This window comes from Bacteroides caecigallinarum, from assembly GCF_021531075.1.
Lineage (GTDB): Bacteria > Bacteroidota > Bacteroidia > Bacteroidales > Bacteroidaceae > Phocaeicola > Phocaeicola caecigallinarum_B.
Genome location: NZ_JADYTJ010000001.1, coordinates 115343 through 171111, shown reverse-complemented (window position 1 = coordinate 171111; position 55769 = coordinate 115343). Strand labels below are relative to the sequence as shown.

At 41.3% G+C, this 55769-nt stretch carries 49 protein-coding genes and 2 pseudogenes (1 of these 51 cut by a window edge); 20 read left to right on the top strand and 31 right to left on the bottom strand.

Annotated features, from left to right (window positions below; all coding sequences use genetic code 11):
• Positions 1-211: 211 nt before the first annotated feature.
• The 3 genes from I6E11_RS00730 to I6E11_RS00720 all read right to left on the bottom strand — a co-directional run bounded on the left by I6E11_RS00730 (position 212) and on the right by I6E11_RS00720 (position 3411).
• Positions 212-352, bottom strand: a complete 141-nt coding sequence (locus tag I6E11_RS00730) for a hypothetical protein (RefSeq protein WP_235335941.1) — start codon at positions 350-352, stop codon at positions 212-214.
• A gap of 84 nt (positions 353-436) precedes the next feature.
• Positions 437-1552: a peptide chain release factor 2 gene (prfB, locus tag I6E11_RS00725; RefSeq protein WP_235335940.1), complete on the bottom strand. Its 1116-nt coding sequence runs from the start codon at positions 1550-1552 to the stop codon at positions 437-439.
• A gap of 53 nt (positions 1553-1605) precedes the next feature.
• Entirely contained in the window at positions 1606-3411 is a 1806-nt protein-coding gene (locus I6E11_RS00720) for an AMP-dependent synthetase/ligase (protein WP_235335939.1), read from the bottom strand.
• A gap of 123 nt (positions 3412-3534) precedes the next feature.
• Between I6E11_RS00720 and I6E11_RS00715 the strand changes: the two genes are divergently transcribed.
• The gene (locus tag I6E11_RS00715) at positions 3535-4599 is read left to right on the top strand and encodes a M20 family metallo-hydrolase (RefSeq protein ID WP_235335951.1); all 1065 of its coding nucleotides are present in this window, start codon (positions 3535-3537) and stop codon (positions 4597-4599) included.
• 23 nt (positions 4600-4622) lie between these two features.
• Here the strand turns inward: I6E11_RS00715 and I6E11_RS00710 are convergent, their stop codons facing one another.
• Positions 4623-5174, bottom strand: coding sequence for a beta-class carbonic anhydrase (locus I6E11_RS00710; RefSeq protein ID WP_235335938.1), 552 nt, complete (start codon positions 5172-5174; stop codon positions 4623-4625).
• Positions 5175-5320: 146 nt separating this feature from the next.
• Here I6E11_RS00710 and I6E11_RS00705 point away from each other — a divergent pair, with 146 nt between their 5' ends.
• Positions 5321-6502 (top strand): phosphoribosylaminoimidazolecarboxamide formyltransferase, encoded by a 1182-nt coding sequence (locus I6E11_RS00705; RefSeq protein WP_317221504.1) that lies wholly within the window; start codon positions 5321-5323, stop codon positions 6500-6502.
• Positions 6503-6667: 165 nt separating this feature from the next.
• Here I6E11_RS00705 and I6E11_RS00700 read toward each other — a convergent pair whose 3' ends face one another.
• The 15 genes and pseudogenes from I6E11_RS00700 to hpt form a co-directional block, all read right to left on the bottom strand.
• Positions 6668-7339, bottom strand: coding sequence for a nucleotidyl transferase AbiEii/AbiGii toxin family protein (locus tag I6E11_RS00700; protein WP_235335936.1), 672 nt, complete (start codon positions 7337-7339; stop codon positions 6668-6670).
• Positions 7339-7851: a helix-turn-helix transcriptional regulator gene (locus I6E11_RS00695; protein WP_235335935.1), complete on the bottom strand. Its 513-nt coding sequence runs from the start codon at positions 7849-7851 to the stop codon at positions 7339-7341. The genes I6E11_RS00700 and I6E11_RS00695 overlap by 1 nt, the downstream gene beginning before the upstream one ends.
• Before the next feature lie 243 nt (positions 7852-8094).
• On the bottom strand, positions 8095-8253 hold the full coding sequence (locus tag I6E11_RS00690) for a four helix bundle protein (protein WP_235335934.1): 159 nt from the start codon (positions 8251-8253) through the stop codon (positions 8095-8097).
• 68 nt (positions 8254-8321) lie between these two features.
• Entirely contained in the window at positions 8322-9170 is an 849-nt protein-coding gene (locus I6E11_RS00685) for an Lcl C-terminal domain-containing protein (protein WP_235335933.1), read from the bottom strand.
• Between the two features lie 33 nt (positions 9171-9203).
• Positions 9204-10646 (bottom strand): annotated as a pseudogene (locus I6E11_RS00680) (IS4 family transposase).
• Positions 10647-10728: 82 nt separating this feature from the next.
• Positions 10729-11343, bottom strand: a complete 615-nt coding sequence (locus tag I6E11_RS00670; protein ID WP_235335930.1) for a DUF3575 domain-containing protein — start codon at positions 11341-11343, stop codon at positions 10729-10731.
• Between the two features lie 109 nt (positions 11344-11452).
• Positions 11453-12319, bottom strand: a complete 867-nt coding sequence (locus I6E11_RS00665) for a helix-turn-helix transcriptional regulator (protein ID WP_235335929.1) — start codon at positions 12317-12319, stop codon at positions 11453-11455.
• Between the two features lie 241 nt (positions 12320-12560).
• On the bottom strand, positions 12561-13187 hold the full coding sequence (locus I6E11_RS00660) for a porin family protein (protein ID WP_235335928.1): 627 nt from the start codon (positions 13185-13187) through the stop codon (positions 12561-12563).
• 162 nt (positions 13188-13349) lie between these two features.
• Positions 13350-13871, bottom strand: a complete 522-nt coding sequence (locus I6E11_RS00655) for an outer membrane beta-barrel protein (RefSeq protein ID WP_235335927.1) — start codon at positions 13869-13871, stop codon at positions 13350-13352.
• Positions 13872-13993: 122 nt separating this feature from the next.
• The gene (locus I6E11_RS00650; RefSeq protein ID WP_235335926.1) at positions 13994-14185 is read right to left on the bottom strand and encodes a hypothetical protein; all 192 of its coding nucleotides are present in this window, start codon (positions 14183-14185) and stop codon (positions 13994-13996) included.
• 79 nt (positions 14186-14264) lie between these two features.
• Positions 14265-14942, bottom strand: coding sequence for a B3/B4 domain-containing protein (locus I6E11_RS00645; RefSeq protein ID WP_235335925.1), 678 nt, complete (start codon positions 14940-14942; stop codon positions 14265-14267).
• Positions 14943-14983: 41 nt separating this feature from the next.
• Positions 14984-15793 carry a peptidoglycan editing factor PgeF gene (gene pgeF / locus I6E11_RS00640; protein ID WP_235335924.1) on the bottom strand — a complete coding sequence of 270 codons (810 nt, stop codon included), beginning with the start codon at positions 15791-15793 and terminating at the stop codon, positions 14984-14986.
• A complete protein-coding gene (obgE, locus tag I6E11_RS00635; protein WP_235335923.1) occupies positions 15793-16974 on the bottom strand; it encodes a GTPase ObgE in 1182 nt (393 codons plus the stop codon). Before obgE ends, pgeF begins: the two co-directional genes overlap by 1 nt.
• A gap of 131 nt (positions 16975-17105) precedes the next feature.
• Entirely contained in the window at positions 17106-17675 is a 570-nt protein-coding gene (locus I6E11_RS00630) for an adenylate kinase (RefSeq protein ID WP_154043290.1), read from the bottom strand.
• Positions 17676-17797: 122 nt separating this feature from the next.
• On the bottom strand, positions 17798-18337 hold the full coding sequence (hpt, locus tag I6E11_RS00625) for a hypoxanthine phosphoribosyltransferase (protein WP_235335922.1): 540 nt from the start codon (positions 18335-18337) through the stop codon (positions 17798-17800).
• A gap of 155 nt (positions 18338-18492) precedes the next feature.
• Between hpt and I6E11_RS00620 the strand changes: the two genes are divergently transcribed.
• The 3 genes from I6E11_RS00620 to I6E11_RS00610 all read left to right on the top strand — a co-directional run bounded on the left by I6E11_RS00620 (position 18493) and on the right by I6E11_RS00610 (position 21756).
• Entirely contained in the window at positions 18493-20007 is a 1515-nt protein-coding gene (locus tag I6E11_RS00620; RefSeq protein ID WP_235335921.1) for an NAD(P)H-hydrate dehydratase, read from the top strand.
• A 24-nt stretch (positions 20008-20031) separates the two neighbouring features.
• A complete protein-coding gene (locus tag I6E11_RS00615) occupies positions 20032-21099 on the top strand; it encodes a DUF4831 family protein (protein ID WP_235335920.1) in 1068 nt (355 codons plus the stop codon).
• 99 nt (positions 21100-21198) lie between these two features.
• Positions 21199-21756 carry a DUF3332 domain-containing protein gene (locus I6E11_RS00610; RefSeq protein WP_235335919.1) on the top strand — a complete coding sequence of 186 codons (558 nt, stop codon included), beginning with the start codon at positions 21199-21201 and terminating at the stop codon, positions 21754-21756.
• A 182-nt stretch (positions 21757-21938) separates the two neighbouring features.
• On the opposite strand, the gene I6E11_RS00605 is transcribed toward I6E11_RS00610, so the two are convergent.
• Both I6E11_RS00605 and I6E11_RS00600 read right to left on the bottom strand, forming a co-directional pair.
• Positions 21939-22247, bottom strand: coding sequence for a hypothetical protein (locus I6E11_RS00605; RefSeq protein ID WP_235335918.1), 309 nt, complete (start codon positions 22245-22247; stop codon positions 21939-21941).
• Positions 22248-22353: 106 nt separating this feature from the next.
• Positions 22354-25149 (bottom strand): TonB-dependent receptor, encoded by a 2796-nt coding sequence (locus tag I6E11_RS00600; protein ID WP_235335917.1) that lies wholly within the window; start codon positions 25147-25149, stop codon positions 22354-22356.
• A gap of 186 nt (positions 25150-25335) precedes the next feature.
• Here I6E11_RS00600 and I6E11_RS00595 point away from each other — a divergent pair, with 186 nt between their 5' ends.
• Together I6E11_RS00595 and I6E11_RS00590 are read left to right on the top strand one after the other, a co-directional pair.
• Entirely contained in the window at positions 25336-26382 is a 1047-nt protein-coding gene (locus I6E11_RS00595) for a sensor histidine kinase (protein WP_235335916.1), read from the top strand.
• 2 nt (positions 26383-26384) lie between these two features.
• Positions 26385-27098 (top strand): LytR/AlgR family response regulator transcription factor, encoded by a 714-nt coding sequence (locus I6E11_RS00590; RefSeq protein ID WP_235335915.1) that lies wholly within the window; start codon positions 26385-26387, stop codon positions 27096-27098.
• Between the two features lie 2 nt (positions 27099-27100).
• On the opposite strand, the gene I6E11_RS00585 is transcribed toward I6E11_RS00590, so the two are convergent.
• The 3 genes from I6E11_RS00585 to I6E11_RS00575 form a co-directional block, all read right to left on the bottom strand.
• Entirely contained in the window at positions 27101-27787 is a 687-nt protein-coding gene (locus I6E11_RS00585; RefSeq protein WP_235335914.1) for a hypothetical protein, read from the bottom strand.
• A gap of 106 nt (positions 27788-27893) precedes the next feature.
• The gene (locus I6E11_RS00580) at positions 27894-28472 is read right to left on the bottom strand and encodes a Crp/Fnr family transcriptional regulator (protein ID WP_235335913.1); all 579 of its coding nucleotides are present in this window, start codon (positions 28470-28472) and stop codon (positions 27894-27896) included.
• A 42-nt stretch (positions 28473-28514) separates the two neighbouring features.
• Entirely contained in the window at positions 28515-29855 is a 1341-nt protein-coding gene (locus I6E11_RS00575; protein WP_235335912.1) for an MATE family efflux transporter, read from the bottom strand.
• Between the two features lie 156 nt (positions 29856-30011).
• Between I6E11_RS00575 and I6E11_RS00570 the strand changes: the two genes are divergently transcribed.
• The 10 genes from I6E11_RS00570 to I6E11_RS00525 all read left to right on the top strand — a co-directional run bounded on the left by I6E11_RS00570 (position 30012) and on the right by I6E11_RS00525 (position 43557).
• Entirely contained in the window at positions 30012-30437 is a 426-nt protein-coding gene (locus tag I6E11_RS00570) for a PaaI family thioesterase (RefSeq protein ID WP_235335911.1), read from the top strand.
• Complete coding sequence (locus I6E11_RS00565; RefSeq protein WP_235335910.1) at positions 30434-31549, top strand: isochorismate synthase; 1116 nt, start codon at positions 30434-30436, stop codon at positions 31547-31549. Before I6E11_RS00570 ends, I6E11_RS00565 begins: the two co-directional genes overlap by 4 nt.
• A gap of 104 nt (positions 31550-31653) precedes the next feature.
• The gene (menD, locus tag I6E11_RS00560; RefSeq protein ID WP_235335909.1) at positions 31654-33318 is read left to right on the top strand and encodes a 2-succinyl-5-enolpyruvyl-6-hydroxy-3-cyclohexene-1-carboxylic-acid synthase; all 1665 of its coding nucleotides are present in this window, start codon (positions 31654-31656) and stop codon (positions 33316-33318) included.
• 7 nt (positions 33319-33325) lie between these two features.
• Entirely contained in the window at positions 33326-34147 is an 822-nt protein-coding gene (gene menB, locus I6E11_RS00555) for a 1,4-dihydroxy-2-naphthoyl-CoA synthase (protein WP_154043278.1), read from the top strand.
• Positions 34148-34284: 137 nt separating this feature from the next.
• The gene (gene menC / locus I6E11_RS00550; RefSeq protein ID WP_235335908.1) at positions 34285-35346 is read left to right on the top strand and encodes an o-succinylbenzoate synthase; all 1062 of its coding nucleotides are present in this window, start codon (positions 34285-34287) and stop codon (positions 35344-35346) included.
• A 157-nt stretch (positions 35347-35503) separates the two neighbouring features.
• Positions 35504-36859, top strand: coding sequence for an OprO/OprP family phosphate-selective porin (locus I6E11_RS00545; protein ID WP_235335907.1), 1356 nt, complete (start codon positions 35504-35506; stop codon positions 36857-36859).
• An 11-nt stretch (positions 36860-36870) separates the two neighbouring features.
• On the top strand, positions 36871-38712 hold the full coding sequence (locus I6E11_RS00540; RefSeq protein ID WP_235335906.1) for a lamin tail domain-containing protein: 1842 nt from the start codon (positions 36871-36873) through the stop codon (positions 38710-38712).
• Entirely contained in the window at positions 38712-39875 is a 1164-nt protein-coding gene (locus tag I6E11_RS00535; RefSeq protein WP_235335905.1) for an esterase-like activity of phytase family protein, read from the top strand. Before I6E11_RS00540 ends, I6E11_RS00535 begins: the two co-directional genes overlap by 1 nt.
• Before the next feature lie 205 nt (positions 39876-40080).
• Positions 40081-41148: an AMP-binding protein gene (locus I6E11_RS00530; protein WP_235335904.1), complete on the top strand. Its 1068-nt coding sequence runs from the start codon at positions 40081-40083 to the stop codon at positions 41146-41148.
• 270 nt (positions 41149-41418) lie between these two features.
• Positions 41419-43557: a cation:proton antiporter gene (locus tag I6E11_RS00525; protein WP_235335903.1), complete on the top strand. Its 2139-nt coding sequence runs from the start codon at positions 41419-41421 to the stop codon at positions 43555-43557.
• A 90-nt stretch (positions 43558-43647) separates the two neighbouring features.
• Here I6E11_RS00525 and I6E11_RS00520 read toward each other — a convergent pair.
• Positions 43648-45998: pseudogene (locus tag I6E11_RS00520) on the bottom strand (family 20 glycosylhydrolase).
• 109 nt (positions 45999-46107) lie between these two features.
• Positions 46108-46650 carry a methylated-DNA--[protein]-cysteine S-methyltransferase gene (locus I6E11_RS00515; RefSeq protein ID WP_235335902.1) on the bottom strand — a complete coding sequence of 181 codons (543 nt, stop codon included), beginning with the start codon at positions 46648-46650 and terminating at the stop codon, positions 46108-46110.
• 109 nt (positions 46651-46759) lie between these two features.
• Between I6E11_RS00515 and I6E11_RS00510 the strand changes: the two genes are divergently transcribed.
• Together I6E11_RS00510 and I6E11_RS00505 are read left to right on the top strand one after the other, a co-directional pair.
• On the top strand, positions 46760-48562 hold the full coding sequence (locus I6E11_RS00510) for a MutS-related protein (protein WP_235335901.1): 1803 nt from the start codon (positions 46760-46762) through the stop codon (positions 48560-48562).
• Positions 48563-48634: 72 nt separating this feature from the next.
• Positions 48635-48823 carry a DUF6722 family protein gene (locus tag I6E11_RS00505; RefSeq protein WP_235335900.1) on the top strand — a complete coding sequence of 63 codons (189 nt, stop codon included), beginning with the start codon at positions 48635-48637 and terminating at the stop codon, positions 48821-48823.
• A 130-nt stretch (positions 48824-48953) separates the two neighbouring features.
• Here I6E11_RS00505 and I6E11_RS00500 read toward each other — a convergent pair whose 3' ends face one another.
• The 5 genes from I6E11_RS00500 to I6E11_RS00480 all read right to left on the bottom strand — a co-directional run bounded on the left by I6E11_RS00500 (position 48954) and on the right by I6E11_RS00480 (position 53247).
• Positions 48954-49259, bottom strand: a complete 306-nt coding sequence (locus I6E11_RS00500; RefSeq protein ID WP_235335899.1) for a GNAT family N-acetyltransferase — start codon at positions 49257-49259, stop codon at positions 48954-48956.
• A 278-nt stretch (positions 49260-49537) separates the two neighbouring features.
• Positions 49538-51106, bottom strand: coding sequence for a peptide chain release factor 3 (locus I6E11_RS00495; protein ID WP_235335898.1), 1569 nt, complete (start codon positions 51104-51106; stop codon positions 49538-49540).
• Positions 51107-51189: 83 nt separating this feature from the next.
• Positions 51190-52047, bottom strand: coding sequence for a dTDP-4-dehydrorhamnose reductase (gene rfbD, locus I6E11_RS00490; RefSeq protein WP_235335897.1), 858 nt, complete (start codon positions 52045-52047; stop codon positions 51190-51192).
• Positions 52044-52586, bottom strand: a complete 543-nt coding sequence (locus I6E11_RS00485) for a DUF4924 family protein (RefSeq protein ID WP_235335896.1) — start codon at positions 52584-52586, stop codon at positions 52044-52046. The genes rfbD and I6E11_RS00485 overlap by 4 nt, the downstream gene beginning before the upstream one ends.
• 1 nt (position 52587) lies before the next feature.
• Positions 52588-53247 (bottom strand): LysE family translocator, encoded by a 660-nt coding sequence (locus tag I6E11_RS00480; protein ID WP_235335895.1) that lies wholly within the window; start codon positions 53245-53247, stop codon positions 52588-52590.
• Positions 53248-53447: 200 nt separating this feature from the next.
• On the opposite strand from I6E11_RS00480, the gene purL reads away from it, so the two are divergent.
• Positions 53448-55769 carry the 5' portion of a phosphoribosylformylglycinamidine synthase gene (purL, locus tag I6E11_RS00475; protein WP_235335894.1) on the top strand. The gene runs 1386 nt beyond the window's last position, so only the first 2322 of its 3708 coding nucleotides appear in the window; it begins with the start codon at positions 53448-53450; its stop codon lies beyond the right edge, outside the window.

Sequence of the window (55769 nt, the reverse complement as noted above, 5' to 3'; positions counted from 1 at the left end):
GGCAGCAGAACCACCACCTAAGGAGGTAATAAGCTCATAAGAGGGGCTTGTCTGATATGAAAATAACTCCCAACTTATCTATTTCAGCAAGTTGGGAGGGAATTCACGTCTTTAGCGGACAGTAATATTTTTTTATCCTCTGTTATTAAATAGAACAAAGGCTGCCGGATAATGTTCACACCCGACAGCCTTTATTTATACTTTAGAAAAGTCAGACAGCCACACTATATGCAACAGCCAATAGCACTCCCAAAACTAAAAGAGAGATGCATACTATTTTAAAAACTTTGTCAGCCTTTTGTTCTTGACGTTTCTCGTAATTTTGTCTTTTGATGTTATGTTTCTGGCTCATAGCAAATATTTTTATATTAACTTACCCCAAAATTACTATTTAATTAATAAAAACCAAAAACAGAACACAAAAAAATATCAGAAATCAAGCCTCACTATCCGAGAACTCCATCAGATAAGCCTTAATGAATCCGTCTATCTTACCGTCCATAACACCATTCACATCAGATGTCTGGAAGTTAGTACGATGGTCTTTCACACGACGGTCATCAAACACATAGCTTCGTATCTGAGAGCCCCATTCTATCTTCTTCTTTCCAGCCTCAACTTTAGCCTGCTCCTCCATACGATGCTGAAGTTCCTTATCATAAAGAATAGAACGCAACTGACGCATTGCATTTTCCTTATTCTTAGGCTGGTCACGCGTTTCTGTATTTTCAATAAGAATTTCTTCTTCTTCTCCTGTGTATGGGTCTTTATACTGGTAGCGCAAACGTACTCCAGATTCTACTTTATTAACGTTCTGACCTCCGGCTCCACCGCTTCGGAAAGTATCCCAAGATATACGTGCCGGTTCAATAGTAACTTCTATAGAATCGTCCACCAAAGGAGTAACGAAAACTGAAGCAAACGAAGTCATACGTTTTCCCTGTGCATTATACGGCGACACACGTACCAGACGGTGAACTCCGTTTTCTCCTTTCAAATATCCATAGGCATAAGGTCCTTCGATATTCATCGTAACAGTCTTGATTCCAGCTTCATCACCTTCCTGCAGATTGGCTACAGAAAGTTTATATCCGTTACTTTCAGCCCAACGCATATACATACGCATAAGCATCGACGACCAGTCCTGGCTTTCAGTACCACCTGCACCAGAGTTTATCTTCAGCACACAGTCCATCTGGTCAGCTTCCGAACGAAGCATATTCTTCAGTTCAAGCTCTTCAACTGCTACCAGGGCCTTACTGTATGCCTCATCCACTTCCTGTTCTGTCACAAGTTCATCCTTGAAGAAGTCGAACGACAATTCCAGTTCGTCTACCAAAGTCTTCACTTCTTTATATCCGTCAATCCATGCCTGAATTCCTTTCACCTTCTTCATCTGAGCTTCAGCCTTCTTAGCATCATCCCAAAATCCAGGTGCCTGAGTGCGGAGCTGTTCTTCCTCCACCTGTACCAACTTGTTTTCAATATCCAGATAGCGGTAAAGCGCTTCTGTGCGTTCCTTTAAATCCTTAAGTTGTTCTATTGTAATCATCTTATTCCATTTTTGCGGCTACAAAGTTAGTCAAAAATCACAAAATGACCAAGTTACTCTTCATACATCTTCTCTATCTGCTCTGCATAGTTTTTCATCAATACAGGTCTCTTTATTTTCAGAGTATTAGTTAGCTCACCTTTTTCCATACTGAAAGGTTCCGGAAGCAATGTAAACTTCTTAATCTGTTCATAATGTGCAAATTCCTGTTGCAATGTATCTATACGCATACGGAATAATTCCTGGATTTCCGGCTTGGCAAGCAAATCCTTCATGTCAGAATATTCTATACCCTTACTTTCTGCATAAGCTTTCACCTGCGAATACTCTGGCACAATAAGGGCAGACACATATTTCCTTTGGTCTGCTATTATTGAAATCTGATCAATATATTTATCTACTACCAGTTTTGTTTCTATAGCCTGCGGAGCTATATATTTACCGTTGGATGTCTTGAACAAATCCTTTATACGGTCAGTAAGGTACAGTCGTCCATCTTCTATATAACCTGCATCACCCGTGTGGAACCATCCGTCGGCAGTAAACGAATCTTTTGTTATAGCCTCCTTATTATAATACCCTTTTGTTACAGTTTCTCCTTTTACCAGGACCTCATTATTCTCGCCTATTTTAATTTCAACTCCTGGCAACACTCTTCCCACCGAACCTATTTTGTAATCGTCAATCCACTGACATGTTACAGTAGCTGTAGTTTCAGTAAGTCCGTATCCGGCTATCATATTTATACCTACCGATCTTACAAACTCCTCTACTTTTGGCGGTATGGCAGCACCGGCCGTTGGAAAGAAATTACCATTTTCTATACCTATAGTTTTCTTCAACAGGCTATAAATAGTTTTTTCATAGAATTTGTATTTCATTTTAAGTATGGCCGACGGTTCTTTGCCGTTCATAAGGCAATCTATATTATATTCCTTACCCACCTTTAACGCATCAAGCATAAGCTTCTTTTTTATTCCGGTAGTTTCGTTTATCTTTTCCATAACTCCGGAATACACCTTCTCCCAAAAACGTGGAACGCTACACATTGCCGTAGGACGTATTTCCTTTATGGTTTTCTGAATGTCGGTAGGCCTTAAGTTAACACACAAAGTACAGCCTCTGTCTATACACAGATATGACCATGCTCGCTCAAAGATATGTGTAAACGGTAAAAAGTTCATTATTACGTCTTTATCAGATAGAGTTTTCAGACGTCCGTAATGAGCCTTAATTCCGAATTCGAAACATGAATGATGGAGCATAACCCCTTTGGATTCGCCGGTAGTACCAGATGTATAAAGGATATTTGCCAAATCATCCCGACTGGAAGCTTCGGTACGTCTGTCCACTTCCTGCTGTAACGATTCATCTTCACCCAACTTCAGGAAATCATCAAAATAAATCGAGTTTGTATCACCAGGGAGTTTCTTTACATTATGGTCAAAAATAATAATCTGTTTCAGCGACTTGCATAATCCCTGTACACGTCTTGCCACTTCATACTGATATTGTTCTCCTACGAAAATATACCTTATAGATGCATCCTGAACTATATAGTGAACCTGTGCCTCAGAACTTGTGGCATATAGCGGAATTGTAACCACTCTGGTGGCATAAGCACCAAAATCCACATAAAAACACTCCGGCATATTTTGAGAGAAGACACCCACATTTTCCTGTTCCTTAACATCCAGTGCAACCATTGCGCGGGATACACGCTTTACTTTATCTGCAAATTTGTTCCACGAAACAGAAATCCATGACGAAACAGAATAGTCACGATACTTTATTGCTACTCTTTCACCGTATTTCTTAGCTTGACGGAAAACAAGGTCCGACAAAAATGATTTGCCCATTTTATATACTTATTTAGAATTCTTAATACGCAAAGTTAATTATATTTTTCTATTTTACCACAATTTTGTTACTATATACTAAAATAAAACATATCTTTGCCATAAAATATCAGAATAAATATGATGACAGATACAAGTTATTACACATCTGAGGCTGTAACACTGCTTCAGTCTCTGATAGGAATACCATCCATAAGCAGAGAGGAAGACGCAGCAGCCGATTTCCTCCAGACATATATAGAGGAATCCGGCATAATGACCGGACGAATGGGCAACAACGTGTGGTGCATAAGTCCCATGTTCGATACTTCAAAACCCACAATTCTTCTAAATTCTCATATAGATACTGTTAAACCTGTTAACGGTTGGCGCAAGCAACCATTCACTCCCAAAATAGACAATGGGAAGCTGTTCGGCTTAGGCAGCAACGACGCCGGTGCATCGTTAGTATCGTTATTCCAGGTCTACAAACACCTAAGTGCTACAGAGCAGAAATATAATCTGATATTCCTTGCTTCATGCGAAGAAGAAGTTTCAGGCAAAAACGGTATCGAAAGTGTGCTTCCACAGCTACCCCCCATTACACTGGGCATAGTGGGCGAACCTACAGAGATGAATCCGGCCATAGCTGAGAAAGGTTTAATGGTACTCGATGTCACGGCCTATGGACGTTCTGGACATGCAGCACGCGAAGAAGGCGACAATGCCATATACAAAATCCTTCCTGATATAGAATGGTTCCGCACACACAAGTTCGAAAAGGAATCACCTCTTTTAGGACCGGTTAAAATGACAGTTACACAAATCAATGCCGGTACACAACATAATGTAATTCCGGACACATGCAGCATAGTGGTAGACATACGCAGCAACGAATGCTATTCAAACGAAGCTCTTTTCGAAGAAATTAAGAAAAATATAGGAAGCGAGATAAAGGCAAGATCGTTCAGACTAAATTCTTCCAGTATATCTCCGGATCATCCTATCGTAAAACGTGCCGTGGCACTTGGAAAAACTCCATTCGGTTCGCCTACCCTTTCCGACCAGGCACTAATGCCATTCACCTCCGTGAAAATAGGTCCGGGCAAATCATCACGTTCGCATACGGCCGACGAATATATCATGATAAATGAAATAGAAGAGGCAATAAGCCTTTATATACAGTTATTGGATGGGTTGGAGCTGTAATGCCCCAACCTTTTTTTATTATATCAGTCAGATTCTATCTCCGTTAGTTCTCCTGTAACAGAATTCATAATGAATCCCCTCACCCTTATACCCTCTGCCGGCATCAGAGGATGGTGTCTTACAATATGAACACTTTTGCGTACGGCATCCTCTGTATCATCAAAGCCACTCAGCCACGAACGCAAATCCACATCACAATACTCCATCATCTCAATATGATCCTGCGACACCCCGCGTGAACGCATATGCGCAAGCATCACATCACTGTCCATATGCTGCACGCCACAGTCCGTATGTCCTATAATCATAATTTCCTCCACACCGAGTTCATAAATAGCAACCAGAAGGCTTCGCATGGCACTACCAAAAGGATGCGTAATTGTTCCTCCGGCATTCTTAACAATCTTCACATCACCATTCTTAAGCCCCAAGGCAGCAGGAAGCAACTCTATAAGGCGTGTATCCATACACGTCACAATAGCTATTTTCTTGTCAGGATATTTAGTTGTAAGAAATTTCTCATATCCCTTAGTTTCAACAAAAGATTTGTTGAATTCTATCAGTTCGTCTATCATAATCCTTATATATATAATTTAAGCACTGTAAAGGTAACACATAATTTCATACCATTCATACATATAAATTACAAAAAAATCAAAACCATATAGGAAAACAGCGGACAAAACCGTATTTTTGTAACAGAATTCATAAACAAGAAATAATTATGGCTAAAGAACTTGAACTGAAATACGGATGCAATCCTAACCAAAAGCCTGCACGTATTTTCATGAAAGAAGGGGAACTGCCTATCGAAGTCCTGAACGGACGCCCCGGCTACATCAACTTCCTTGATGCACTGAACGGATGGCAGTTAGTAAAAGAACTGAAAGAAGCTACAGGAATGCCTGCAGCAACATCTTTCAAACATGTCAGCCCTGCCGGTGCTGCCATCGGTCTTGAACTGGACGAAACTATGAAAAAGATTTATTTCGTCGATGGTCTTCCTCTTTCTCCACTTGCTAATGCGTATGTACGTGCCCGCGGTGCCGACCGTATGTCTTCTTACGGCGACTTTATTGCTCTGAGCGACATCTGCGACGAAGAGACTGCACGTTTCATCAACCGCGAAGTTTCAGACGGTGTTATTGCTCCGGGATATACAGATGCAGCACTTGAAATCCTGAAGGCAAAACGCAAAGGTACTTACAATGTAATCAAGATTGAGCCAGACTACGTTCCGGCTCCTATCGAAACTAAGGAAGTATTCGGTGTAACTTTCGAACAGGGAAGAAACGAAATCAAGCTGAACGGCGAAGATTTGTTCCAGAACATACCTACCCAGAACAAGAACTTTACAGATGCTGCAAAGCGTGACCTTATGATTGCGCTTATCACTCTGAAATATACTCAGTCAAACTCTGTATGCTACGTCAAGGATGGTCAGGCTATCGGTATCGGTGCCGGACAGCAGAGCCGTATCCACTGTACACGTCTTGCAGGAAATAAAGCAGACATCTGGTATTTGCGTCAGCATCCGAAAGTATTGAACTTGCCTTGGGTTGAAAAAATCCGCCGTGCAGACCGTGACAATACTATCGATATCTACATAAGCGAAGACCACGACGATGTATTGGCAGACGGAGTATGGCAGCAGTTCTTCACAGAAAAGCCTGAAGTTCTTACCCGCGAAGAAAAACGCGCATGGCTTGACACACTGAAAGGTGTAGTTCTTGGATCAGACGCATTCTTCCCTTTCGGTGACAATATCGAACGTGCCCACAAGAGTGGTGTAGAATTCATTGCACAGGCTGGTGGTTCCGTACGCGATGACCATGTTATCGAGACTTGCGACAAATACGGCATTGCAATGGCGTTTACAGGCATACGTCTGTTCCACCATTAATATTCTGCCTTATACAAATAACAGAAAAACTCCTGACAGTTACTTTTCAAAAGGTTCTGTCAGGAGTTTTTGTTATTCAGATTTCCCCATTTATAGACGCAACAATGAGACTGTATCATATTTCATTCTTCTATTGTCAGATACAGCACTTATTCTTGCAGTATTTTAGTCTTTCTCCTGACTAAAATATTCCTCTGCAGCTATCTTTAGATCCATACCGATAAGTTCCCACGCATATCCCCTATAACAGTCTATTCCTTCAGGACATTCCTTGACATCAAAGATTCTTTCAAATCCGGCTTTGATATCTTGTTTCGTAAAGCTCCATCCGTCACGCATCATCGCCCATTCTATCATTTCTTCCAGACTATAGGTGTTACTGAGTTCATAAATATCCCAAAAGTCTTTTTGCCGGGGTTCCTCCTGTGCGATTGCCTTTATTTTCATCGCTGCAATCTCTCTTATATCTGCAAGTCTTATTTCGTCTGTATATTTGAGAGGGAAGATAAAGTTTTCAGTATAAAAAAAGTCAGCCTTTATACAATCATTCTGAGACTCGCCAATGCGGACGGTATATCCCAAAGCCGGTTGGTCTAAACTGTCCAAATTTTCTGAATATGGGAAGTTTTCTTGCAAGAAAAGCTTCATGGCTGCCGTATTCATGCTTCCGTAGTCTATGTCCGTAAACAAATCTATATCTATAGAGCGCCTATGTCCTAATTGAAGGCTTAGGCACGTTCCACCAACCAAGTTAAAGTCTTTGAATACATCAGATTGTTGAATCGTTTTCAGGCAACGGACTAATTGGGGCGATACGGTTTCATAATGAAGTTTCATTATACAAATTCTTTAAAGTTTCTTTCTCTTGTTTCTTTTTTCCATTCGCTGTGTATGTTCCGCAATACAGTTTGTATCGTTTCTTTGCCATAAAACCGGATGATTTCCTCTATTTCCTGACGGTTTCCATATTCAAATACGCGCTGAATTACCCACTCCTTATTTTTTATCCAGTTAATTTTTTCCAGTCTTGTATCCCAAAACAATGCCATGCCGAATTTCGACAAGTCAGGGTGTCTTGTCAGTTCTTTTTCTGTCAGATAGGCATAAACTTCATAATTAGCCTGTATCTTATAGAAATAGCCCTCAATTCCTATTCCCAGTGCTTTTTCTATGGCTATGGACTGCTGGATAGTAAAATCCCTTGTACCTTTAATTAGTTCACTGATTCTTTGCGGATATACGCCTGTTTTGTTGGATAGTTGCTTTTGGGTTATTTTTGCCTTTCGCAAAATATGTTCCAGAACTTTTCCTGCCGGCGTCCTTTCTGATTTGATATATTCCTCATACATGTTGCTGTCTTTTATATGGTTCTTCTACAAAAATACATTTGTTTTTGCTAAAAACCAAATTTGGTTATTTGTTTTTACAGCCTTCCTTTAGTCAATTGTCTTACCTCAATCAATACGTCTGTCAGGAGTTTTGTTTATAATATCGACTTGGGAAACAATAATAAAAACAGTAAAATTCTTAACAGAAAAACATATGCAAAGCGGTTTTCTGTTCAGAATTTTACTGTTCTCTTTAATTATTATCTATCTTGCTCTCCAGAAACGAGTGCAGAGACACCGTTCCGTCATTCTCACTCCAAGACCATATTTAAAGAAGCGCGGAAATGTCTGAGTGAGTTGATACAGCCTGTTCAATAGCTCCGTGCAGTCCTTATATATATTCAGTTCCTCTGCCAACGACATATTTCTGATTTTTTCCCGCTTACGCGGGATTAGTTTTTTAATAGATAAATTTTTAAATTGATAAATAACTAAAAAGCGCAAACAAGGCGCAACCTGCGGTCGTCGCCCTTATTGAAGCTGCCCACGACACCGCTATCCAGGACCACGAAGTGCGCACCGCTGCTACTGTGCTCCGTACTGGACCAGTAGCCACTAGCGGAGAGCTGTGTCTTCTTTATCTTACCCAGTTGGCCATTCACTGTGGCATAAGCCGATACAAATACTTTCATTTCTGCCACAGAAGGTATATACCATCCGGATGTTTTATTATTCGTTTCTGACGCTTCCTGCCCTTTTAGAGTATTATAACTTTTTACAATTGCATAATCGGATTTATTAGATGTCAGATAAGTTGTATTTTCATAACCATTAAACTTTGTTTGATCTGTACTTACTCCTGAAGACTCACCATATGTACCCCATTGAGTAGAATAAATCTCATTAAGTCCGACAATCAATCCTAAACTCTTGCCTGCCACACCGGTATTGCCTACATAATATACCACACCCATACAGTTTGCCACTTCACCTGCCGGAACTTCATCAAGCAAGGCTCCACTTTTCATAAAATAGTCACCTATTTTCAGGACATGAGGAATTTCCTCTTCTGGACCTTTTAATATAGTAGATTCTATATTAAACTGCTTATATTTCCCTGAAGATACAGTTTTGCCTGATATGGTATAATTCTTAGTGTTATCATAACAAGTAAATGAACCACTTGCCGTAAATGTTTCGCCAGGCTTAACAAGGTACTTGAAAGCGAAATTATCAGTTTCACGACCGAGATATACGTTTTCCGGTAAATTATTTGCGGTAAATTCGGCTGGCATTTCAACATTATCTGCTGTCCATTTATAAGATTCATTACCTTTCATATAACTTAAGTTTCGCAAGTAAAGTGTAGCTCCTCAGGCGGCTGGTGTCAGCCTGTCGAAAGCCTGCTTCACAGCTTTGATTTGTTTATCGTTTGATATTACTTGTTCAGTCAGAACCATTGCATCACAGTTAAGTACCTCGGCAATGACGTTTATAACTTCTACAATCAGCAGCCAGATTTTTTCTGCTACTGAAAGTTCAACAGAGTTCTTTGAAATTTCAGCAAAGAGTCCTCCGATAGTTTCGTATGACTCATAGCGTTTGACATAACTGAGAATATTGTATTGCAGTACGCACAATGATATGCCTGCAATCTGTCCGGCGAAGTCTCTGCACTGGTTCTTTCCGAGTTTAAGATTTTGCTTCATCTCTTTGTGAGCCACTTCGATAACCCATCTTCTTGAGTAAAGTCTGAAGGCTTCTTTCGCATCAAGTTTCAAATCCGAGGTAAGCAGAGCATTCCAATTGCCGTTCTTGCCTCTTCTGTAGAAGAACAGGCAGACCTTAATGCTGGAGATTTTAGCAGAGACAATTGCTGTGTAGTAACCGATTGAGCGGCTATACTTTACGTTCTTGGATTTCTGGAGAGCCTTGATAAGTTCAGGCGCTGTCTTGTTTCCAAGATCTGTCTCATACTTTGTCTTGCCCATCTTTATCATTCCGATAAGGTGGCATCCAAAGTGCCTTGAGACCACGAACTTCAAAAGTTCAGAGCAGGTAAACCAGCTGTCAACAAGAAGATAATCGAAACGTACACCCTCTATGATTGAGCGCTTGAGCATGCTGATGGCCGTCTCAATCTTACTTGCAAAATACTCAGCGCTACGCCTGGCAATACGCTCATCCCCTGAGTGTTCCTTACAATAGCGAGCCTCCGTCTGTTTCTTGGATAACCACTGTGGCTTATCGCTTCGTTTTCCCTCCTCTCCATGGAGAGAAAAGTCAAGGAGAAACTGGGATACACCATCCGTAAAGCAGAGGAACATTGCCTTGAATCCAAGTATAGGCTTCATTTGGGTATGAGAGAATACCTTGCCAATCTTCTAGGTCTTGAATCCGGTCTTCGGAAGGTCTGTATCATCGATGATGACGCATCTGATGTCCGACTTCAATGTCGTTCTGCGTTTCACACGTGAATACAACTGCCTGAAAACCGAGTAGATTATACGTCGCCAATTGATGTTGCCGTCGTTCATGAAACGATAGAACATGTCTTTGTGGCAGACAAACATCTTACCCAGGGCAGAAGACGAATAGTTGGCAGCATTCTTAATTGAAAAGAACGGGAACAGAACAAGCAGTTGTAACACCTGAAGGCAGGTGAATTTGCAATTCGGATTCTTAACTGACCCGATAACTTTGCTTTGTATCCTTATGCTGTTCATAATGGTTGATATGCTGTTTATTGCCTTGCTGGAGTCATTGTTTGCAAAAAACTCTTGGAGTTCACCGATAATATGTCTATTTTTGTTCATGGCTAAAGGGTGCTATATGTTTGTTTGGCGACATTAATATAGTGATAATCATTGAATTATCAAACTCTTTAGCCTTTTTTTATTACATTATTTGAGTACTTGCGAAACTTGAGTAGATATAATATATTATTGATACTGATGCCTTGGAAGGACCTATGTAGTGACGTTTGGCCTGTTTCACCAGTGCTCCGCAGGCTCCGGCATAATATTTGCGATAGTCCAGCAGCATATATCCCACTCCCAATGATGCCTCCACTCCCCAGCGTCGGGCAAACGCCCACTGATAGCCCACACTGACTCCGCCTCCCACCAGCGAGCCTTCGTAACGGTAGCGCTCCAGGTCCTTTATGCCAAGAAACTTGCCTCCCCCAAGATTGTATTTGCCGTAATCGGCATACACACCGGCATACCACCTCTCGTAAGGACGGCAGAACCAGTATTTATATTCGGGAACTATTATCCAGTGAAAGAGTTTAGGGTTTGTGGACTGTGTCACGCCCGAAGGTGCAGGCAGACGGAAAGGATTGAAACCGGCATTGAAGCCTATGGAAGATTTCTTGAATATGCGCGTCTCCATGCCTATATTGGGGGTTGTGGTAAGTGCATAAAGAAAGTTGGACTTCAGACCCACTGTCTGAGCCAGACCATTGCATGAAAACGCAATAATAAACAATATTATAGTAATTGATTTACCCAATGTCATCATTTTTTGGCAAACGTAGTTCATATTATATACAAAACAGTATGCAAATTTACTGACATCAGGCATGACGGATTTTACACTAATCGGTCATTATTAGGTGATACTATCTGTTTGCGCCAGACAAAGAGTATTCGCGTCTCAGTTCGGAAGGCGATTTGCCGAAATGTTTCTTGCAGAAACGTACAAGATATGAGGATGAGGAAAATCCGTAGTGAAAGGCTATTTCGCCAAAGGTAAAGTCTGTATGACGGATTTCGGATATTATATCGGCTGCCTTCATACTTATGAGCCATGCCGAAACGGAAGTATTGAACACTTGCCTGAAACGACGGGTAAAGGTACTTACACTCATATTGGCCAAGGCTGCAAATTCCTTGATATCAGTCACATCTTTGTAATGTGCCATTACGAAGTCGCAGAACATCAGTTCGCTGACACTGATATGACTGAAGAACCCGGAAAGTTCTCTTTCCGGATAGCCGGACAGTATATACATGAGAACCTCGTCGCGCTTGGTTTGCTGGTACTGGGGATATGAAAGGATTTCACTGCCTGCCAGAAGAAGACTGTCAATGAAATGGCTTACTGTTTCGCAAAACGGCAAGGCACACATGCCGGCCGAAGGTGGCAGAGAACCAGAAGAGAGTATCTGCTGAAACGAAGACAGCAGACACGGATTTACATCATATGAAAATTTACATAAAAGGATACGCGAAGCGGTAACTGACACATATTCCGTATTGCTGTGGCTCGGCATAAAAAACATATTGCCACTACTTATAGGGGATATAGCACCTGAAGAAGCAACAGCCCCGACCTGCCCCTCGAGCACAAACACTATTGCACCACCGGCTGAAGCCAAAACCGGCAGAGAGCTGCCATGCGACAAACTGATAATGCACAGAACCGAAGATTCCGACACCCCGGAATCCACGCCCGACAATGAATCTAACCTACAGCTGTTTACCATAATAAAAAAAATCCATTTTAATTTTTACACTAAAACGGATTATGGTAACTCAATGCATACTCTCCTACTTAAGAACAGAAATTAACATTAAGTTATCAAAATCCACGTTCGGGGGAGCGTTTTTTAAATAATTAACACCCCCGCTTAACAATTGATAACTGTGTTAAAATAAGTTCATCAACTATTTTCCACCAAAAGGCAGAAAACCAAGAGAGAGGTTATATAAATGTATATATATTTATCAGAATTTATATCCCACTGTGAAATACATCGCAAAATTATATGGAGATGGTCCTGAAGCAATCTTGCAGAATCCGAAATCGGCATCAAGACCCACTGTCCACTCCTTAAAATCAAGGCCTACTCCGGCCTGTACACCGGCATCGAAGCGGTTATGACCTTCGTAAAAACTTTTTTGATAATATAAATCATCAAAAGTTGGCCACGACATGGTAAGCGCATCCACTTTTGTTTCTGATTCACCGGAAATTCCATATGCTATATATGGACCTACGGTAAACACCATATCAAACATTGAAGTCGCTCCTACATGAAATGCAGCCAATAATGGCATTTGAAAATAGTTTTGGTTAACCTGAACTCTACCTATAACAAAATCTTTATCTGTTCCACAGTTTGCTCCTTTCGAAGTCCAGTTTACACCTGTCTGAAAAGATACAAGCCAATTCAATGGAATGTCGAGTGTCACTCCTACTTTAGGATTGAACAATGGCTTACTGCCATCGGCATTCTTTCCCATCCATGCCGACATGCCGGCACCGACTTCCAATCCCCACTGTACTTTATTCTGTGCTACTGTCGGGAAAAAAGACAGCAGGCATAACATGGCAACCAACAGTTTCTTCATAATATTTCTTCAGTTTATATTAGTATGGACACAAATTTAAATAAATTAATGACATACTATACAAAATAACGGATAAAAAAATGCCCTGTCGTTTTAGTCAAAACGACAAAGCGTTTTGATTTAAATGACAAGGCATTTTTTTAAGTATATAAATGTCTGTTTTTAGAATGCGTATTCTATACCTATAGAGATATCTTCGCCCGATACTCCTACACCGAAGCCGCTATTGTCATTGCCTCTGTAGTCCTGGCGGAATCCGGCAAAACCTATCTTAGAAACAAAGCTGAAATGGTCATTCAGTTTAATGGCGATACCCGGTTTTACACCAAGTTCAAAACCTGCGTCTGCATCAGAATGTTTAACCTTGTTGACAGACAATCCAAGTCCCATGTCAAGAAACAGACGCACTATACCATTTTCATAATATGAATAACGTGCATATGGTGCAATTGCAAATGCTGTAGTTCCACGAGTTCCATCACCACCTGTCAGGTCAAGAATCAACTGACCACCTACAGACCATTTTTCATTCAGTCCGTAACCAAATTCAGGACTGATAGAGAAATTTGTAACTTCTGCATCGTGATTACTCCATAAACTAATACCACCTGCAACATACATTTCCTGTGCGTAAGCAGTAACCACTGCAAACATCACCATTAAAGTCATTAAAACTTTTTTCATAACTCTCATTTTTTAGTTGTTAAACTATTCAGTTTTTATTTTAAAATCAAATTTGAAAAAAATATATTATAAAAATTACTTTTCATTGAAAAATTTAATCAAAATCTTAAAAACAGAACAGTTTATCCGTTTTTATGACGATTTGCCCTGCGACGACGAATCTCTGCTTTCATCTTTGCTGCACCGGAATTATGAAGTCCGGTGATATAGGTTTTCTTTTTTGCCTTTGTCTTTACCTTTTCCTCTTTCTTGGCAGCCGGCGATTTGGCTCCTTTAAATACTATTCCTTCTGTTAAAATCTTTTCTATATCCATGTTGTGAGTTTTTTAAGTTTGTGAGTTGACAAAGTTCCATCCGGACGGCAAGCCTTGTCAACTTATAACTGAGACCTTGTCAACTAAAATAAACTATCTCTATATCCGTAGCTTCGGCAAATTCCTTCATCAGACCAACCATAAAATCTACGGCGTCTTCCAAACCTTCCTTGCCGCTATAAGCATTCATAATCGTCAGCAGGCGGGTGGTACCGGCAGTTATCTTCGTACGCTCATTATCGCTCGTAGGAGTTCCCACTCCTCCTACTGCATCGCGGTATACGGGCATACCCTCAATGTTCAGTTCGCCACGACCTATACCTTCATAGGGCTCGCCTGCCTTGCCTATGCCAAGAACCAGTTCATCGCCTTGTATCTTGTCCAAATCAAATCCCCCTATGGAGTGACCGCAATTGATGGAAGCCAGGTTGATGAGATCCACCAAAGTATCAATCTGATACAATGGAATGCCACGAAGTATGCGGCGGCATAATGCTTCGGACGACGGACGGTAACGGCTTGGGTCCTTGCCACACTTCTTATACGCCTGGCGTGTGGCCTGTATTGACGGCATATCCTTTATGGAATCTGTGGTGTATCTGGAACGGTAAAGTTCGGTAAATTCATCGATACGTTTCCACAGTTGTTCGTTATATGCAGAGTTTCTGACATTTGCAAAGACTGCTGCGCCCTGAAATCCAGGCCATGCCTGCTTCAATTCGTCGGAAACGACTATGTTTATTTTCCTATTCTCCATATTAACGCTTTATATATTGATTATGTTTAATATATTACAGATTATTCTTTTTTCAGCATTATCCCCGAAATAATTCTGCCGGATTTTATACCGGACCTTCGTGCGGAGAAAAAATCATCATTATTTATATATGTACATATGCCGCTCACTTCTATGCTTGATTCATTAACACCTGCCGAAACAAGTTGCAGTCTGTTTGCTTCCCAAAGGTCGATATGCCACTTTGAATATCGGCGAGATATCCGTTCCATCTGGAATCCGGCATCAAGGAATGCCTGATATACCTCGTCGCCAACCTCGAACGACTGTAATGAAATGCCCGGTCCGATTACAGCTGCTACGTCCTGCATGCGTGTTCCGTATGTTACATTCATCTCCTGCAATGTTTTCTCTACAATTCGTGCCACAGTACCTCGCCATCCTGCATGTATGGCAGCAATGGCCTTATTGCGTACATCATAACAGAGAACGGGTATACAGTCGGCAGTAGACACACACAGACATACTTCCGGCAAATTTGTTATTACGGCATCGACACCCTCAAGCAACTCTTTACGTTCCGCCTCGTCAGATTCAAGGAAATTGCAATCTATTTTACACACCTCGCTGGAGTGAACCTGATGGGGAATGACCAATGCCTGCGGACGGCACGGCATAATCTCCATAAGGAGTTTTCTGTTACGCACCACAGCTTCAGGACTGTCGCCACAATAGTGATTGCTGTTGAACGAGGAGTATTGCCCGGTGCTGTATCCTCCGTGACGGGTGGTAGAGAAACAAAAAATGTCAGCATACGATTCATTTAAACCGTACACTAACATTCTTTTATCTGTTGAAAATAAGTTATTCATTATTTTTCCGGTTCTTCATCCCAGTCTTCCTCTTCGTATTCATACTCGAAGTCGTCTTCATCTGCATCCTCGTATTCGTATTCAAAGTCTTCATCTTCGCCCATATCCTGAAGTTCCTGCTGGAGTTTTGAGACATCCTTGGAACGATGCACAATAGCTTCACGCCTTACAGCTTCAAGCTGATTGCTTTCTTTATTGAGTTCAGCCCATAAAATATCCTTAAGTTGCTGTATACCCATATTTGCTACAGAAGATATAAATATGTGAGGAACTCCTTCGGGCAATGTAGGTTCCAGCATACTGATAAGCTCATCGTCAAGCATATCGCATTTTGTTATTGCCAGAACGCGCTGCTTGTCGAGCATCTCAGGATTGAATGTAGCCAACTCATTCAGAAGAATTTCGTACTCCTTGCGTATATCATCCGTATCGCCCGGCACCATGAAGAGCAACAGTGAGTTTCGCTCTATGTGACGGAGGAAACGGAGCCCGAGTCCCTTACCCTCGCTTGCTCCTTCTATGATACCGGGAATATCTGCCATGACGAAAGATTTTCCATCACGATATGACACGATGCCCAAGTTTGGTTCAAGTGTAGTAAACGGATAGTTGGCTATCTTAGGACGTGCAGCCGAAACTGTAGAAAGCAGGGTAGACTTACCTGCGTTAGGGAAACCTACGAGACCTACATCGGCCAGCAGTTTAAGTTCGAGTATTACTGTCATTTCCTGCATAGGTTCGCCCGGCTGTGCAAATCGCGGTGCCTGACGCGTAGCTGTACGAAAGTGCCAGTTGCCCAAGCCTCCGCGTCCACCCTTAAGCAGGATTACTTCCTGACCGTGGTCTGTTATATCGCATACATATTCTCCGGTCTCAGCATTGTATACCACAGTACCGCACGGCACTTCTATCACTTTGTCGGCACCGTCCTTACCGAAGCTCTTGTTCTTGGAGCCGTTGCCTCCATGTTCGGCAAACACATGGCGTTCATACTTAAGGTGAAGCAACGTCCAGTAATTGCGGTTACCACGCAGAATTACATGACCTCCTCTACCACCGTCGCCCCCGTCCGGACCACCGTTGGGAATATATTTCTCACGGCGCATGTGTACCGAGCCACGACCTCCCTTACCGGAGCGGCAGTAGATTTTTACATAATCAACAAAATTCGATTCAGCCATATTTTTTATTAGAAGTTAAAGAAGTTAGATTGGGAAGTTAGTTGGGAAGTTAAAGAAGTTAGAGAAGTTAGATGGGGAAGCAAAATTCTTTAACTCCCTTACCTTCTTTAACTTCTTTAACTCCTTATAAATTAAAGTTTGTCTATTGCAGTACAGATGTCAGCAAAGATACCGTCCATAGTACCAAGACCGTTGATGTGCTGATATTTGCCATCGTTCTTGTACCAGTCGATAAGTGGAGCTGTCTGTGAGTGATAAACTACAAGACGTTTCTTGATTGTTTCTTCATTGTCATCAGCACGTCCTGATTCCTGACCGCGCTTGATAAGACGAGTCATAAGTTCATCTTCAGGAACTTCAAGGTCGAGCATGATAGAAACTTCCTGACCACGAACCTTAAGCATTTCCTTAAGAGCTTCTGCCTGAGCGATAGTGCGTGGGAAACCATCGAAGATTACACCTTTGCTGTCTTTGAAACTATCGAATACGCTTGCAAGGATATCAATCATCAATGCATCAGGAATAAGCTGACCATTGTCGATATAACCTTTTGCTGTTTTACCAAGTTCTGTACCATTCTTTATTTCAGCACGCAATACGTCGCCTGTTGAAATGTGGTTCAAACCATACTTTTCTACTATACGTGCACTCTGAGTTCCTTTACCTGAACCCGGTGCGCCAAAAATTACGATGTTCAACATTTTATTCTAGTTTTTGAGTTTATAAGTTCTTTAATTAGTTGACTAGTTTACAAGTTAACGAGTAGACAAGGTTACCATCCGGACGGGAACCTTCTATTAACTTGTATCTGAAACCTTGTCACCTATTCATTGACCACTGTATATATATCGCGATAGTTTCGTCCTTTTCCGTCGTAATCCAGACCATACCCCACAATAAAATCGTTAGGTATATTCATAGCCACATAATCAATATTGAGCTTAACCTGGAGCTTGTCCGGTTTTACCAGCAATGTAGCTATGCGTATCTCTTTAGGATTACGTGCACGCAGTGTCTCTACAAGACGTTCCATTGTGAAACCGGTATCGATAATGTCTTCTACTATAACAACGGTTCTGCCGGTAATATCTTCGTTCAGCCCGACAAGTTCCTTTACCTTGCCGGTAGAAGATGTTCCCTGATAGGAAGCAAGCTTTACGAAAGATATTTCGCATGGGATATTGATGCGCTTCATCAAATCGGCCGTAAACATAAACGAACCGTTCAATACGCTGAGGAACAGAGGTTCAGTTCCTGCCAGATCACGGTTTATTTCATCAGCCACACGCGATACTTCTTTCAATATTCTATCTTCTGTAATAAACGTAGTAAACGACTTGTCTTTTATCTGAATAATACTCATACGATTATGCAAGTTTAAAATTGCGGGCAAATTTACGCAAAATCTGACAAATGACAACACTACGTTTTAAGTATTTAAGTATATTTTGAAGATTAAATAGTGAATAGTTCGTATGTTTTTACTACTTTTACCAACAAAATACCATAAATGTAGCAATGAAAATTTTAAGTTGTACACAACAGAAAGAAGCCGATGCCTACACTATAGAGCACGATTCAATATTATCCATCAACCTGATGGAAAAAGCTGCCGGCATGATAACAGATGCCATATGCAGAAGATGGAACAAATCACACAGAATAGTAGTATTTGCCGGTCCGGGAAATAACGGAGGCGATGCAATAGCCGTAGCACGCATGCTGCATCTGAAAAACTATCAGGTTCAAGTTATATTATTCAATATAAAAGGTAATCTTTCGGAAGATTGCCTGACTAACGTAAAACGTCTGCAGGAATGCGGATTTACAAATTATACTGAAGTCTGTACCCAGTTCGACCCACCAAAACTTACAGCCGACGATATCGTGATAGACGGACTTTTCGGTACAGGACTTAACAACCCGTTGAGTGGCGGATTTGCAGCAGTAGTACAATACATAAATGCTTCTCCTGCAAAGGTTATAGCGATAGACATTCCTTCAGGAATGATGGGAGAAGACAACACACGAAATATACGCCAAAACATTATAAAAGCAGACCTGACACTTACAATACACCTTCCAAAACTATCATTCCTCTTTGCAGAGAATGAAGACCTAGTAGGAGAATTAGAGGTTTTGGATATTGGAATCAGCAAGGAATTTACAGAACAAACAGAAAGCAAAAACTTCATAACGGAGAAGAATGAGGTTTCTACCATAATCAAACCTAGAAAAAAGTTCGCACATAAAGGCAATTTCGGACATGCCCTTATCATTGCAGGTTCCTACGGTATGGGAGGAGCAGCAGTACTTGCAGGAAAAAGTTGTATGAAAAGCGGCGTAGGACTACTGACAATACATACACCTGTGTGCAACCACCTGTTATTGCAGACAAGCATACCTGAAGCAATGACTCAGGACGACATGGATGACAGATACTTTGCAGAAGTGACCGATCTGGACAATTATCAGGCATTGGGTATAGGACCGGGACTTGGACAGGAAGAGTTTACGGCACAGGCTATCATAAACCAATTGAAGGAATGCTACATTCCGGCTGTGATAGATGCAGATGCCATAAATGCATTGAGTTCCTACAGAAACCAAATAAACTGTGTGCCGAAAGGTTCAATACTGACACCACACATCAAAGAACTGGAAAGATTGGTGGGCAGATGCAGTAACAGTTACGAAAGAATACAAAAAGCAAAAGACCTGGCATCGTATATGCAGATTTACATTGTCCTGAAAGGAGCGTGGACGGTAATTATAACTCCAGAAGGTGAATGCCATTTCAACCCTACAGGAAATCCTGGAATGGCTACTGGTGGCAGCGGTGATGTACTGACTGGAATTTTAACTTCACTGATGGCGCAGGGATATACCCCAAAAGAGACTTGCCTTTTAGGTGTATATCTGCACGGACTTGCAGGAGATATAGCAGCAGAAAGATTAGGAGAAATCTGCATGAATGCTTCAGACATCATAAACTCGCTGCCTGAAGCATGGAAAAGACTAACCAACAAGTGACAACTAAATTATACTTTAAAGCTTATGGGCAAAAAAGGAATTATAGCAATGGCTGTGCTGGCTACAACATTATGGACAGCAAATGCACAGAATATAGATTATTACAAACCCGGAGAAGGCGAAGGCATAGCTTACTTTCTGCCTAAAACTGCCATAGAAATAAACCTGATAGCAACAAAAGTTAAGTATACACCGGGAGATTTCTGCCAATATGCAAACAGATATTTGAGAATAAACAATGTAACATCGGAACCTTCAACAGATTGGGAAATTAAAAAAATTGAAGTAAGAACTATCGGTGTACCAGACTCTACCAAAGCATACATAATCAAATTAAGCGACAAAAATGTAATGTCTGACATAGAGGTGACTGAGAATAATATAATAAGGGCAATAAATACATCTGCCACACAATCTGTAAAGAAAGATTACATTCTAGAAAAATCAGAAAAACCTGAAAACGGTAAAAGATATCTTACTGAGGAAATCCTTACAGCAGGTTCCACAGCAAAAATGGCTGAACTGACAGCTAAAGAAATCTATAACATACGCGAAAGCAAAAACCTGATATTAAGAGGACAGGCCGACAATATGCCTAAGGATGGAGAATCGCTCAAGCTGATAATGGACAACCTGAACAAACAGGAGAAAGCCTTAACGGAAATGTTTACAGGAACACGAGTGACAGAAGACAAACTGTTTACTGCAATAATTTTGCCGGAAAAAGAAGTCACTAACGCCATCATACTGAGATTCTCGAAAAAACTGGGGGTATTGGCAACCGATAATCTCGCAGGAGAGCCTATATATATATGTGTGGAAAGCCAACAACCAATAAAAACAACTACGGTAATAGAAGAAGACAGTAAGAAAAAGAAAAAAGGGCCGAAAGGAGTTCTGTACAACATACCTGGAAAAGCAAACGTTTCAATCAAATTCAAAGGGAGAAGTATTTTTGAAGACAACAATATGCTGTTTGCACAATTCGGAACAACAGAATTACTGGTAGAAGATTTATTCAAAAAGAAAGTAAACACAAGGGTAATTTTCGATGCAGTTACCGGAGGAATACAAAAAATAGACAAAGATTAATAAATTGCAGAGAAACAGATGATATTATTTGCATTTTAAAAAAAATAGTATAACTTTGCCTATGATAAGTTCTAACAAACAAACTTTTAGTAGATAATTATGAAAAAACTAAAAATTAAAGTAGCATGTGCTTTACTGGGTGGAAGCCTGCTATTCTCGTCATGTATCGGTTCATTTGCATTGTGGAATCAATTGAAGGACTGGAATCAAGGACTGGGAAACAAATTTGTGAATGAAGTTGTATTCTTGGCATTCAATATAATCCCTGTTTACGGAGTAGCTTATTTTGCTGATGCAGTAGTTCTAAACTCTATAGAATTCTGGACAGGATCTAATCCTTTGGCCGATGTGGGTACAACAAAAACAGTAAAAGGCGAAAATGGAGAATATCTGATTAGAACAAACGAAAACGGATATAGCATTGCAAAGGTTGGAGAAGAGACTTCTATAGATTTGGTTTACAACCAGGAAAACCGTACATGGAGTGCTTCATGCGATGGAGAATCTTATGAACTTATGACTATGAACGAAGATGGTACTGTTACAGTTAAATTGCAAGATGGAAACACAGTAACAGTTCTTCCTGACCAGCAAGGTTTAGCTTCTTTGCGCGCTATCAGCGGTTCAAAAACAGGTCTGTTTACAGCCGCTAGATAATATATAATCTGATTTATACACAAAAACTTACAGGCATCATAAAAAAAGTGTTTTTTATGATGCCTGTTTTTTTATGTTCACCACCCGTTCACTAAGTGTTCACAGAACGCTCACCAAACGCCCAATGAACATCCGGTGAACGCCCAATGAACGTCAAATAAACATGTAGGAACCGCAGTTTATCATTTTCTCTTACTTCTTTCCGATTTCATTTTATCAAATTTCGCCTTCTGCTCATCTGTCAGCAATGAAGAGATTTTTGAATTCAATTCATCCATCTTTGTCTTTCTCTCATCACGCGAAAGTTTCTGATTGAAGAAATCTTTATAAAGCTCCGTTATCTGCTTTTCCTGTTCATCAGTCAGATCTAGTTTCTTGTCAAGGTTCTCTACTACCTGTTCAGGAGTTCTCTTTTCTCCGCCTCTGCGCTGTGCATCTATAGTCTGAAAGTACATAACTGCCATGATGGACAAAAACAAAATCTTTTTCATGTTGTTTCCAATTTATGAGTTTATAAATCAAGTTTTATAGTATGTTTAAACACCGTTTAAAAGTATTTTAAACAGTGTTTAAAACGCTTTGCAAAACCATTAAGACCTATCGAATTGTATAAACAAAACTTACCATTGCGTAAGGCTTAAGCACATTACTGTTTATGTAGTCGTAATAGTTACTACCGGTACTATGCGTAAAAGCCTGATTCTGTTTAAGTATATCGAAAGCCTCAACCTTAATCTCAGCAGCATTGTTCTTCAGGAATTTCTTTCCAAGCGAAACATTCCAAAGGAAATAATCTTCGTTACCTGTATCCAGTCCTGTGTAACCAATATAATTGAATGTACTGCGGAATGTCAATCCCCAAAAGAAGGTCCAGCCCAACTTGGCTGCTGCATTATGGGTGATATAATCTCCGGTACCGCTTGCTGTATCCAACGAACTGAATATCTTGTTTATTCCTGCCGAATATGAATCTGTGAAATCAAGATTCTGGCTTATGTTACTACCTATAATTACTTTAGGTATGATATTCAGTTCGTTAGTCTTGCTCTTCTCACCGTTGAAGATAGTCGGTACATTAGAATAATTAGCCGATACACTGAAATTGATGTTACTGCGAATCAAGTCAAACGGAAAACCGTATGTAAGCATTGACTGCAAGCTGTAATAACCGTCCAAGTTTACAGGTTTGGTGAACTGAGAACCTTTATTCAGAGTAACATTATCGGAAATCTGTATATCTTCTTTAGCTATAAATGTACTGTCTGCCACATAACCCAATTTCGCTGTACCTCCAACCATAGCTATAAACGTATGTCCGGATTTGGTGGTACGGATATATCGCAAATTCGCCGTATGCGAAATCTGCTGGTCAAGGTCGGGATTACCTGTAGAAAGGAAAAGCGGATTAGAATTATCGACCACATTCTGAAGTTCAGTCACTGATGGAGAAGACGAACTGCTTCTGTATCTCAGCATGAACGAGTTCGTTCTGTCAAGCGAATATCTCATATTAAACGAAGGCAGGAATGAGAAATAGTTGTTGTTCATCTTGTCCGGATTGGGATAAACAAGGTCACCCGACAATTCAGACCATTGCACATCTGCACCAATCATTGCATTGAACTTTCCTGCATGATATCTTAATCCCACATTTCCGGCATGAGTGGAATATCCTGTCTGATAAACATTTGAAAGACTTTCATCCAACTGGTCGTAAAGATCTGTAACAGACGATTTCATATATGTTTTTCTGTCTGAATCCGAATCGGAATATGAAAATTTATATCCCAGCTGTAACTGCATATGGTCAGTCAGTTTTTCCGTATAACTGAGGTTTGAACGGAAACTATATTGTTTGTTCATCGTATTCTTATACTGGCTGTACTCTTCAGTCTGAGGTGTTTCTGATAACATATTCAGAGTATTCAGATAGTCTGTATAAGTTCCCCCATCCGTATTGCTCATCTTACCGTTCAGCATGAGTGACAATGTTCTGCCTTCTGTAGGGAATCTGTGACGCAGAATGATGTCTGCACCAAGGTTATATGCATCTGTGGCGCTATTCGAGCTTGTATGTGTTTCGGCATCAGTCTGTCCGTTAATCATATTCTGCCCGTCAAGCAATGATATATTGTCATTATTCTGAAAACTTACCGTAGGGCGGAACTGGAGCGATGTCCTGTCCGAAATCTTATAATCAAGTTTCATATTGAAACGATGGTTCCAGTTCTCCATCGTTTTCTCCTGATACTCATCATATGTCATACCCGGAAGCACGGATTCGAAGTATTCACGCTCTGTCTGCTGCTGTGTCAGGTTTTCAGACTGATTGAAGAAATAGCTTCCCGTGATATTGACCTTATCGCCCCATTTATCAACATAGTTCAGTCCGACACCATTTGTAGAAGTGATACCTCCCATACTGCCTACCATAAAATCAGAAGTGTTTCCACCTCCACCGGAACCGCCGCGACCACCTCCGCCACCGCCACGTCTTCCACGGCCACCACCTGAAGAAGAAGACATAACTCCGGCAAGGTCTTCCTGCGAGAAGTTCTGTTGATTGACATTATTCGACATGCCAAGGACTGAAATTCTGCGGTCATCATTAAAGAAATTTATATTTCCGTTCACCTTATATCTGTCTTCTGTTCCATATCCGGCAGATACCTCACCGAAAGTACCCTGACGATATCCACCCTTAGTTATGATATTGATGGTCTTTATTTCCTCACCGTCATCAAATCCGGTGAATTCTGCCTGCTCACTCTTTTTGTCGAATACCTCGATACTTGCTATTACGTCAGAAGGCAGATTCTTGATAGCCAGATTTACGTCACCTTCAAAAAACTCCTTACCATCCACCAATATTTTCTTAACATCTTCACCTTGAGCCTGAATGGTTCCGCCTTCAACCACTATACCCGGCATTTTAGCCAAAAGATCTTCGGCAGAACTTCCCTGCATAACCTTGAAAGCCTCTGCATTATAGAACAGACTGTCACCCTTCTGTTCGGCACGGGTGGCACGCCCCTGTACAGACACTTCGCCCAGCATCAGAGCATTTTCATCAAGTTTGAAAGTTACGATATAACTATTCTTCTTATCAGTTACCTTCAATTTTTTCTCATCTTCCTTATATCCCACATACGTAACTCCAACTACATAACTGTCGTACGAAACAGAAGTGAATACAAATTTTCCGTCCAAATCCGTAGAAGTATACTTTTTCGAATCCTTATCCGAAGAAGGTGCTATACTTACTGTAGCCGATGGCAATGGCTCACCGGTATTCTTATCTGTCACGGTTCCACTCACCGTAACCCTCCCCTGTGCCACCAATATCAGCGGCAATAAAAACAAAGCAATAGATGTAAAAAGTTTCAGTTTCATATAATGTTGTTTTTTCGTTTCTGATACAAAACTACTCAAAGAATATACTGAAGAAAACACCTCCGTACGAATGCAGTGGCGAACGACACACATCAAGTGGTAAACGGCAAAGCACGTTTTTTAACATTTCATTTATTCGCATTTTCGGCATATTTATTTTACATTTGCATTATAACTCTATACGATATGAACAACAAGTATTTACCAATAGGCATTGATTTATTCTTCTGTATCATTCTGCTGCCCGCCATGATGATGATGCTCCCCGTAGACAAGTGGCTGGAAAGCAATTCACTCTTTGTCATAACTCTGATAGTATGGCTATACGCCGTATATTTCTGCATAAAGCAAATCAGCGTTCCTATGGCACTGAAAGACCGTAAGCATCTGCTGATAGCCATAGCCGTACTCTTAGGCACGATATTCATCACATGGCTGATCACACAATATCAGATGGATTTCCCATTTCGCGGACACAAACCCCGGATGGAGAAGTTCATACGAAAGACAATGAGTATAAGTAGAATAAAGCAACACCAGCAGGCCACATGGTTCATGTATCTCGTAACGATTTGCTTCAGTATAGCTGTAGGTCTTCTTACAGAACTATACAAGCAGATTATGGCAAGACAGGCCAGTGAGTTTGAGAAGAAGAAAGCCGAACTGGCATTATACAAAGCTCAGATAAATCCACACTTCCTCTTCAACACACTGAATACCCTCTACGGACTGATGATAACACAAAGCCAGAAGGCCGAAACCGCTTTTATACAGTTCATAGACCTTATAAAGTACATGTACACAAAGGCAACAAAGGATAGCGTAACCATTGACGAAGAGGCCGAATATATCAGTCAGTACATTGAATTACAGAAGAACCGTATAGACGAAAACCGTACTCATATATACTATTCGTATTCAGCCGACGAGTCAGCGAAAAATATCAAGATAGCACCGATGATACTCATAACTTTCATTGAGAATGCACTGAAATACGGAGCATCGTCGCACCTGGAAAGCAATATCATCATAAGCCTGAAAGTAAACAATGATACACTTACACTCTTTACCGAAAACCAGACAGTAAACCCGAAACCGGAAAACAAGGAGCCAGGCATCGGTATAGCCAACTGCAAGAAAAGACTAGAACTGCTCTACCCCGGAAAGCATAATCTGGAGATAAGCAATACTAACGGTATTTTCACCGTCAACCTTATATTAAAACTGAAATAACCATGAAATGTATAGCAATAGACGATGAGCCTGTAGCACTAAGCATTATAGAACAGTTCTGCAGGCGCTGCGGCGACCTTGAAGTAACATCATATACAGACCCGGTAACAGGACTGGAGAAAGTTAAATCCTCCAAACCGGATATAGTATTCCTAGACATCGAAATGGGAGGAATAAACGGCATTGACGTAGCTCGCGAACTTCCGGCAGGAATATATCTGATATTTACCACTGCCTATACCGAATATGCCGTTGACGGATTCGAACTGAATGCCATCGACTACCTGCACAAGCCATTTTCATATTCCCGTTTCGAGAAGGCTATAGAACGGATACGCAGAATGAAGAAGTTGGAAAGTCTTTCTGCAGCCCCCGTACTTACGGAAGAGGAAAAGATAACTCTAAAAGTGGAATACAAGAACGTGAAAATAAAAATAGCCTCGATAGAGTATATCGAAGCTATGGACAATTATATCAAGATTTATCTTACTGACGACGACAAACCTGTACTTTCGCAAACCAGCATGAAATCCATACTGGAAATGTTGCCCGAGGACAGATTCATGCGCGTACATAAGTCATATATAGTTCCACTGCATAAAGTAGCCAACTACACCCGCCGCCAGCTGACTCTTTATCATCGTGCAGTAGAAATACCTATCGGACGCGTGTATGCCGATGATTTTATAAGCCGAGTAGGCGAAATGAAGTCGTAACATTATTTCTTTCGTGCGGCAACAGAAAGTATCACTCCAAGCAGAACTCCCAATAGTGCAGCAAAGAGCACGCGCATCTCTCCCGGAAGAAGGAAAGTTACGGTATGTGCCGGAAACCAGAACAGCGGAATAGTCTTTTTAAAGACAAATCCCCACTGAACCTTCCAGTTCAGATTCTGCATTATCTCGCCCATTTTTATTGGAGTGAACAGTCCACGCAAAGTTCCACCATTATTCATTATATGCGTATCGGTGATTTTATGAAGTGTCATAAACACCGGTGCGAATATTGAATTCATAACAACCGAGATAGAAAAAGCCAGCAAAACCTTTTCCGGTGTCAAGGCACCTGCCATCACATCTGTCGGGTTATCCATTCCCATATATCCCATAAAGGCCGGAACTCCCGTAGAGAAAACTATGAAAGCCATGTTTATACCCATACCCAATATTCCCCATACGATGGCACGAGGTAATACACCGAAACCATCAAAATAATACACCCCTTTACTGATACGAAGTCCCAACAGTTCTCCCATAGTAGCCAATATACTAAACTTGAGAAAACTCATAACCATTCCATGTTCTGCATTGAAAGTCAGATACCAGTCGTACAAAGTATCGGAAATAATAAAAGGGAGAAATACCGCGATGACAATCAGAATAAAAATAAAGTCTTTTGTTCTCATAATAACATGATTTTAAGTTGTTTTGCGACAAATATAGCACAAAGAGCATTATTTACAAAACAAAAATACAATCATATTATAATATTAGGCAAGACTAACCTTTATATCACTTCTCCTTTGCCAGCTCAGCCCTTATGCGGCTCAACGACTGCGGAGTGATGAACAGATATGATGCTATATATTTCAGCGGTACATGTTTCACAAGGAGAGGGTCACGTTTCAACAGGTCAAGATACCTTTCCTTGGCCTGAGGAATAGAACCTGTAGCAACGATACGTTCCTCTGCTACAAGGAAGTCCTGTTCTACAAGCTTTCTTCCCAAATTGGCACTTTCTATCGAGGAGTTCAGAAACACATCCATCTTCTGCTTGCTTATCTTGTAGAGCGTGCTGTCTGTCATAGCCTCAATATAGATAGGCGACGGACGGTTTGCCATATATCCCCAACTGGAGAATACAGTTTCGCCAGTAATGGCAAACCACACAGACAGTTCCTCACCATCACGAAGTATATATCCTCTCCAGATACCTTCCTTAATAAGATAATACGAACAGTTGGTCTCACCTGCCCTCACTAGGTAATCACCTTTGCAGAATGAAACCTCCTCCATATTATCAACAAGTTTCATACATTCCTTCTCTGTTGAACTATATCTCTTGCAAAAAGCATCGACAAACTGCTTCATCTTACATCGGTTGTTAAGAGTTTACTGATGCAAAAATAAAAACTATCTTCTTCGCCTGCAATAAATAGTCAGCACAAAAAGGAAAGTTATGAACTCGGCTGCCGGAACAGAAAGCCATATACCGGGAACGCCAAAGAACGATGGCATAAACCAGAAACAAAGCATTATGAGTATATATCCACGCATCAGGGTTACAGTCATGGCAGGACGGTCGCGCTCCACACTCTGGAAATATCCTATGGAAACGATATTCACCCCGAAGAATATAAAGCCGGAAGCAAACAGCGGAAGACCTGCAACGGCTATATCGTGTGCCGGAAAAGAAGAATCTATAAACATCGACACTATCTGTGGAGAGAACAGCCAAGTGGCAAGAATAACCACCCCACCAAAACCTACAGCCGAAAAAAGAGCCAGTCTGAAAGCATGATTGACACGCCCCCTGTTGCCCTGACCGAAATTATAGCTCAGAATAGGCTGTGCGGACTGTGCTATGGCATTATATACCATGAATATTATTGGGAAGAAATAACAAGCAATGCTGTATGCAGCCACACCATCCTCACCAGTGTAGTGCATAAACACATAGTTGCCCACAAACATCATCGTAGCTATAGCTCCTTCGCACAGGAATGTAGATACACCCAGACGGCACATATACCCTACATTTCGCGCAGTAAGCATCATGCTTTTACGACTGAGTTTCACCCTGACCATATGTATCACATGTTTTCTATCAATAAGATATATCAGAATCATTGCCGCTCCTATTATGTAGCCAAGGCTTGTTGCAAGTGCAGCACCGAACATTCCCCATCCGAATTCAAAAATAAAGACATAGTCAAGAACTATGTTTATTACGGCCGGTATGATATTGCAGTACATGGCATAGTTGGGCGAACCGTCCAGACGGACAAAAAACATACCTGAATTGAGCAATGCGCTGAACACAAGGAATGGTATAAACCAATTCATATATTCCACAGCCAAAGGAAGAAGTTTCTGAGAACTACCAAGCAAAACAGCCACTTTCTCTACATTCAGCATTATCAGCAGCGCATAGAGTATGAGCAGCAGCGATGATACCACAACAGCCTGAGTTACATTGATGCGTGCCACCTTGATTTTACCGTGCGACTGGTGTATAGAAGCCACTACCGAAGCACCTATACCGAACATCAGAGCCACACCGGTGTTGATAAGAAACAGCGGAGCAGTGATATTGACAGCTGCCAGTGCGTCACTGCCTATACCCTTTCCCACAAATATTCCGTCGGTTATTATAAATATGGCTGAAAACACCATTCCCATAACCGTAGGTATCAGAAGCTTGACGAACAACTTCGATACATCCATTTTTCCAAAGTCGATACTATCTTTCATACTGTCATTTTTTTCAGGGCGCAAAGTTAGGTCAAAGACTTGTCCTGAAAATTAACATATGGTAAAAAGAGTATCATTAAACATAAATGAGTAAAGAATTTTTCCAGTCTTCGACGAATAAATGTATATTTGCATTCGGATAAAAAAGGAAATAATATGCAAAACAGCGACAATATGGCAAATCCCCTTCCCGACTTGAGAGGCTCGATGGGCGAGCATCTGGGTATAAAGTTCATAACGATGGAAGAAGGAAAGGTAGTTGCCACCATGCCTGTTGACCATCGCACGTGCCAGCCGTTCGGCATTCTGAACGGAGGGGCATCACTCGCACTGGCTGAGATGGTAGCAGGACACGGCTCTGTTCCACTTTGTGCACCGGGCGATATGCCGTGCGGCATTCAGGTGAGTGCCAACCATGTGGGAATGGTAAAAGTGGAAGAAGGGGCTTTCGTTACAGCCACAGGTACAATGGTACACAGAGGAAGGACGACACACATATGGAACGTAGACATAACAAACCAGGCTGGAAAACTCATTTCCACAGCAAGAATAGTTAATCAAATAGTGAAAAAACGGATATGAACAAACCCGATTCACACATACATAAGCTTATTGACAAAATGACGTGCAGCGACACGTCGTTCGCAATTTATCGTCTTCCCTGGACAGATATACCTCTCCTGGTTATGCAGGACGAAGGTACACCTAAAACATTCAACAATCTTAAAGAGCTGAACGGGCAGAAAGGATTTGTGATATCTCCTTTCAGTTTCACAAGCAATCATCCGGGAGTAATAATCCGACCGGACATTACAGCTACAGGATGGGAGGAAATATCGGAAAAGATTGCATCGTATACAATATCAGATAGCAAACAGGAGTATACTTCCACTAATATCGACATTAAGCCCGAAACTGAGCTGAAAGAAAAATATATGGAAGTATTTGCAAACTTCATAAGTCCACTGAAAAGCAAAAAAATAGGAAAACTTGTTTTATCACGCAATGCTTCGTACAAGCTTGAAGAGAATTTCTCCCCACTTGAAGCATTCATCACAGCATGCAACAGCTACCCGCGCATGATGATTTCACTGTCGCACACCTCTGTGAGCGGAACATGGATAGGCAGCACCCCTGAGATAATACTTAGCGGTGAGGGCAACACATGGAACACCGTGGCTCTGGCAGGAACAATGCCAATGCAAGGCGAAGTGATGCCTACCGAATGGCATAAGAAGGAAAAGGACGAACAGGCATTCGTGAGCGAATATATCAACAAAGTGATAAAGAAATTCAGCAGCAAGATTACTGTAAAAGGACCATACACCGCACGTGCCGGACAGCTGGTACACCTGAGAACAGACTTCCAATTTGGACTGAAAAAAACTTCCGAACTCGGCAATCTGCTCGATGCACTTCATCCTACTCCTGCCGTGTGCGGAATGCCGAAAGACAAGGCTTACGATTTCATCATCGAAAACGAAGGCTACGACAGGAAATACTATTCCGGCATAATAGGATGGCTAAACCCTGAAGGACATACCACACTTTACGTAAATCTGCGATGTCTGAATATAGATGGCAACTACGCTACACTATATGCCGGAGGAGGAATACTCCCTTCATCGGATGCCAACTCGGAATGGGAGGAGACACAGCATAAGATGAAGACTATAAAGTTGGTTATTAGTTGATAGAGCTTAGTTTTTAGTTGTTAGTTATTTGTTGTTAGTTTACATCCGAACGGCTCTAACAACTAAGAACTAAAAACCAATAACTCCCCAATATATTACTCAAAATGTACACCGATAAGAAAAGCATACTACAACTGGCTGCCCTGCTTAAAGCACATGGGATAAGGAAGATAGTACTTTGCCCCGGTAGCCGCAACATACCTATTGTGCAGACACTTGCCAATATACCTGAGTTCACTTGCTATCCCGTAACGGACGAACGCAGTGCAGGATTTTTTGCACTCGGACTTGCTCTCCACGGAGGAAGCCCGGCAGCTATCTGTTGTACTTCGGGTACAGCCCTGCTGAACATTCATCCGGCAGTGGCCGAAGCATTCTATCAGCAAGTACCACTAGTGGTAATCTCTGCCGACCGTCCTGCAGCTTGGATAGGTCAGATGGACGGACAGACATTGTCTCAACCGGGAGTTTTCGGAAGTCTTGTAAAGAAATCTGTAAATCTGCCGGAAGTGAATACCGACGAAGACGAGTGGTACTGCAACCGCCTCATTAACGAGGCCCTTCTCGAACTTAGCCATCACGGGAAAGGTCCTGTTCATATCAACGTACCTGTAAGCGAGCCTTTCTTCCTGCTGCCGGTGAACGAACTCCCTGAAGCAAGAGTCATCACCAGATATCAGGGACTTAGCGTTTACGACAAGGACTACGAACCGCTTATCGAACGCCTTAACAAATACCAGCGACGGATGATGGTAGTAGGACAGATGAACCTGATTTACCTGTTCGATAAGAAATATACCAAATCGCTTTATAAGCATTTCGCATGGTTCTCCGAGAATATAAGCAACCGCACTATACCGGGACTGCCAATCAAAAACATAGAGCCGCTTCTCTGTTCTATGGACTTCGAGGCACAGAAGAAGATGCGTCCGGAACTGCTTATCACATATGGCGGACACATCATATCCAAGCGTCTGAAGAAATTCCTTCGCCGACATCCGCCTGTAGAGCACTGGCATGTATCGGCAGACGGTGAAGTGATGGACCTCTACGGCTCTCTGACTACAATAATAGAAATGAATCCGTTTGAGTTCCTCGAAAAGATTTCATCGCGCATGGAGAACCGCACTCCGGAATATCCGCGCCAGTGGGAAGCACTGTCGAAAGCCATACCTCAGGCTGAATTCGAATACTCGGAGATGAGCGCCATAGGAAAGGTTATAACCGGACTTCCTGCACCATGCTCATTGCATCTTGCCAACAGTTCGGCTGTGAGATACGCACAACTTTTCGATGTTCCTCAGGAAGTTGAGATACTATCAAACAGAGGAACGAATGGTATTGAAGGTTCCCTGTCAACAGCCATAGGTTATGCCACAGCATCGGACAAACTGAACTTCATAATCATAGGCGACCTGAGTTTCTTCTACGATATGAATGCCTTGTGGAACAATAACTACGGTTCGAACATCCGCATCCTGCTCCTCAACAACAGCGGTGGAGAGATTTTCCACGCACTGCCGGGACTGGAGCTGCACGACAATGCACGCCGTTTCGTGACTGCCATCCACAATGCATCAGCAAAGGCATGGGCTGAGGACCGCGGACTGGAATACCTGTCTGCTCATAACGAAGAAGAGCTGAACAGCGCCACAGCACGTTTCCTCGAACCGTCTGTAACAAACCGTCCTATGCTGCTCGAAGTGTTCACAGAGAAAGAAAAGGACATAGAACTGCTTAAGAAGTATTATCACAATCTGAAAAAATAATTACATCATGGAAAAAAGAGAATGGAAAACCATAAAGGAATATCAGGATATTCTTTTCGATTTCTATAACGGAATAGCTAAAATCACTATCAACCGTCCGCGATACAGAAACGCATTCACTCCTACCACAACATCCGAAATAAGCGATGCACTGCTTATTTGCCGCGAATGCCAGGACATCAATGTAGTAGTTCTGACAGGTGCCGGCGACAAAGCATTCTGCTCTGGCGGCGATATGCACGTGAAAGGTCACGGAGGATATATCGGAACAGACGGTGTGCCACGCCTAAACGTTCTTGATGTTCAGAAACAGATACGTTCTATCCCTAAACCTGTGATAGCAATGGTGAACGGTTATGCCATCGGTGGTGGACACGTTCTTCATGTGGTTTGCGACTTGTCAATAGCATCAGAAAACGCCATCTTCGGACAGACTGGTCCACGTGTAGGTAGCTTCGACGCAGGTTTCGGTTCGTCATACCTGGCCCGTGTGGTAGGTCAGAAAAAGGCTCGCGAAATATGGTTCCTCTGCCGTCAGTACTCTGCGCAGGAAGCCCTGGAAATGGGACTCGTGAATAAGGTTGTTCCTTTCGACCGCCTGGAAGACGAAGTTGTGGAATGGGCAGAAACAATGATGCAGCACAGTCCGCTAGCTCTCCGCATGATTAAGGCAGGTCTGAATGCCGAACTTGATGGTCAGGCTGGTATACAGGAACTGGCAGGTGATGCCACAATGCTGTACTACATGACAGAAGAAGCACAGGAAGGTGGAAAGGCATTCCTCGAGAAACGCAAACCGGACTGGAGCAAATTTCCCAAAATGCCGTAAACAACAGCACATTTTTAGCGTGACACGTTCGTGTAACGCGTGTAACACCTAGGTGTAACGCGTGTGACACATTCGTGCGACGAGCGTTACACGTACGTGTTACGCCTATTTATACAGCCCATCTAAAAATATACTTTATGATTAAATCAGAAATCATCCCTTACGAACTCCATTTCAAACAACCTGCAGGTACATCACGCGGTGTGTATACCACCCGCAAAGTATGGTATGTCCGACTAACAGACACAGAAACCGGTAAAACGGGAACAGGCGAGTGTGCCCCACTTCCCAACCTCAGTTGCGATGATATTCCTGAATACGAAGACGTATTGCGATGCCATTGCCTGCAAATGGAAAAAAACGGTCACATAGATTATAAAAGTCTGCGTCCATATCCATCCATGTTGTTCGGTCTGGAAACAGCCCTTTATCATCTCAATGCAGGCAGTCTTGCATTCTGGGATACTCCGTTCTCGCGTGGAGAAGAGGGAATAACTATCAATGGTCTGATTTGGATGGGCAGTTTCGACGAGATGTATGCCCGTATCCGCGAAAAGATGGGTGCCGGATTCCGCTGCATAAAACTGAAGATTGGTGCCATAGATTTCGACAAGGAATTACAGCTGATTGAATTCATCCGTAGCCATTTCAACAAAGATGAGATAGAACTCCGCGTAGATGCCAACGGAGCATTCAAACCGTCTGACGCAATGTCGAGACTTGAAGCATTGAGCAAGTTTGACCTTCATTCCATTGAACAGCCTATACGTCAGGGGCAATGGGAAGAAATGGCTAAACTATGCACCACTACCCCACTACCTATAGCTCTTGACGAAGAGTTGATAGGTGTAAACACTGAAAGTGAAAAGATCAGACTCCTGGAAACCATCCGTCCGCAATATATCATTCTGAAACCATCTCTACATGGTGGAATTGCCGGTTCGGAAGAATGGATAAGACTGGCAAAGGAAAGAAACATCGGCTACTGGATAACCTCTGCACTGGAATCAAACATCGGACTTAATGCCATAGCACAATGGACAGCCACTCAGGAACATACATTGCCACAGGGACTTGGCACAGGGCTGCTGTTTACAGATAATATTGAGTCTCCGCTGTGTATTAAGGGAGAAAGGTTGTGGTTTGATGCGGAGAAACAAAAACCAACAACAATGCAAAATTTATTTTGTAAATATTAGTTATTTACTACTTTTCAAAATACCTCATATAGTTTTGGTAAGTCTTATTTTCTGAGAGAATAGGGAAATAAAAAAAGGAAATATTGATTTAATTTTTGTGAAATATTATTGTAATAACAGGCCAATACTTTTGCGCAAAAATTAAATGCAATTATAAATGATACAGAAACTATTTACCAAGACACTTACAACATGTGGAATATTTTCCATCCTGTGTGGAAATATATTGGCACAAGACTTAAATGATAAGAGTAACATCTTTTTCGATGAAGGAAAACTAACTTTCCAATCCAAAGACAAAGCCTTCAAATTAAAACTAGATAACAGAATCTATACCGATTTATCCTTTTATCTGCCAACAGAATCTGTAGATGGTTTATCTTCCAAACCCAATAAAGATATTGAAGAAGATGACGGTGTTTTCAGATTCAACAATGGTGTAAGTATAAGAAGGGCCCGATTTGCAATTAAAGCCACTTTATACGAAAAATGGTTTGCAGAACTGGATGTTGACTTCGCCTATAATGAAGTTGAACTTAAAGACATGTATCTTGGATATAAGTTCAATGATCATATTTCAATCAAGGCGGGTCATTTTAAGGAACCTATGAGTATGGAACGATTAACAAGTTCCAGATATCTGACTTTTAATGAACGCCCAATGCCAGTAGAAATGTTTGCAGGTGGTAGACGCATGGGTACAGCTTTAACAGCATGGGGAAATCATTGGTGGCTGTCCGGAGGCGTTTTCGGTCAGCAAATTGACATTCTACAAAAAGAAAAGAATAGAGGCAGCGACGGTTATGGCTTTACAGGCCGTGTAGCTTCCGCCCCAATTAACAATGACGATTTTACTTTGCATTTCGGCGGATATGCATCATACAGAACTCCTGATGCTAACGGAACTGAAAACCGTATAGTAGAGTTCAGGACCTTCCCGGAGAGTCGCACAGATCATCGCAGATTTGTTCGTGCGGAAATAGCAAATGTTAATCACTATACTACTTATGGCATTGAAGCTGCCGTTAAATATAAAAAACTTCTGGCTTATGGTGAATATATGTTTACCTCACTGTCAAGATTCAAAGAAGAGAACAATAACAAATTGCAGCTTAAAAACGCAGAGTTTATTGGCTGGTATGCAGCTGCATCTTACATGATTCTTGGCGAACAGAAACGATATGTTCCTGAAGATGCCGAATTTGCACCTATGTACCAGAAACGCAAGGGTGGATGTCTGGAAATTGCAGGACGAGTAAGCCATGTAAACCTAAATGATTTCCATGAAATATCCAATCCAATAACAGGTGGAGCAGCTTATGCCTATGCTCTGAACCTGAACTGGTATCCTGTTCCGAATATATTGCTGGGGTTGAACTATACATTTATGGATAACGACAAGTATGCCGATGATAAAGGTCATATAACAAAAGATAATCAGCCATTAAGCAAAGCTATGCCAAACGGATTAGATTTCAATATTCTACAAATGAGATTAATGCTATCATTCTAAAAAAATATTTTATGAAAAAAAACTTATTCAAATGTGCAGTCGTACTTTTCGGTACTGCATTGATTGTAACAAGCTGTAAAGACGATTCAGAAGAAGATCTGAATTTGGGAAATTCTGACATTACAGGATTATTTATTAATGAAGTATGTTCTAGCGGAACAGACTGGGTAGAATTATACAATTCATCTGACAAAGACATTAAATTAGATGGATATAAACTCCAGGATAACAAAGGGGCAGATGAAGAATATACATTTCCTGAAAATGCAGTCATAGCATCTAAATCTTTCCTTGTATTAGAAAAAGAAACAGATTTTGCTTTTGGTATTTCAGGTGACGGGGATGAAATAAAACTCTTGGATAGTACGTATAAAACAATTGATCAGATTGTTATTCCAGTCCTTGAAGACGGACAGACTTTTGCCCGCACCGCTGATGGTGGAAAAGATTGGGCTGTTGCCGAAGCAGGAACAAAAGGAAAATCCAACACATCAGAGCCAGACGATAATACAGACAATTCTACAGATGAAAGTGATGTAAACCTTCTTATTAATGAAGTCATGAGCGCACCATTGGATGGAGAATTTGACTTTATCGAAATATTCAATCCGGGTACGGAGGATGTTGATATCAGTGGCTTTATTTTACAGGATGATAAAGGAGCAACAGAACAGTATATTATTCCTGAAGGAACTGTTATAGCAGCAAACAGTTTAATCTGCTTCAGTCAGGCCCAGGAAGGTAACCCTAACGGTAGTTTTGGTTTCGGTTTGAGTTCTAAAGGTGACAAGGTCACTTTCCTGGATAGCGAAGGTAAAAAAATTGACGAAGTTGAGACACCTGCTATGGAAAAAGGAACATCTTATGCAAGAGTATCCAATGGTGCCGCATCATGGCATATCTGTGATACTCCAACGAAAGGTGAAGACAATAACGGAGAGTCAAATTCAGATTTAAAAGGTGTTCTAATGATTAATGAGGTATATACTTTCAGTGATCAGTCAGATATCAATGATTTGGACTATATTGAAATATATAACAATTCATCAGAAGATATAGATATGTCAGGTTTGAAACTATGGGAAGGTGGCGGACAAGAAGAGGCGTGGACCGTCCCCTCCAGAAAAATTATTCCTGCTAAAGATTTTATAGTTATTGAATGCGATAAGGAAGGACTTCACGGAGATGCAGTAAACTATCCATCATGGGGGTTAAGCAAGAATGACGAAATTATAGTCCTTGCTGATGCCAACATGAATATAATTGACCAAATTTCTACTCCAAATATGTCTGAAAATGAGACCTATGGAAGAAAAACTGACGGTAGTACAGAATGGGTGATTTTTGCTGAACTTACCAAAGGAAGATCCAACAACGGTGCGCAGGAGAAACAGGAAGTAATCAATACTACAGGGGTTTTCATCAATGAGGTTTTCACAAACAATCAGGATACACAAACTTCTTCTTGGGATGACACTAAAGACTTCATTGAATTCTTTAATTCTACAGATAAAGACGTAGATTTGGGTGGATACAGTATTCTTGATGATAAGATGGATGAAGAAGACCGTTATACATTTCCTAATGGAACTATAATCAAAGCAAAATCATTTCTGACTCTAAATGTTGACAAGAAAGCAACTGATGGTCCTACCTTCGGCCTGGGAAAAGGTGGAGACAAAGTTCTATTCTACAATAAAGACAAGAAATTGATTGATGAAATGGTAACAGGGGATTTTGAAGATAATGAAATATACAGTACTGGAAGAAAAACTGACGGTAGCTCCGAAATTGTTGTATTTACAGAAGTTTCTAAAAACGCCAGTAATAATGGCAAAAGTATCAAGCAATAATGTATAGATGTAAAAAAATAAATATTAATGCGGTTCTGTATGGAACCGCATTAATTCTGTTACATGCATCCTGTTCTTCAGATAAAAATTCAGACTCTACAGTTTCAACAACTTATCATTATCCAATTCCTTCAAAGACAGTCAGTTTCAGTGACTCAAAGATTTCATTTCAGATTGGTGGCTACGGTTCTGATCTGGTGTATTTGAAGAAAGATAGTACATTCTGGCTATTGACAGACAGAGGTCCCAATGTAGATAATCAATCCGGTGACGGAAAAATATTCCCGCAACCTGAGTTTTGCCCTCGTATCGGCATTTTTGCAAAAGAAAAAGAACAGTTTGTATTAAAACGCGAAATTCTTTTAAAAGATACCAATAATATTCCATTCACCGGCTTACCTATAAAGAACAATCCTGGCTCTACGGGTGAGATAGCCTATGATATTGAAGGAAAAAAAATCCACTCATATACCAAACATGGCATAGACCCTGAAGGTTTGGCTGTTTTGCCAGACAGCTCATTTTGGGTGAGTGAAGAATATGGCCCTTTTCTGATGCATTTTGACAAAACTGGCAGGTGCATAGAATCATTATCTCCTTTTGATGGTACAATGCCTATACATTATCAGAAAAGAAGGCCTAATAGGGGACTTGAAGGTTTATGTTCAAATCCTGATGGTACATTCCTGTATGGCATTATGCAGTCACCTCTTACCGACTCGAAAGAACATACTGTACCATTGTTTAAATATGATACATCTAACAAGATATGGTCCGAATATACATACCCTCTTGACCCAGAGAGTGATGGTGCAAATGCTTTATGCTGGATCAGCGATAGCGTCTTGCTTGTTCTGGAAAGAGATGGGAAATTTCCGGATAAAAACTTTCATGCGAACAAGAAGGTTTATAAGGTCTGCCTAACACAATCTTTTCAGATACTTGAGAAAACTCTTATATTGGATATTGTAAAAGCTGCACCGGACTATGTTCATGACAAAATAGAAGGTCTTGCAATGATTGGTGATTCCATTTTATGCATAGCAAATGATGATGACTTTGGCATAACATCCCCTGAAAAACCCAATAACACTGTTATTGAAAAAAATACTCCTTCTGGATGCAAGGATTTTAACGAATTATGGTTTTTTAATATTAGATGAACCTATTGTATTTTTCTGCTGTTGAATGTCACATAAAGAATTCTCATACCCACGTGGCTTTTGACAGCAGATTTTTCATTACCCATATTCCTTCTAAGTAATTTGAATAATTGTATTATCATACTAACTTGCATATATTCTAAATTTTTGCGAATATTGCATATAATTATGCATACGATATTTGTTCCAGAAAATTTACTCAATAATGCATCAGAACATCACCATAAACGGAAAGACTTATACAGCTGAAGAAGCATCATTACTTAAAGAGCGGTTCGCATCAAAATACGGTGAAGATAGTTTCATGGCTTCACTTAGTGGATTCCTTGCCGAATGGTACAACGAGAGTCCGTTATTGAAAGTCCACACATCCGGCTCTACAGGTACTCCTAAAGAACTGTGGGTAGAGAAGGAAAGGATGATGAACAGTGCACACCTTACAGTATCATTCTTGAGACTAAAGACCGGCAACAGCGCATTATTGTGTATGCCCCTGCCCTACATAGCGGGGAAAATGGTAGTAGTACGCAGCATAATAGCAGGCCTCAACCTTATGGTAGTTGCCCCATGCGGACGACCGCTACAGTACATAACAGAAATACCGGACTTTGCAGCCATGATACCGATGCAGGTATTCAATTCATTGCAGCATCCGGAAGATAGAGAAAAACTGATGCAAATCCGTCACCTCATAATCGGAGGAGGAGCAATAGACAAGAACATGGCTGAAGAACTGAAGTCTTTCCCCAACGCAGTATGGAGCACATACGGAATGACTGAAACACTATCGCACATCGCACTGCGACGCCTTAATGGCAGCGATGCATCAGAATGGTACACACCTTTCGATAACGTATCTCTTAGCCTATCGGATGAAGGAACACTTATAATCTCTGCTCCATCAGTAAATCCTGACACTTTAATAACCAACGATATAGTAGAATTCAACGGCAAAGGACAGTTCCGAATACTCGGACGCAAGGATAATACCATCAACACCGGAGGAGTGAAAGTACAGATAGAGCAGGTGGAAGAAAAACTTAGTCACTATCTGCCGGAAGGTTCGTATATGATAACCTCCGTTGCGGATGCCAAGTTTGGTGAAAAGATAGTAATGCTTGTTTCACGCGAAATGGATACAAACGATGCGATAAACAATCTTCCACCATATTGGCGCCCGAAACATATCATCCTTATCCCGGAACTTCCGCTTACAGGAACAGGAAAACCGGACAGGGCAAAGGCGAAAGCTATTGCTGCGGGAATGATTTGAAATACCTAGTTTTGAAAGATGTGAAAGTGAAATTTGTATATTTTTTCGTTTATAATATAACTTTTGTCTTATAGACAAGACAATAATAAGCATTTTTTGTCTTATGAATAAGACAAAAACCAAAATCTTTCCATATAAAGTAACAGGATTTTAACCCATAATGCTGACTGCAGAAATTTTACTACTTTTTTCCATACTAAAATACATTCTATATTCATTATTTATTACCTTTGTTAAAATCATTTTTTGTTATAATTAATAATCATTATTATGGAAGAATTTGCATTTCTGCAACCTTTGCTGCTCACTATCACAGGACTTGTAATAGGAGCGTTACTTAAATCTATATTAAAACACAGCAGGTTTCCATACACCGTTGGACTGTTCGGTATCGGACTACTAGTGGGAATACTGAACCGTTCGGGAATATTTCATTCAATGCCACAAATCACGGAAGCGGTAGATAGTGTAGCAAATATCAATCCTGACCTTATTCTATACCTGTTTCTACCCATATTGATTTTCGATGCAGCATATGAACTGAATATGCATATCTTCAAAAAGACACTGGCAAATGCCACTCTGCTTGCCGCACCGGGACTGGTCATCTGCATGATTCTCACCGGAGTGCTGATGGTAGGTATAGGACTGACAATACCGGGATACGAAAACTGGACATGGGCATTCGCACTGATGTTCGGAGCATTGATCAGTGCAACAGACCCTGTGGCCGTAGTCGCTCTGCTTCACGAGCTTAAAACCAGCAAACGTTTTTCTACGCTGGTAGATGCAGAATCACTGCTTAACGATGGTACTGGTATCGTATGCTTCATGCTTTTCTTCGGAGTATATGCCGCAACAGGCGGTTCAGACAGTTCTCCTATTATGGAATTCATAAAGGTGATAAGCATCAGTACCATACTGGGATATTTCCTTGCACGACTTGTAATATGGTTCATCACCCGCATCAACTCAGAAGAGATGATACAGAACAGTGTGATTATTCTTTCGGCTTATGTCACCTTTATCGTATCCCAATTCTATTTGGGTGTATCGGGAGTAATTGCCCTTGTGGCATTCGGCCTTACAGTGACATACGTGGGCAAGCCTCGTCTGAAACCGCAGGTAAACAAATTCATGGAACATTTCTGGGAACTCGCCACTTATATAGCAAACACTCTTATATTCATCATAGTGGGTATAGTGATATCCGAGAAAGTAACCTTCTCATGGAGCGCGTTCGGAGTGCTCATACTGATATATATATTCCTAAATCTCTTCCGTTACGCCATGATTTCGATGCTCTATCCGGTGATGAAACGTATGGGCTACGGACTGACAAAGCGCGAATCTGTGATACTGACATGGGGAGGATTGCGCGGCGCGCTTGCCATGACACTTGCGCTTATGGTGTCATATACCGAAGCTATTCCTGAAGATATCAGAAACCAGATATTGTTTTTCACTGCAGGTATCGTGACTCTTACACTATGTATAAATGCCACCACAATGCGCTGGCTGCTCAACAGGATGGGACTGATCAGTGTTCCTTCTGCCAGGGTAAAACTGGAATACAACATCCACAAGCATATCAGGGAAAACTCTGAGAAATATCTGGAAAGACTTAAAGCAAGAGATCACCTGACAGGAGCAAACTGGAGAAAGGTGGAACACTACATGGCATCAGCTCCGGTGGCACCAATAGTAGAGACAAAGGAGAAGGATGTTATCTCCGAAATCCGCCTGAAAGTCCTCGACCGCGAGAAAGCCACCTGCAAAGCCATATACGAAGAAGGTATCATATCGGAAACAGCTTTCCGCAGATTGATGAACTCGCTGGACGAGCTGTACGACCATGACGGCAAGTACACACTCGATTTCAGAAACTCAATCTTCAAGTTCTGCGAACGCAGCAGCACAATCAACGCATTGAGAAAAACTCCGGTGATACATGACTGGATGAGTTTCTATTTCCGCGAGCGCATCACCGTGGTATACGATTTGGGACGAGGTTTCATCATCCTTCAGAAAGAGGACCTGAAGCTGATAGACGAGCTGAAAGCGTCAAATCTTCTGGATGACGAGCAGAAAGCTGTCCTGCCGACACTGAAATCGGAAATAGAGAATAACATATCACGTATGGATGTGGTAATAAATACCCTTGCCGATGAGTTCCCGAAAGCTTACGGACATGCCCTTACACTGAAATCTATCCGCATGCTGCTCAGCAACGAAAAACGTACTGTTAAACAGATGATAAACAACGGTATAATAAGCGAGAAAGATGCTGAGCCGCTGATAGAAAACATAGAGGAACGTGCGGACGAAGTAAACTCGTTCAGCCACACCATTCCAGCATCAATACTTCGCTGGATATTTTTCGTAAGGAAGAAGAAAGAGTGGAAATAATATATAGAACAAATAGATGAAAAAGGCTGTTTCTTACGTGTTGATATATAATCATGAAAGAAACAGCCTTTATTATTTTATTGATGGGAATTAATGGAATAATCTCTCTGGCATTATCTTCTTGAATGATGTTTCATCAGACTTTCTGATATTGATGCTTCCATCGTTCCAGTGTGTAGGGAAACCTCCGTAAGAGTTGCTTAGGAACACTACCTTAAACTCATGAAGCACGGTAGAAAGGGCTACAGACTTATCTGTAGGACAGAAATGTTTCACCAGACCTCCATTGTCAATAAGTTTCTTACCGTCAATCCAAACCTCTTCAAGATCGGATGAGAAGAAATAGACTCCGTCAGACGGTATATCAACATATCCCTTAGCAATTGCGGCATACTGCTTGAAACCTCTCATTGTTTCTTCAGAAAATCTTCTGTACGTAATAATTTCGCGTGTATCCTTAATGACTTTTTTATCAGTTACTTTCATGCCAGATTTTTCAAGTTCTTCCATATTCAGATATGTTCCGTCGATAACTTCCATATTAAGTCCCGGTGTCTTTTTCTCTACTGCAGCCGCAGGAGAAAGTGTCTGTTTTTCTACTGTTATGGTACGAACTCTGTTCATCTTGCCCGAAGGAAGAACAGAAGCTATCTTGACTGTGGCAGTGTCTGTGAAAGCAAGCGGAGCTTCATAAACAGTCGAATTGACTGTAGGTTCAGTGCCATCAAGAGTATAAACCATTTTTACAGGCCTGTTAGTTGTAAATTCCAATGAAGCATTGTCTGTGAAAGTAACAAAATCACTTGAACCGTTTGGCTGTTCCGGCATAGGAATATAGTAGTTGATGTCATGCCCATCAAGACGTACGCAAGCATTGTCTATGCGTCTGATAAAGTCATTGTAGTCTTTCAGTTCTGTAGCTGTCCAACCTGTTTCTGCTATAGCTAAAGCACGTGGGAAAGTACGGTATTCTCTAATATCATTAGTATATAGATATTCACTCCATACATTACCCTGCAAACCTTTAATGAAGTTTTCCTTGCCCATTGCTACGAGAGTATCAGGTATCGGGTTATAGCTGTATGTCTTTTTCAGAGGAGAAAAACCACCGATACCAACTGGACCAACCTTACTATCTCCCTGATAATGGTCGAGATACAATCCATTTGAACCCGGAGTCATAATTACATCATGGTTTGTCAAAGCTGCTGCTATACCGCCTTGTTCACCTCGCCATGACATAACGGTTGCCGTAGGCGACAGACCTCCTTCAAGGATTTCATCCCATCCGATAATCTTCTTTCCATACTTGGCAGCAACCTTTTCCATACGCTGTACAAAATAGCTTTGCAGACGTTCTTCTGCTGTATGGTTCTTGTCGGCAAAGAGTTTTTCGTTACGAATTCTCTTCTGGCATAAAGGGCATGTTTTCCAACTTGTTTTTGGACATTCATCGCCACCAATATGAAGATATTCGCCAGGGAACAAGGCTGCGACTTCAGCAATCACATCTTCAAGGAACTGGAAAGGCAACTCCTTGCCGGCACACATCACAATGTGCTCTACCCCCCATACTGTACGAGGAGTGACAGGCTGACCTTTGCACGACAATTCAGGATAAGCGGCAATTGCTGCAAGTTCATGTCCAGGCAATTCTATTTCCGGAACTACTGTGATAAATCTGTCCGAAGCATATTTCACCACTTCCTTTACTTCTTCCTGGGTATAGTAACCTCCGTATTCGGTTCCGTCGGCTTCTATTCTCTTCGACGCCACTTCGGCCAGTTTAGGATATTTCTTAATTTCAATTCTCCATCCCTGGTCTTCTGTGAGATGCCAATGCATACGGTTCATTTTGAACAGAGCCATAACATCAAGCTGTTTCTTTATATCGTCTACAGTCATAAATGACGGCAAGGATCTATCATCAGACCTCTATATTCAATTTTAGGTTCGTCGGTAATATCTACAGCCTGTGCCACCCAAGGAACATTCTTCACTACAGAGGGACTTTCAATTTCTGCCGGCAAAAGTTGCATGAACGACTGCATACCGTAGAATAGCCCCTGGGCAGTCTTAGCCTTTACCACTACCGACTCAGGAGTTACATTCAAAGTATATCCCTCATCATCCATTGTGGCTGAAGCATCCAGTTCCAGACGTATACATCCGTTTTCCCGAATCTGAATGTCAAAGCCTGTGGAACGATTGATTTTTGAGATGAAATATTCGGCAACTGTTTTCTCTTCCTGACCAGCAGCATGAACAGACATACCGTCCTTCAGTTTGAAACTACCATTGCCTACTTCAAGAGAAAGAGGCTTTGGTATAATATTTATACCTTCGTTGTAAGATTTGATTTCTGTGGCAGAATTTCCACATGACGCCATAACACCTGCAGTAAATACGGCACAGATTACTTTCAGATAGTTTTTTCTCATAAAGTATCCATTTTTAAGGTTGAAACAATTATTAAACTTCTCTGCTACAAAGTTATACTATTATTTTATACTTGCCATATACTACCGTCTTAACGCTTCTTAAATTTCTCTATCTTACATGTTTTTCCCATTCTAAAAGGATTTTCTTCTTTTCTATTCCCCAGTAATAACCTCCAATGCCACCATCCGAACGCAATACCCTATGACAAGGAATAAGTATAGCTACTGGATTTCTTCCTATGGCTGTTCCTACGGCACGCAATGCCTTTGGGTTATTTATAGCTTTTGCTATTTCACTGTAGTTAGAGGTCTTACCAAAAGGTATTTCTAGCAATGCACTCCATACCTCTATCTGAAAATTCGTACCATATAGATGCAAAACAATTTCATCGGAAGACCGTCTTTCATTTTTACTGAAAAATCGTAAAGCCCAATCGTGATATTCCGTATGACACATTCTTTGAAAAGATTTTGCAAACCTTTTGCAAAGCAATTGCAAAGCCTCATCATGGTTATCAGCCAGTTCTATACAGCATATTCCGCGTGACGTTGATGCCACAAGAATTTCCCCAACCGGTGTGCTGTAAAATCCATAATCTATATTCAGATTCCGGTATTCACTTTCCATCATTCTTTCTATTCTGAACTTCATTTCTTAACCTTGATTTATATTACATCACAAAATAAATGAAATCCGCCGCATAAAACAAACAGACTTTCAAAACTTTATTATCTTCGCAGACAAAATAAAAACAGGAATCATGGGACCACAGGAATGGTATAACAACAATCTATCTGAAACTAAACAGAACCTGAACAAGGTAAACAAAACCATATTATATATAAGTATTATAAGAATACTGCTCTTCGTGGGCTGTATATCTACAGTCATCGCCCTATGGAGCTATAGCGCACAGACTATCATAACCGGAGCCAGCTGCACATTTATCCCTTTCCTCATAATGATAAAGGTACACAGCCGTTTCTTCATGCGCAAACAATGGCTGGAAGTAAAAGCAGATATCCTTAGCAAGGAACTAAAGGGGTTGAACAACGACTTTTCGGAGTTCGACGAAGGCAAGGAATTTGCAGATGCAGAACATCTTTATTCATTCGACCTTGATATTTTCGGTCGCAAATCACTCTTCCAGGCTATCAACCGTACATGTACACACATAGGAAAAACGACTTTGGCGGGATGGATGGAAAACCATTTGCACAAAAAGGAAGACATAGAAGAAAGACAGGAATGCGTTAAGGATTTGGCAGAAAGAAATGACTTCAGACTGAAATTTGCCATCACCGGACTTATAAACAGAAGTGAAAACAGTGATGACAGCGACATCCGCAAATGGGCAGAAACAGGAAGTTCCCTTACCAAATCCGTTTGGGCAAAAGCATTGATATGGCTGGTTCCATCCATAAATATAATACTGCTGATATGCGGACTGGCAGACATAATATCCATATCATGGTTCGGACTTGCCTTTTCAGTTTTCGTAATTCTGAGTTTCAGTGTTATAAAGCGTGCCACTGCACTTCAGGAAGAGTATGGCAAAAAACTTAAAACACTAAGCACATACGCTCGCCTGATAACACTGGCACAAAGCGAGGAATGGAATGCCAAAGGAATAAAGGATATAATAAAGAGACTTGAGATAGACGGTAAATCGCCTGCCGAAGCTCTTAATGCACTGACAAAAGAGCTGGACAGGCTAGACTTGCGCAATAATCAGATTCTGTATGTAATACTTGAAGGAAGTATGTTCTTCCAATTACGTCAGATGATACGTATCGAGTCTTGGAAAGACCGGTATGGGAAATACCTGTCCGGATGGCTGGAGGCTGTAGGCGAACTGGATGCATTATGCTCTCTCGGAACATTTGCCTACAATCATCCCGGCTACCAGTATGCCGAAATCACAGATACTCCATTCTGCTATGAAGCTGAAGAACTGGGACATCCGCTAATGCCTGAAGAACAATGTATAAAAAATGATGCACTTATTCCATCAAGGCCATATTTTCTGATTATTACCGGAGCAAACATGGCCGGAAAGAGCACATACCTGAGAACAATAGGCGTGAACTATCTGCTGGCATGTATCGGAGCTCCGTCATGCTGCAAAAGAATGAAAATATATCCGGTGCAGCTGATAACAAGTCTGCGTACATCAGACTCGCTGAGCGATAACGAGTCGTATTTCTTTGCGGAGTTAAAACGTCTGAAAAGAATCATCGATATGCTCAACAGGGGAGACGAACTGTTTATCATCCTCGATGAGATTCTCAAAGGAACAAACTCTACTGACAAGCAGAAAGGTTCATTCAGCCTTATACGTCAGTTCATGACTCTAAAGGCAAACGGTATAATTGCCACTCACGATTTGCTGCTTGGTGAACTGGTAAAATATTTCCCGGACCAGATAAAGAACTACTGTTTCGAAGCTGATATAAAAAACAATGAGCTATACTTCAGTTACAAGATACGTGAAGGTATAGCCCAAAATATGAACGCATGTTTCCTAATGAAGAAGATGGGGATTGTGATAGAAGATAATTAACTATTCTACAAAGAATTTGCAAAGTTGACAGATGTTTTTTATTTTTGTCTTTATATTAAAATATAATACTATATGTGGAAAGAGAAGTTAGGAGCCTATCTTATAGATGTCTCAAAATATGTGTTGACAGGCATAGTGATAGCATCTTTATTTAAAGATCTAGGCGAAAGTAAACTATTAATATATATCTTAGGTTTATTAGTCGCTTGTTCCACACTTTTAGCCGGTTTAGTATTAAGTAATAAAAAGGAGGAAAAATAATGGAAGCAGTATTTGTTTTATCAGCAATAGGACTACCATGCGTAATATTCCTGATATGGTGTCTTACACCTCCAGGAAAGAAATGGTTAAAATCAAACCATATGATTTAAATATTATATTGCGCAACTGTTCAAATTGCGCAAGTACCCTTACCACCATAATCACAACTTACATCTCCCTGATATTCCGGATGACGCTGTAACCACACTACGGCATAAGCACATGTGGCAACCGGTTTCAGACATTTGCAGCGTGCATAATCGTATGCAGCCTTTACAAGAGCTGATGCTATCCCGCGTCCGCCTATTTCTTCAGGTACTATGGTGTGGCGGATATCCAAGCCACCGTCTTCTGTCAACTGATAAGCTACGTGAGCGGTATAACCGTCCACTTCTACCTTGAACTGTTTCTTTGTTTCGTCATGTACAATTTCCATAAGCTACAAATTTTAGTCAGATTAACTTCATGAGGCAACTCTCCACATAATGCTCGGGCAGAATTTCCTGCTCGAACCTGAGACCGGCCTCTTTCACAAAGTTATGAAATTCGTTCTCAAAGTCAAACTAAGTACCCACTTTTTCTATAATCAAAAAAATTATTCCCAGAATCCTGAAAAAAACATGGGCAAATTCGTGTTAAAACTTGCCCGCGTTTTAACTCGAATTTGCCCACGTTTTTTCGTGAATTTTTCTACATCCGATAACACGCTGATTATCAGAATTCAGAAGTAAAGTGGAACTTGATGTGTTTGAAATCCATCTGTGCCATCTGCAACACATAACCACTGTCGGCAAGGAATACATCTCTTCCTTCGCGGTCTTTTGCCATGTACTGGTATTTACGTTTCTTGAATGCTTCAAGTTCTTCCGGATCATCACTTTCAATCCAGCATGCCTTGTAAAGACTCACAGGCTCCCAACGACACTTGGCATTGTATTCATTCTCCAAACGGTACTGGATTACCTCAAACTGCAACTGACCTACAGTACCGATAATCTTACGACCGTTGAACTGGTTGACAAAAAGCTGTGCCACACCTTCGTCCATAAGCTGGTCAATGCCTTTGTTGAGCTGTTTTGTCTTCATCGGGTCGGCATTCTCGATATATTTGAACATCTCAGGCGAGAAACTTGGAAGACCTTTGAAGTGAAGATTTTCACCCTCTGTCAGAGTATCACCAATCTTGAATGTACCGTTATCCGGCAAACCAATGATATCGCCTGCCCAAGCTTCATCTACAGTAGTCTTGCGTTGTGCCATGAACTGTGTAGGCGAAGAGAAACGCATTGTCTTGTTATGACGTACATGCAGATAAGGGATGTTACGGGTGAACTTACCTGAACATACCTTACAGAATGCCACGCAAGAACGGTGGTTTGGGTCGATATTAGCTGTTATCTTGAAGATGAAGCCTGTAAACTTAGACTCATCAGGATTTACTGTACGTTCAACAGCTGTAACAGGACGAGGACTAGGAGCAATCTCTACGAAACAGTCGAGCAATTCCTGAACCCCGAAGTTATTGAGTGCAGAACCGAAGAATACCGGAGCAACATCACCCTTAAGATACTCTTCTACATTGAATTCAGGATATACCCCGTCAATCAGTTCGAGTTCACCACGCAGCTTGTCTGCCAGGTCACTACCGATATGATTGTCCAGTTCCTCTGTATTGATATCAACTTCTACCTTTTCTGTAACAACCTGTTTCGAAGGCTGGAAAAGGTTCAGTTTCTGTTCATATATATTATATACACCGCGGAAACGTGGTCCACTCTCGATAGGCCATGTAAGAGGACGTACCTGAATAACCAGTTCTTCTTCAAGCTCGTCAAGCAAATCGAACGGGTCTTTGGCCTCACGGTCCATTTTGTTGACAAAGATGATTACCGGAGTGTTGCGCATACGGCATACTTCCATCAGTTTCCTTGTCTGACTTTCCACACCCTTCGCACCATCCACAACGATAATAACACTATCCACAGCAGTAAGGGTACGGTAAGTATCTTCGGCAAAGTCCTGGTGACCCGGAGTATCAAGGATATTAACCTTATAGTCGTTATAGTCGAACTCCATCACGGATGTGGTAACGGAAATACCACGCTGCTTTTCGATGTCCATCCAGTCGGATGTAGCTGTTTTCTTGATTTTGTTTGATTTTACCGCACCGGCCACCTGAATCTGACCTCCGAAAAGCAACAGTTTCTCTGTCAACGATGTCTTTCCGGCATCAGGATGGGCGATAATGGCAAACGTACGTCTTCTTTCTATTTCCTGATTCATATATTATTTAGTTGTTAGTCGTTGGTTGTCAGTTGTTAGATCTAAAAACTAAGAACTAATATCTAACAACTTATATTTAATATTTACTTCATTAATATCTCCATACACTCCTTCAGACTGTCCATCCAGTATGGTATCTCTATTCCGTATGTTTCCTTAATCTTTGTCTTGTCGAGCACGGAATAGTGAGGACGTGTAGCCTTTGTAGGATAATCTTCTGTATGCAGCGGTTTAACATTACATCCCTGAATGCCTGCTATGGCATGGATAGCCTTAGTGAAATCATACCATGAGCATACACCTTCGTTGCTGAAATGATATACTCCAGGAACGATACCCTTGTTTATTGCTGCAAATATAGCCTTCGCAAGGTCGCGAGCATATGTAGGAGTTCCTATCTGATCGAAAATCACACCAAGTGTGTCTCTTTCCCTTCCAAGACGCATCATGGTCTTTACAAAATTATTGCCGAAAGAGGAATACAGCCATGCAGTCCTTATAACCATCGTTTCAGGACAATACTTGAATGCTTCCTGCTCTCCGCCCAGCTTTGTCACACCGTAAACTGAATTAGGGCATGTAGCCTCATCCTCACGGTATGGGATATGTGCAGTCCCATCGAATACATAATCGGTTGATACCTGAATGAAATATCCGTTTCTGGCTTTAGCTGCCTTGGCAAGGAAGCCTGGAGCCTGCTGGTTTAGCATTTTGCACAGTTCCACATTGTCTTCAGCCTTGTCTACAGCTGTATAAGCGGCACAATTGACAATAATATCTATATCGTTGGACATTACATAATCCATTACCGCCTTTTCATTGCAGATGTCAAGTTCTGCCACGTCTGTAAAGAAATATCTGTATTGCTGATATGATTCCGACAGGATACGCATTTCATTGCCAAGCTGGCCGTTGGCACCTGTAACGAGTATATTTTTCATAACTCCAATTCTCCTTTCTTATCTTTTATATAATAGTCGGCAAGAATAGCCAGAAGGTCGCTTATCACTTTAATGGCTTTCTGTGTTTCCTCGCTTATCTCCTTTTTCTGTAGTTTCAGCATAAGTACACCGTACATGGCATCGAAACATGTTTCCAGCTCCGGAACATCCTTATCGGCACCCTTGGCACGAAGTTCAACTATAAACGGAAGAGCCTTATAATATGCAGCACTGTAATACGGATATTTAGGCGAACGGAGCAACTGCAGATGAAGGTCTGTAAGCCAAACTATTATATTCTTGTTTATCTGGACATGACCTTTTTCCATTACACCCTCGTCGTGCATCATGTTTGCAAGGTCCTTATACCATTGGAACAATGCAGCTTTCTGTTCATCAGTAACAGGATATGGATCGACTATATCCTTCTTTATCCTGTCCATGTCAAAATGATACGCACGAAGCAAGTCCTCTATCTGCCACATATAAAGCAGATATTCAGCTATATTCTGCTGTTTTAACTGTTGAGAAATATACATATCAATATATTGAATTTCCTAATAATGCAAGTCCTAAACCTATGATTGACGCTACTATTACGACAATGCCAATGACACGGTTAAGCACCCAAATGCCACGAACATTGAAATGATTGCGAACCTTATTGACAAAATAGGTGATGAAAAACCACCATGAAAGAGCTCCTAAAACAATGGCAAGATATCCTACCAACTGAAAACCGACAGGACTTCCAGGCATGACAAAAGAAAAACGCGCAAAAAGACCTACGAACAGAAAGATAATCAGTGGATTGGACAGAGTAACAAAAAATGCTGTAATGAAATTGTGAAGATATGAACCGCGCTTGCCGGATACTGGACGCAATGCTTTCACCGGATTACTACGGAAGGTATATATACCGAAAGCCAGAAGCATTATACTACCTACTATCTGAAGAAATGTCTGGTGCTTTATGATAAGTTCATCCATAAAGCTCATACCATAACCGGTTATCAATGAATAGCCTATATCGCTCAAGGCTGCGCCAAGACCAGTTACAAAACCGAACCAACGTCCCTTATTCAGTGTACGCTGAATACAAAGCACGCCAACGGGTCCGAGTGGCGCCGAAACCACTACCCCAATAACAAAACCCTTAACCAATAAATCCAGTATAGTAACTTGCTCTAACCAATTCATAATGCAAAGATGATACTTTTTTGCGAAAGTACCTATAATTCATGTAGATTTTCTTTCGTAAAAACGGGCTTTTATGTACCTTTGCAACATAATTATATAATTACTTTATAAGTTTTTCTGTTGTTTAAAACAATAAAGAAGTCTGTAAACTTGGTATTTCAGAACTTAGAAACTTAAAAACTCAAAACAATATAAATGTTATGATTCTATTTTTCAGAACCCCAAGCAAAAGCGTGATTGCCACTGCATGCAGTCAGGAATTGAATGCTGAAGACATCAAGAAGTTATGCTGGCTTTACAGTGACGCTACTGTAGAAACAGAAGATAACCTGAAAGGATACTTCATCGGCCCTCGCCGAGAAATGATTACTCCGTGGAGTACAAATGCCGTAGAAATCACTCAAAATATGGGTATAAGCGGTATACGCCGTATAGAAGAATATTTCCCTGTAAAAGACGAGAATGCTGAATACGACCCTATGCTTCAGCGTATGTACAAAGGATTGAATCAGGAAATATTTGATGTAAATATCAAACCGCAACCTATAGTTTACATAGAGAACCTGGAAGAATATAACGAACAGGAAGGTCTGGCTCTCTCACGCGAAGAGATGGACTATCTGCTTAAAGTGGAAAAAGACCTGGGACGTAAACTTACCGACTCAGAGGTGTTCGGTTTCGCACAGATTAACTCTGAACACTGCCGTCACAAAATATTCGGTGGTACTTTCATCATCGACGGACAGGAAATGGAATCATCTTTGTTCCAGATGATAAAGAAAACGACTAATGAAAATCCTAACAAGATTATTTCAGCCTACAAGGACAATGTGGCATTCGCCGAAGGCCCTGTAGTGGAACAGTTCGCTCCGAAAGATCACTCTACTTCTGATTATTTCGTAATCAAAGATATCAAGACTGTTATCTCACTGAAAGCTGAGACTCATAACTTCCCTACTACTGTAGAACCGTTCAACGGTGCATCAACAGGTACAGGCGGTGAAATCCGCGACCGTATGGGTGGTGGTAAAGGTTCATGGCCTATCGCCGGTACAGCCGTTTACATGACTTCTTATCCTCGTTCGGAAGAAGGACGCGAATGGGAAAACATTCTTCCTGTACGCCAGTGGTTGTATCAGACTCCGGAACAGATTCTTATCAAGGCTTCGAACGGTGCTTCTGACTTCGGTAATAAGTTCGGCCAGCCGCTTATCTGTGGTTCTGTACTGACATTCGAACATCAGGAAAACAACGAGAAGTATGCTTACGACAAGGTTATCATGCTTGCCGGTGGTGTAGGTTATGGTACTCAGCGTGACTGCTTGAAAGGTAGTCCTGAAGCCGGTAACGAAGTTGTAGTTCTTGGTGGTGACAACTATCGTATCGGTCTTGGTGGTGGTTCTGTATCTTCTGTTGAAACAGGACGTTACTCTTCCGGTATCGAACTTAACGCTGTACAGCGTGCAAATGCAGAAATGCAGAAACGTGCTTACAACGTAGTTCGTTCACTTTGTGAAGAAGATGAAAACCCAATCGTTTCTATCCACGACCACGGTTCGGCAGGTCACGTAAACTGTCTGTCTGAGCTGGTTGAAGATTGCGGTGGTCTTATCCACATGGACAAGCTTCCTATCGGTGACGAAACTCTTTCTGCCAAGGAAATCATCGCAAACGAATCGCAGGAACGTATGGGATTGCTTATCGATGAAAAGGCAATTGACCACGTAAGAAAGATTGCAGAACGCGAACGTGCTCCTATGTACGTTGTAGGTGAAACTACAGGCGACCATCGTTTCGCATTCGAACAGGCTGACGGCGTTCGTCCGTTCGACTTGGCTGTAGACCAGATGTTCGGTTCTTCTCCTAAGACATATATGGTTGACAAGACCGTAGAACGTAAATATGAAAATGTATCATACGATGCAGCAAAACTGAACGAATACGTAAGAACTGTTCTTCAGCTTGAAGCTGTAGCTTGTAAGGACTGGTTGACTAACAAGGTTGACCGTTCGGTAACAGGTAAGATTGCACGTCAGCAGTGTCAGGGTGAACTTCAGTTGCCATTGAGTGACTGTGGTGTGGTAGCTCTTGACTATCGTGGAAATGCCGGTATAGCAACTGCTATCGGTCACGCTCCTCAGGCTGCACTTGCAGATCCTGCTGCAGGTTCTGTTCTTGCTGTTTCTGAAGCTCTGACAAACCTTGTTTGGGCTCCTTTGGCAGACGGTATGGACAGCATTTCTCTTTCTGCCAACTGGATGTGGCCTTGCCGCTCACAGGAAGGTGAAGATGCAAGACTTTATACAGCAGTGAAGGCTTTGTCTGACTTCTGCTGCTCACTTCAGATAAACGTTCCTACAGGTAAGGACTCATTGTCAATGACTCAGAAATATCCTAACGGAGAAAAGATTATCAGCCCGGGAACAGTTATCGTTTCTGCTGGTGGCGAAGTAAGCGACGTGAAGAAAGTCGTTTCTCCTGTTATGGTTAACAAGGAAAAATCTACATTCTATCATATAGAC

What these genes read in the sequence shown, in the direction of transcription:
- I6E11_RS00695 (WP_235335935.1), bottom strand. Translation starts at nt 7,851, where the DNA reads ATGTATGAGGAATATATCAAATCAGAAAGGACGCCGGCAGGAAAAGTT.
- I6E11_RS00665 (WP_235335929.1), bottom strand. Translation starts at nt 12,319, where the DNA reads ATGGTAAACAGCTGTAGGTTAGATTCATTGTCGGGCGTGGATTCCGGG.
- I6E11_RS00530 (WP_235335904.1), top strand. Translation starts at nt 40,081, where the DNA reads ATGCATCAGAACATCACCATAAACGGAAAGACTTATACAGCTGAAGAA.
- I6E11_RS00600 (WP_235335917.1), bottom strand. Translation starts at nt 25,149, where the DNA reads ATGAAACTGAAACTTTTTACATCTATTGCTTTGTTTTTATTGCCGCTG.
- I6E11_RS00535 (WP_235335905.1), top strand. Translation starts at nt 38,712, where the DNA reads ATGTATAGATGTAAAAAAATAAATATTAATGCGGTTCTGTATGGAACC.
- obgE (WP_235335923.1), bottom strand. Translation starts at nt 16,974, where the DNA reads ATGGCTGAATCGAATTTTGTTGATTATGTAAAAATCTACTGCCGCTCC.
- pgeF (WP_235335924.1), bottom strand. Translation starts at nt 15,793, where the DNA reads ATGAATAACTTATTTTCAACAGATAAAAGAATGTTAGTGTACGGTTTA.
- I6E11_RS00660 (WP_235335928.1), bottom strand. Translation starts at nt 13,187, where the DNA reads ATGAAGAAACTGTTGGTTGCCATGTTATGCCTGCTGTCTTTTTTCCCG.
- I6E11_RS00690 (WP_235335934.1), bottom strand. Translation starts at nt 8,253, where the DNA reads ATGTCGTTGGCAGAGGAACTGAATATATATAAGGACTGCACGGAGCTA.
- I6E11_RS00685 (WP_235335933.1), bottom strand. Translation starts at nt 9,170, where the DNA reads ATGAAAGGTAATGAATCTTATAAATGGACAGCAGATAATGTTGAAATG.
- I6E11_RS00590 (WP_235335915.1), top strand. Translation starts at nt 26,385, where the DNA reads ATGAAATGTATAGCAATAGACGATGAGCCTGTAGCACTAAGCATTATA.
- I6E11_RS00485 (WP_235335896.1), bottom strand. Translation starts at nt 52,586, where the DNA reads ATGTATATTTCTCAACAGTTAAAACAGCAGAATATAGCTGAATATCTG.
- I6E11_RS00620 (WP_235335921.1), top strand. Translation starts at nt 18,493, where the DNA reads ATGAAAATTTTAAGTTGTACACAACAGAAAGAAGCCGATGCCTACACT.
- hpt (WP_235335922.1), bottom strand. Translation starts at nt 18,337, where the DNA reads ATGAGTATTATTCAGATAAAAGACAAGTCGTTTACTACGTTTATTACA.
- I6E11_RS00715 (WP_235335951.1), top strand. Translation starts at nt 3,535, where the DNA reads ATGACAGATACAAGTTATTACACATCTGAGGCTGTAACACTGCTTCAG.
- I6E11_RS00480 (WP_235335895.1), bottom strand. Translation starts at nt 53,247, where the DNA reads ATGAATTGGTTAGAGCAAGTTACTATACTGGATTTATTGGTTAAGGGT.
- I6E11_RS00595 (WP_235335916.1), top strand. Translation starts at nt 25,336, where the DNA reads ATGAACAACAAGTATTTACCAATAGGCATTGATTTATTCTTCTGTATC.
- I6E11_RS00700 (WP_235335936.1), bottom strand. Translation starts at nt 7,339, where the DNA reads ATGAAACTTCATTATGAAACCGTATCGCCCCAATTAGTCCGTTGCCTG.
- I6E11_RS00615 (WP_235335920.1), top strand. Translation starts at nt 20,032, where the DNA reads ATGGGCAAAAAAGGAATTATAGCAATGGCTGTGCTGGCTACAACATTA.
- I6E11_RS00510 (WP_235335901.1), top strand. Translation starts at nt 46,760, where the DNA reads ATGGGACCACAGGAATGGTATAACAACAATCTATCTGAAACTAAACAG.
- I6E11_RS00605 (WP_235335918.1), bottom strand. Translation starts at nt 22,247, where the DNA reads ATGAAAAAGATTTTGTTTTTGTCCATCATGGCAGTTATGTACTTTCAG.
- I6E11_RS00565 (WP_235335910.1), top strand. Translation starts at nt 30,434, where the DNA reads ATGAACAAACCCGATTCACACATACATAAGCTTATTGACAAAATGACG.
- I6E11_RS00645 (WP_235335925.1), bottom strand. Translation starts at nt 14,942, where the DNA reads ATGGAGAATAGGAAAATAAACATAGTCGTTTCCGACGAATTGAAGCAG.
- I6E11_RS00710 (WP_235335938.1), bottom strand. Translation starts at nt 5,174, where the DNA reads ATGATAGACGAACTGATAGAATTCAACAAATCTTTTGTTGAAACTAAG.
- I6E11_RS00570 (WP_235335911.1), top strand. Translation starts at nt 30,012, where the DNA reads ATGCAAAACAGCGACAATATGGCAAATCCCCTTCCCGACTTGAGAGGC.
- I6E11_RS00575 (WP_235335912.1), bottom strand. Translation starts at nt 29,855, where the DNA reads ATGAAAGATAGTATCGACTTTGGAAAAATGGATGTATCGAAGTTGTTC.
- menC (WP_235335908.1), top strand. Translation starts at nt 34,285, where the DNA reads ATGATTAAATCAGAAATCATCCCTTACGAACTCCATTTCAAACAACCT.
- I6E11_RS00730 (WP_235335941.1), bottom strand. Translation starts at nt 352, where the DNA reads ATGAGCCAGAAACATAACATCAAAAGACAAAATTACGAGAAACGTCAA.
- I6E11_RS00515 (WP_235335902.1), bottom strand. Translation starts at nt 46,650, where the DNA reads ATGAAGTTCAGAATAGAAAGAATGATGGAAAGTGAATACCGGAATCTG.
- I6E11_RS00650 (WP_235335926.1), bottom strand. Translation starts at nt 14,185, where the DNA reads ATGGATATAGAAAAGATTTTAACAGAAGGAATAGTATTTAAAGGAGCC.
- I6E11_RS00655 (WP_235335927.1), bottom strand. Translation starts at nt 13,871, where the DNA reads ATGAAAAAAGTTTTAATGACTTTAATGGTGATGTTTGCAGTGGTTACT.
- rfbD (WP_235335897.1), bottom strand. Translation starts at nt 52,047, where the DNA reads ATGAAAAATATACTCGTTACAGGTGCCAACGGCCAGCTTGGCAATGAA.
- I6E11_RS00525 (WP_235335903.1), top strand. Translation starts at nt 41,419, where the DNA reads ATGGAAGAATTTGCATTTCTGCAACCTTTGCTGCTCACTATCACAGGA.
- I6E11_RS00545 (WP_235335907.1), top strand. Translation starts at nt 35,504, where the DNA reads ATGATACAGAAACTATTTACCAAGACACTTACAACATGTGGAATATTT.
- I6E11_RS00540 (WP_235335906.1), top strand. Translation starts at nt 36,871, where the DNA reads ATGAAAAAAAACTTATTCAAATGTGCAGTCGTACTTTTCGGTACTGCA.
- I6E11_RS00580 (WP_235335913.1), bottom strand. Translation starts at nt 28,472, where the DNA reads ATGAAGCAGTTTGTCGATGCTTTTTGCAAGAGATATAGTTCAACAGAG.
- menB (WP_154043278.1), top strand. Translation starts at nt 33,326, where the DNA reads ATGGAAAAAAGAGAATGGAAAACCATAAAGGAATATCAGGATATTCTT.
- I6E11_RS00505 (WP_235335900.1), top strand. Translation starts at nt 48,635, where the DNA reads ATGTGGAAAGAGAAGTTAGGAGCCTATCTTATAGATGTCTCAAAATAT.
- I6E11_RS00500 (WP_235335899.1), bottom strand. Translation starts at nt 49,259, where the DNA reads ATGGAAATTGTACATGACGAAACAAAGAAACAGTTCAAGGTAGAAGTG.
- menD (WP_235335909.1), top strand. Translation starts at nt 31,654, where the DNA reads ATGTACACCGATAAGAAAAGCATACTACAACTGGCTGCCCTGCTTAAA.
- prfB (WP_235335940.1), bottom strand. Translation starts at nt 1,552, where the DNA reads ATGATTACAATAGAACAACTTAAGGATTTAAAGGAACGCACAGAAGCG.
- I6E11_RS00630 (WP_154043290.1), bottom strand. Translation starts at nt 17,675, where the DNA reads ATGTTGAACATCGTAATTTTTGGCGCACCGGGTTCAGGTAAAGGAACT.
- I6E11_RS00495 (WP_235335898.1), bottom strand. Translation starts at nt 51,106, where the DNA reads ATGAATCAGGAAATAGAAAGAAGACGTACGTTTGCCATTATCGCCCAT.
- I6E11_RS00720 (WP_235335939.1), bottom strand. Translation starts at nt 3,411, where the DNA reads ATGGGCAAATCATTTTTGTCGGACCTTGTTTTCCGTCAAGCTAAGAAA.
- I6E11_RS00585 (WP_235335914.1), bottom strand. Translation starts at nt 27,787, where the DNA reads ATGAGAACAAAAGACTTTATTTTTATTCTGATTGTCATCGCGGTATTT.
- I6E11_RS00610 (WP_235335919.1), top strand. Translation starts at nt 21,199, where the DNA reads ATGAAAAAACTAAAAATTAAAGTAGCATGTGCTTTACTGGGTGGAAGC.